We start from the raw sequence: 57,671 nt of genomic DNA on the forward strand, positions 1-57,671 counted from the left end.
GTCTTCAAACGAAAAACACCTCCATTGAATTTGCATACTTAGTATGCGAATTCAGGAGGTGTTTTTTTCATGTACCACTATTCGGGTTCACTTCAGGTCTTTCATCAGCTAATATTAAGCTTTTTGAACATTAGTAGCTTGTGGGCCACGTTGTCCTTGTTCTACTCCAAACGTTACACGTTGTCCTTCGTCTAAAGATTTGAAACCGTCGATTTGGATAGCTGAGAAATGTACGAATACGTCTTCTCCACCTTCACGCTCGATGAATCCAAAACCTTTGTCTGCATTAAACCATTTTACTTTACCTTGTTCCATAATTGTTGCCTCCTAGTATGGATACCCACACATATGTTACTACCCTTGCCCAAATACCTTAGACGAAAAACAAAATTTATTCTTAATCTCAAATCGAACAAAAATAGGTCTTTCTTAAATTAACATACTTTCTAAAAAACAGCAAATTTCAAAAATAATTCCTTATTGTAATTAGCTACTAATAGTGATTACTGGAGAAAAAGTCACTATGATAGTCATCACAGCAAGAAGTTGCCAAAGGATCTCGACAATATCATTGGTTTGATTCTTTTCAGACATTCAACAACTGATAAAATTAGCTATTTTCGAGTTAAATTTTACTTCTGATAACGATAATTATGTAAATAAGCTGTCCATATGGGCAGCTTATTTTATTTTTCCACATAGCGTAGGTTATTTTGCAAAATGCTGGTGGTATCCCTATACAGTTACTCATAATTTTTGTACTGTGTAACTCAAAAGAGAAAGTTAAATGAAATCAATGGTACCAAGAGATTTCACGATAGGGTCAGTTACACACAATATAAGATATGGGTAAGTCAATTATTTGTATGTTAAGATTATGCTATAAAAAAAGAAAGTAGTGATTGTGATGAGTGAAAGATGTCCGGTTTGTCAAAACTCTATTGTGGAACAACAATTAGTGGGAGTGGGAGGAGGACGTGTAGAGCAATATAAATGTGAGAATTGTGGTACATTTTCCATGGCTGAAGAAGCGAGATTTGAATTAAATGTAGAGCAGAAGAGAAAACTTTCTGCAATTTTAAGAAAGAGAACCATTAGAGGGATGGGGAAAATAATGATTTTTCTTAATCGACCAGATAAAAATCTTTCAGAATTTCCGTATCCTATTTATCTTTTAGAGGATCTATTAAGTGAATATCCAGATAGTGCTTCTGATAGGTTGGATGAGTCATTAATAAACTTAGCTAAATTGTCCAAATTTCCAGGTGACCCAGTATATATTCGTGAATCAGATAAATCTATATTTTTTGTACAGAGTATTCACTTGTTGGAAATGAAATATATAGCGAACCAACTATTTCAGGACGAACTGATTGAGATATCTAAGCTATCGGCAGCAGATTTCCCTGCACATATTACAGTTACAGCGAAAGGGTGGAATCGCATTGCAGAATTAGAAAAAGGAAGAGAAGCGGATACTAAGCAGGTTTTTGTCGCGATGTCGTTTAGTCCAAAAATGGATAGTCCATATAAGAATGCAATCACAAAAGCTATAAAAGAGGCAGGATACCAGCCTATCAGAATTGATGAAGCGGAACATAATAATGATATAACTGATGAAATAATAGTCAAAATAAGACAAAGTAAATTTGTAATTGCAGATTTTACCGGACACAGAGGTGGAGTTTATTTCGAAGCTGGTTATGCGGTGGGACTAGGTAAGACTGTTATATGGACATGTAAAGATGACGATTTTAAAGATATTAATTTTGATACTAGACAATTTAGTCATATTAAGTGGTCAACAGAAAACGAATTATACCAAAAATTATTAAACAGAATTAAAGCAACAATTAATTAAAAACATGGCAGAGTCGTGACCGCTTTTTGGCAGTAAATGTGCCGGTTGTTTTGGAGTTAACGTGATATATTTGTATTGTGAGAAGTGGCGGAAAACACAACTCACAAAGATTCCTTTATATTTTGTCTAAACGATCTATAATGATGGCAGATAAAATCCGAAACCAGCAGATGGTAGTGATTGAATGATACCGTTATTAAGGAGAGCTTTTGCTCTTCTTTCAGTTACTTAATAGTGTTGTATGTGCAGGTTAATGTAACGACATTAGGTAGCTGAAAGAAGATTAAAACTTCATTTACCGTAATTGAAGTGTAAATAAATAATTGATCTTAAAGCATCCATTCGGGTGCTTTTTATTATTTATATGGGAGGCGAAAAGAGATGCTATTTTTCAAAAGAAAGAAAAAGAAGAAGGCAGTTACTCAAAGTAATGTAAAAAGAAATAATGAAAGTACAAATAATGATTTGTTAATCCACACGACAACATCAAGTGTAGTAAATTCTAGTTCAGATTATGGTGACTATGATAATAGTCATTCATCTTCATCGTATCATTCAGGAAGTTCATTTGATAGTTCGTCAAGTTGTAATTAATTAAGTAGCTGAATAGCTGATTTTTTTTATAAAAGTATTTCTGATATTGTATATTCCTTTATAGTAATATCGTATTAAAAAAAGGATGTATGAATTTTGGGGATATACTTAATTGGTTTAGGGATTGTTGTTATTTGTTTGACCTTGATTTATGAAATAAGGGAAGTAGAAGGTGGGAGTTTGAAAGAAAAGGTTGGCTTAGCTTTAGAACATCTTGTCGATTTTATTTCTTTAGATTTTAATGTTCCGCAACTTTTCATATTGTTAGGGTTAGGCTGTATCGTATTTGGTATTGTTATTATGTAGAAAAAAGTGAGTGGAGAGCATCTAATTAGGATGCTTTTTTATTTTGGAGGAGGATGAATGATGGATCTAACTAAATTAACCAAACAAGAACAAGCGATTGTAATTGGTACATTAATTCCATTCCTTGGACAAGACCTTGTAAACGAACGTATCGATAAACAGAAGTTAGAAAGTGCAATCCCAGTCTTTAATGCAATGGAAGACAACACAACGCCAAAGCAAAGAAGAGAAGCAATGATTAGTTTGCTAGATAAAACAATTGATGAATTCCTGAAGAGGAAGGAGTGAGGAGAATTGGACAGTGTTTTAAACAGTAAGATTGCTGTGCTTGGTCTTATACCTATTGATAAGAAAGCATACATCAAATACCTTAAGCCACATGAGAAAGCGTACAAGAAGGCTGGGATTGATGTTAATCGATTCAAGTATTACAAACTGTATGGCGAGAACCACATGCTTTATTCTGTAGAATATCTGGAACAAACATCAATAAAAGATTTATTGGGAAGAGATAAAGGTAATCAAGAACGTTGGGTAAAGGACGATGAATGAATACAAAACAAAACAACAGAAGCGTAAGTTCTACGACAGTGGTGAGTGGAAGAGTATACGCGAACAAGTAAAGAAGCGAGACAACAACGAGTGCCAGGAATGTAAACGTAATGGTCGAGTACAAACAGACACGAACGAATACAGCGAGAGTGCGAAGCGTAAGAAGATACAGTTAGTTGTCCATCATATAAAAGAACTGGAACATCATCCAGCACTTGCATTAGAAATAGATAACCTTGAAACAATCTGTGTGGATTGCCACAATAAAGAACACGGTAGAACATTCAAAAAGAAAATCAACAAATGGGAAAACGATGAAAAGTGGTAAAAACGATTCAGAAACAGTACCCCCCCTTAAAAAAATTCATCAAAAAATGCTCTAAGGGGCACCGGAGGAGGGGGTTAACTGTCAGGTTTTTTTTGAATTACGCACGTAAGGGGGGGTGGGTAGATGGTTGTTAGTATTGAAAGGTTAAAGGAACAGCTTATGAATAATATTGATACGACAGATTTGGTTGAAGTTGAAAAGGTAGAACGCTATATTGATCTAGTTAAAGCATTTCGAAAAATTAATAAAACGATAACTAAAGAAGGTGAATCTGTAACAATTAAAAATGGAACTCAAGTTTTCGTTAAGGCCCACCCTCTTATAAGTGAGAGGAATAAAATTAACAGTTCTTTAATTGCATTAGGGAGAGATATAAAGTTTGTTGTTAAGAATACTATCCCTAATACAGGTTATAACAAAAGTGATCTTACATGATTAAGCAAAAGTATGTGGAAGAATATATTGAACTTTATCGAAGTGGGAAAGTAAAGTTCAATAAAGAAAGAGAACTGTTAATTGAATATCTAGAAAAACATGTTTTAAACAGAGACGATTTGTATTTTGATGATGAAATGATTGAGGATTGTATCAACTTCGGTGAGAAGTGGTATTTTCCGTTGCAGCCATTTCAAAAATTCTTAATAGCATTCGTCTTTTTATTTTATAAGAAAAATGGGCGTGTATTTTATCGTAAATTCCTATGGATGTTAGGACGTGGCGGCGGTAAAAACGGTCTGATTTCTGTTATTATTCACTTTTTAATTAGTGAATTACATGGCATTCCAGAGTATAACATTTCAGTTGTAGCGAATAGTGAAGAACAAGCAAAAACAAGCCCTGAAGAAGTTCATAAATGTGTGAAGAAGAATGAGGTCTTGAAAAGAGCCTTTAAAACAACGTTAACTCAAACAGTTTCAAAGGCTACTGAAAGTGTACTGAAGTTTAGAACTTCAAATGGAGATACAAAAGATGGTTTGCGTGATGGTGCGGTTGTATTTGATGAAATACATCAATACGAAAGCAATAAAGATGTCCGTGTTCATATCAGTGGTTTAGGGAAAAAGAAAAACCCACGTGAATTTTACATTGGTACAGATGGATATGTTCGTGACGGTTTCTTAGATAAGCAAAAAGAAAAGGCAATGAAGGTATTAAACGGCGAAGCACGTCCGAATGCTGTCTTTCCTTTTATTTGTAAATTGAATGACGAAACTGAAGTAGATGATCTTGATAGTTGGGAGCTTGCGAATCCCATGTTATCTAAGCCTTTAAGTGAGTATGCTGAAGGGTTACTTGAAACAATTAAGGAAGAGTATGAAGATTTAGAAGACGATCCTAGTAATAGAGAAGAGTTCATGACAAAGCGTATGAACTTACCTGTTACTAATTTAGAACGCTCTGTTGCAAAATGGTCAGAAATTCTTGCTACAGATCGACCGTTTCCAAATTTACATGGCCAAGAATGTATTGGATCGTTAGACTTTGCAAGCATTCGAGATTTCGCGGCATGTGGTCTTTTATTTAGACAAACTGGAGAGTATATTTTTAAAACTCATTCCTTTGTACGAAAAGAATTTGTTGATATCTATTATGGATATTCAAAAAAAGCAGGCGAGTTCAAAAAACAGAAGTTTGCGCCAATAAAAGAGTGGGAAGAACAAGGTTTATTAACTGTTGTGGACGAGCCAACTATCAATCCTCAACACATTGTTGATTGGTTTGTAAAAATGCGGGAACAATATGGCATTAAGAAAATTATAGCTGATAATTTCCGAATGGAAGCGATAAGACCTTTATTAGTAGCTGAAGGGTTTGAAATAGAAGTTATAAGAAACCCTAAGGCAATTCATAGTTTATTAGCGCCACGGGTTGAAATGGCATTTGCAAATGAGCAGATTGTTTTCGGTGATAATCCTCTTATGCGTTGGTATACACAGAATGTATTGGTTGTGATCAAGGCGGACGGAAACAAAATATATGAAAAGAAAGAACCGGTGCGAAGAAAAACTGACGGATTCCAAAGTTTTGTTCACGCTCTTTATCGAGCAGATGAAATACAAGAAGCAGCAGATTTCATATTAAGTAATATTAAATTCTAATAAAGGGGGTGGTAAACATTGGATGGTTAGGTTCAGTATTCAAAAGAAATAAAGAGCTAGAATTTATGGTCGATCTGGATTTGATTGCTGATACGGCAAACAGGGTTCATATGAAACGATTAGCAATCGATACATGCATATCTTTTCTAGGAAGAACGATTAGTCAATCTGAATTCAGAGTAAGAAACGGTAAAGCATTTGAGAAGAATGAGCTATATTATCGATTAAACGTTAGACCGAACAAAAACATGACGGCCAGTACTTTCTGGGAAAGATTTATTCGTAAACTTATTTATGATAATGAATGCTTAGTCATACAAGCGGATGATGGGGATTTACTTATTGCTGATGGGTTTCAACATAATGAGTATGCCGTGTTAGAAGATACTTTTACCAATGTAACGGTAAAGGATTATACGTTTAAGAGAAGCTTTAAGCAAAGCGAAGTTATTCATTTGAAATATCGAAATGATAAATTATCACCGCTTATTGATGGTCTATTTGCAGATTACGGGGACTTATTCGGTAGGCTGTTAAACTCTCAAAAACGTAAAAATCAAGTTCGCGGAACTGTTGATATGGATATGATCGGTGCTAAAACAGAAGAACAGATAGCCAAGTTACAAGAATTTATTGACAACATGTATAAAGCAATTGGTACGAAAGATATCGCTATTGTTCCACAACAAAAGGGTATTAATTATAACGAAATATATAATGGTGTTGCGAATGGCCCAAGTGTGGAAGAAATCAATAAAGTAACAAATGGTTTTTTAAATCAAGTAGCAATGGCCATTGGTATTCCGACAACTTTATTATATGGAGAAATGGCTGATGTAGAGAAGCAAACGAAAAATTATATGCTTTTCACAGTAAGGCCATTATTAAAAAAGCTATCTGATGAAGCGAATGTTAAATTCTTTGAAATGAATGAATATCTTTCAGGACAAAAGATTATAGTGAAGGCTGTTTCTTATCAGAGTATATTTGACCTTGCAACAAGTATTGATAAGCTTATTTCTTCAAGTGCATTTACAGGAAATGAGATTCGTTCAGAAGTAGATTATGAAGATTCTGATGATCCAAACTTAAATATCCATCATATTACGAAGAACTATAAGAAATTAAATGAATCTGAAGGAGGTGAGAAATGATGGAACATTTGAACATGAATAAGCTTTTAAATTTAAAACGAGATATTCGCTTTGAAGCTAAAGGTGAGAATGAGTATAAATTAACTGTATATGGGTCAATCGGTGGATGGTTTAGTGAAAATAATGATGAAGCTGTAAGAAGAAAAATTCAAGATGTTAAAGCAGAAAAAATTCACGTTCATATTAATTCGGGTGGAGGTTCCGCATTTGATGGTGTAGCAATTTGTAATCAGTTAAAGCAGCATAATGCAGAAATTATAGTTCATATTGATGGTTGGGCAGCTAGTGCCGCATCAGTAATTGCAATGGCAGGAGACAGAATTATTATGCCTAGTAATACTATGATGATGATTCACCAAGCAAGTACCTTTGAATATGGAAATGCAGATCTTTTTGAAAAAACAGCACGAGATTTACGAAAGATTGATTCAGCTTTAGCAGGATCTTATAAGAAACGTTTTGTTGGAACAGATGAAGAATTAAAACAACTTTTAAAAGACGAAACTTGGCTAACAGCAGAGGAAGCAGTAGCTCTTGGTTTAGCTGATGAAATTGCTGATGAAATTGAAATTGATGATACACAAGAAGATGAAGAAGTGGAAGTTGTAGAAAATTTTAAAGAAGATTTAGTAGCTAAATACACGAAACAACCAAATAATCAAAATCCAAAAGAGCCTATTCAAAAGCCTGTTAATACAAAACAGAATTTGAGTACGCTCTTTTTAAATTTAGGAGGAAAATAAAATATGGTTATTAAGTTTAATAATTTCGAAGAGAAAAAACTAGCTTTTGCAAAAGCGACACAGGAAGGAACTCCAGAAGAACAAACAGCAGCATTAAATTCTATGATTGGAGCACTTGCTACAGATGTACGAGCAGATATTTTAAATCAAGTGAATGAATCAATGGTAGACCGTTCTATTATGCAATCTCGCGGTGCTAATGTACTAACAAGTGAAGAAATGAAGTTCTTTAATGCCGTTGTTGAAGATGGTGGTTTTAAATCTACTGAAACTTTACCTAAAACAACACAAGAGAGAATTTTTGATGATTTAGTTCAAGGTCATCCGTTGCTAGAGCATATCGGTTTAGAGAATTTAGGAGCCGTGACAGAATTTATTTATGGAGATCCAGAGGGTGCAGCTGTATGGGGACCTTTATTTGGTGATATTAAAGGGCAATTAAATGCCACATTCCGAAAAGAATCTATTACTCAACTGAAATTAACGGCATTTATTCCATTAGCGAATGATATGTTGAAGCTTGGTCCAGTATGGGTGGAACGATATGTTCGTACTATGATTACAGAAGCGATGTCAGTAGGTTTAGAACGTGGTTTTGTAGTAGGGACAGGTAAAGAAGAACCTATTGGCTTATTAAAGGATCCTAGCGGAAGTGTAGTGAATGGAGTATATCCAGATAAAAAACCAGCAGGAACTTTAACGTTTGAACCTGGTCGTAAAACAATTAATGAATTAAAAGGCGTGGTTAAATTATTGGCTAAAAAATTAAATCCTGATGGTAAAACAGATGCAGATAGACCTAAAAATATTGCTGGGAAAGTAGTTATGGTAACAAACCCATTCGATACTTTTGACATTCAAGCAAATGCTACAATTCAAAATGCGGCAGGTGTATATGTAACGAGCTTACCTTTTAATCCAATCCCAACAGAATCTGTATTTGTACCTCAAGGACAAGTGGTGTTCTTTGTTAAAGGGGAGTACATTGCAGCGATGGGTGGAACAGAGCCAATCAAGAAGTATGAAGAAACATTAGCTTTAGAAGATGCAACACTTTATATCGCCAAACAACATGCTACAGGTAAACCAAAGGATAAATACACTTCACAAGTTTATACATTGAAACTTGGAGAAGTAACGCCACCGACACAAGGATGATGTGAATGGATACAGTAATTTCGGATGCAACAATACAGGAGTTTAAAGAGAGGATGCACTTAGGTGATGAGGAAGATGATAACCTAAAACGCATTCTTTCTACGTCTAACAAGGCATTACTTAGGGTTTGTGGGAATTATGATTTAAATAAAGACGAGGAGTTCAAAGAATTAGTCTTTGAACGCTCTCGTTATGTTTATAACGATGCATTAGAGTATTTTGACAAGAATTTTTTAAGTCAGATTAATAGTTTGGGCATCGATAAAGCATTAGAAGAAATTAAATTGGACGGTGATTAATATGCGTCCTTTTCAGTACAAGAAACCACTGAATACAGGTGATTGTAGAAATCGAATTATTATTGAGCAACCTGAAGTAATAAAAGATGATTTGAATCAAGAAGTTGAAACAGGTAATTGGCAAGAAGTAAAAAAAGCGTGGGCAATGATAAAAACGGTAAAAGGTTCGGAGTACATTGAAGCTTCGGCTTCACAGTCTACACGAATTTATCGGTTTGTAATTCCTTATACAACAGGTATTACAGAATTAATGCGAATTAATATGAAAGGTCGTATCTTTGATATCATCGAGCCACCAATGAATGATGATGAAATGTATCAAACATTGACCATTATCGCAAAGGAGCATACTTAATATGAATGATTTTGCGAGCGAGATTGCTAGGGAATTACAAAGATATGCAAATGTTGTGGAAGAAGAATTAATGGTAGCTCAAGAGGAAGTAGCTGATGTTGTTGTCGATAAATTAAAGCAAAGTAGCCTTAAAAAAACAGGTGGTTATCGTAAAGGGTGGCGCAAGAAGAAAGATGGCAAATCTATTGTCGTCCACAATTCAAAAGGGCAATTAACACATCTTTTAGAAAACGGACATGCCAAAGTTGGTGGTGGTCGAGTTCCAGCAAGAGTGCATATTCGTCCAGTTGAAGAGTATGTAATTAATGAATTACCAAGACGGATTGAAAGGGCGCTTGAATAATGACATTAGGTGAATTAACAAAAATCCTTGAAGCTACAGGTTATCCTGTGGCTTATTCGCAGTTCACAGCAACGCCAGGTAATCCAGTGCCCAAACCACCATATCTTTGTTTTCTTGTGGATGGATCAGCAAATTTAATGGCAGATAACAAGGTCTATCACAAGATAAACGATTTAAATATTGAGCTTTACACAACTAGAAAGGATTTAGTTGCAGAAGCCAAACTTGAAAAAGTCCTAGACGATCATGAAATACCTTATGATTCGCCATTCGAAGGGATTATTGAAACAGAAAAAATATATCAAAAATTTTATGAAACGAGGTTGATATAAATGAACAAAGTTACTTTTGGTTTAAAAAATGTTCATTATGCATTATTAGATATAACAAATGGTGCGGTTAAATTTGGAGTTCCGATTCCAATGCCAGGCGGCGTTGAATTAACGACCGAGCCTAAAGGTGAATTAACGGAGTTTTATGCGGACGACATGGTTTACTACTCTTCCGATAATAACCAAGGTTACGACGGTACATTAGTGATCGCTAATATCCCAGAACAGTTTGCAATTGATGCATTAGGAGAACAGTTAGATGAAACTGATGGAGTATTAAATGAGGTAGCGAATGCAAAAAGAAAACAGTTTGCATTGTTATTTGAATTTGATGGGGATGAAAAAGCTGTTCGACATGTAATGTACAATTGCACAGCAAGTCGTCCTACAGTTGCATCTAAAACAAAAACATCATCAGCAGAGCCAAATACAAATGAATTAAAGTTTGTTTCTAGTCCGATTCATATTAAGGGGAAACCATTAGTTAAAACCAAAACAGCTTCTAAAACAACAGCAGCTATTTATGATGGTTGGTACACAGCGGTATATACAAAAAAATAATAGTGTAAGGGGAAAACTTAGATGGAAAAGACAATTACAATAGATGGTAAACAAGTCAGATTAAAAGCTACAGCAGCAACAGTTAAACGATATAAAGCACAATTCAGACGTAATTTATTTGCAGATTTGATGGGGTTAGGAGCAATTAACGCTTTAACTTCACCAGATGGGTCAGAACAATCTATTGATGTATCTAATTTAGATTTAAGTAACATAGATTTCGAGCTTATTTATGACTTAACTTGGTTATACGCTAAAACGGCTGATCCAAGTATTTCTGATCCTATGACGTGGTTGGATGGATTTGAAGAATTCCCTATTGAAGAAATTATGCCGGAAATTATGGAATTAGTTCAAGTCACTATGGGAGCAAAAAAAAAATAAAGAAAAATAATGGAGAGCAAGGGACATTCAGTGATGAAGAATTAACCACTGATTTGTTCCTTGCTCTTTGTTATGAAGCGAAATTAACGAGTTGGGATTTAGAAGATATGACTATTGGTGATTGTTTTGATTATATTGCTGAATTCACTGAAATGAAGAACCCAGATAAAGAAAAAATTCGTAAAGCGAATCAAAGTGATATGGACAGTTTCTAAGAAAGGGGTGAGAAAATGGCAGGAAGAATTAAAGGGATTACGATTGAAATTGGTGGAGAAACTACTGGTCTTCAAAATGCTTTAAAAGATGTTAATAAACATAGTAACGATTTAGCTAAAGAGCTTAAAGATGTAGAACGCCTATTAAAATTCAATCCGGGTAATGTGGAAGCCTTAGCACAAAAACAACAGTTACTTACACAACAGATTGAAAATACAACACAAAAGCTAGATAAATTAAAGGCAGCGGAACAACAAGTTCAAGCTCAATTTCAAAACGGTAAAATTTCTGAAGAACAATATCGTGCGTTCAGGCGTGAGATTGAATTTACAGAAGGGTCTCTTAATGGTCTGAAAAATAAGCTTGGAAACATGAAAGCCGAGCAGGAAAGTGTAGCTAGTTCCACAAGACAATTAGAAACGTTATTCAGAGCTACAGGGAAAAGCGTTGATGATTTTGCAGGAGCCTTAGGAAATCGTCTTGTGAATGCAATTAGAAACGGAACGGCTACAAGTAAGCAGTTAGAGCAAGCAATTGGAATTATCGGAAAAGAAGCATTAGGCGCAGGGACAGATATTGATAAATTACAACGCGCGCTAAGATCTGTGGATGCAGGTAATTCGATACGACAGGTACAAAATGAATTAAGGGATTTACAACAAGAAGCTGGGAGAACAGAAAAAAAGTTTGAAGGCTTAAAAATAGGATTAGAAAATGTTATTGGCGGATTGGCAGCAGGTGGCGGAATTGCAACGGCTGTTGAAAAAGCAATGGATATGTCAAAGTTGAAAACTAAAATCGATATATCTTTTGATGTCCCTGAATCCTCAAAAAAATCAGTAGAAGAAGCAATAAGAGGCGTAACCGCTTATGGAGTGGATGCTGAAGAATCACTTGCAGGTGTACGCAGGCAATGGGCTTTAAATAAAGATATCAGTGATGAAGCGAATGCATCTATCGTTAAAGGAGCAGCAACAATTGCGCAATCCTATGAAGGAATAGATTTTACTGAATTAATTCAAGAAACATACGAAATAGGAAATGAATTAGGTATATCTCAAGAGAGTGCTCTTGGTATGGCTGATTCTTTATTAAAAATGGGATTTCCGCCAGAACAGCTAGACATCATTGCTGAATATGGTGGTCAGTTAACTCGCGCTGGTTTTAAGGCTGAAGAAGTACAAGCTATTATGGAAGCTGGCGTCGAAACTGGTAGTTGGAATATTGATAATTTATTAGATGGATTGAAAGAAGGGCGCATTCAATTAGCTGAGTTTGCTCAAGGGGCAGATAAAGCTTTAAAAGAGGCGCTTGATGGTTCAGGTATTGCAACTGAACAAATCGAGAAATGGGGGCAAGCTGTCGCTAAGGGCGGAAGTGACGGTTCGAAAGCTATGGTGGAAGTAGCTAAAGCGATAGAAGGAATAGAAGATCCAGTTAAGAGAAATGAAGTTGGAGTGAAAGTGTTCGCAACGATGTTCGAAGATCAAGGACAAAATATAACGAATACTTTAATAGGCGCTTCCGAAAAAACAGTAGACTTTCAAAAGAATTTCGAAAAATTAACGGATTCTACGAAGAAATTAGATGCGAACCCAGCAGTTAAATTTCAAAAAGCAATGCAAGATTTACAAGTTGCACTTAAACCAGTTCTTAGTGTTATAGCTGACGTTGTTGCCAAAATAGCTGATTGGATTTCTAATAATCCTAAATTAGCCGCTACATTGGCAGCTATCGCAGTTGCTATTGGTGTAATTGCAGGAGCATTTATGGCTTTAGCGCCGATAGTTGTCGTCATATCGAGTATAGGGGCTGCAATGATGGGATGGGTAGCATTAATAGCTATTGTAGTAGCTGCGGTTGTTGCTTTAGGTATTACTATATATCAAAATTTTGATTCTATAAAACAATGGACGATAGACGCCTTTAATTCTATAGGTGAATATTTATCGAACTTGTGGAGTGGAATAGTTGAAACATCATCCGCTTGGCTATCTTCTCTTGTAGAATCAGTGTCTAGTTGGTGGTCCTCTTTAGTAGAATCAACGACAACATGGTTATCATCAATGGTCGAAACGGCATCAACTTATTGGTCCTCTTTAGTAGAGACGGCATCTTCATGGCTATCTTCTTTAGTGGATACAGCAACCGGATGGTGGTCTTCACTTGTCGAATCAGCATCGACTTGGTTATCTTCGCTTGTTGAAACAGCATCTAGCTGTTGGGCATCTCTAGTAGAAACGGCGACAAGTTGGTTATCATCTTTAGTTGAAACTGTATCAAGTTGGTTCTCTTCAATGGTCGAAACAGCATCTCAATTCTTTATGCAATTGTTCCAAAAATGGCAAGAAATTTGGACTTCTATACTTACATTTTTAGATCCAATTATTTCGTTAATTTCAACGGTACTTCAAGCTGGGTGGTTATTAATACAAGCGGGAGCGCAAATTGCCTGGGTCGCAATATGTCAATATATTGTTCAGCCGATTCAAGAAGCTTATGATTGGGTAAGTAAACAGATTGGCGAATTGGTGTCATGGCTTGGCACACAATGGGAAATAGCAAAGGCTGCTGCACAAATTGGATGGGGTTTATTGAAACAATATATTATTCAACCTGTTCAAGATACGTGGAATTTAGTCAAAGAAAAATTTGGTGATTTGGTTAACTGGTTAAGCCAACAATGGGAAATTGCGAAGTTAGCAGCACAAATTGGTTGGTCTTTGTTCAAGCAATATATTATTCAGCCAGTCCAGGAAACTTGGACCTTGGTGAAGCAAAAATTTAGTGATTTAATTTCTTGGCTTGGTACGCAGTGGGAATTAGCGAAATCTTATACACTTTCAGCCTGGAATTTGGTAAAACAGTATGTAATCCAACCAGTTCAAGAATTGTGGAATGCAACGAAACAAAAGCTTTCAGATTTAGCTAACTGGATATTAGGAAATTGGGAATCTATAAAATCTTATACACTCGCAGCTTGGAATTTAGTGAAGCAATACGTAATTAATCCGGTCACTGAAACGTATAATCAAGCCAAACAAAAATTCACTGATTTATATAATTCAGCGCGCGAGAAGTTTGATTCCGTGAAGAATGCCGCACAAGAAAAATTTGAAGCGGCAAAAAGATTTATTATGGATCCAATAAGAGATGCAGTTGATGGGGTAAAGGGGTTCATTGATAAAATCAAAGGATTCTTTGATAATTTGAAGTTGAAAATTCCTAAACCTGAAATGCCTAAAATGCCGCACTTTAGTTTAGAAACTAGTACAAAAAATGTACTGGGTAAAGACGTTACTTATCCATCAGGAATTAATATTGATTGGCGCGCTAAAGGAGGTATTTTCACTAAACCAACTATATTTGGTATGAATGGTGGAAACTTGCAAGGTGCCGGTGAAGCTGGGGATGAAGCGGTTTTACCTTTAAACAAAAAGACACTTGGAGCTATTGGTGCTGGAATCGTAGCAGCGATGCCGCAAGAACAATCCTTTGGTATTCCTGGAAATGTAACTCAGTTAATGGGCGATATGAGCCGTATGATGGCCAGCTCTATGAGCCAGTTATCAGGATTAAAGTCCGTCATGAGTGGTGTGTATGGAAGTATGTCGAATAGCAGACAAGCTATGACAAATAGCGTATCAAATCAAGTGATAAATTATTCGTCTGGATCATCTGGTGGTGGAGCCATTCCAATGCTTGGTGGTGATTTAGTTGTTGAAGTTCCTGTTGTTTTAGAGGGACGAGATGTGGCACGTGGTACGTATCGATATACAAAAGAATATCAAGATCGAGAAGAGCAAAGAAACTCAGCCTTTTAGGTTTGGGTTTCTCTTATTTTATAAAGAAATGAGGTGGGAAAATGAGTTCTTTTACATTTAATAACGAACGGAAAAAATACATCCAAATAGAAAAAGGATGGAGCCCACCAACATGGGCACCTCTAAAACGTAATTTCTTAAAAACACCTGGATATCCAGGTGCAAGATTATTAGGAATGGAAACAGATCCTCGTCCACTTCCTGTCCCTGTGGGAATTATCGTTCCAGATGGAACGGATTTAGAAACGTTAAAAGAAGAAATAGCAGCTTGGTTAATTACAGAAGAAGCGGTTGAGCTAGTTTTTGATGCAACTCCTGAAAGAACATATTTGGCTGTGATTGATGAAGATTTTAATCCTGATGATTTCGTTACGTTAGGTAAAGGTACTTTAAAGTTTACTTGTCCAATGCCTTATAAATTAGGACCTACTCAAATAGTAGATTTTCAAACAGGTGCACGCGGGTTGATGGCAAATGTTCAAAACAAAGGAACTGTTCATTCTAATCCTATTATTGAGATTGACATTACGAAACCAAACACTTTTTTAGATGTATGGTTTGGTGGGATATCTTTAAATGATCGAGATTATTTTCGTATCGGAATGCCACTAAAAACTGTGGAAAAGCCTGTAGAAAGGAATCAACGAATATTATGGGATGAAATGGCTACCACTGTAGGGTGGAGTAAAGTCAGTGCAATGGAAGATGGTGAGCCAGTCGGTGAAATGAAATCAGATAAATATCAATTTTATTGTTCTGATTTCGGTACTGGAACAGGTAAAGGATGGCATGGTGCAGCTGTTAAAAAGAGTATACCTGGTGGTCCAGTACAAGATTTTATTATGCAAGCCTACGTTACTTGTAAGAGTAAGAAAATCAATGAAATGGGACGAGTTGAGATAGCAATACTCGATGAAAATAGTAAGGTACTTTCAAAAATTGCTATGAATGATCTCTATTGGCAAGCTGAACAAAATTTTGGAACGATGGTTATCGGATACGATAACAAACCAGGGAAAACAGGACTGATTTATGAGAGCGGTGATTATCCAAATACATGGAATCAATATTTTGGTCGATTGTGGATAGCTAGAATTGGGAATGTATGGGAAGCCTATATTTCAAAATTTATTCCTGGGACAGGAAAAGATGATTCAGAACGTTTTGCACGGTGGACAGATGAAAATAACTATCACATGGAAAAAGCAGCACAAATCCAGATTAGTATTATGCAATGGCAAGATGTACCGCCAGTAGAAGCGATGTCCGTTAGTGATTTAAAGTTTTGGAAAGTGAATTTAAATACAAAAAACACACCGCCTTATATAGTAGATGTCGGCGATAAAGTTGTGATTGATACAGAAAATAGTCATGTAACGATTGAAGGGAAGGATGCGATTAATATTAAAGACATTTTCAGTAATTTCCCTGTCATTAATAAAGGTACTAATATACTAGAAATCATGCCTTCTGATATCGGAACAGCCAGGGTTAAATATAGGGAGCGATTTAGATGAGAACACCAAGTGGAGTCTTGCATATTATTGATTTTAAGACTAGTCAAATCGTTTCGGCTATACAACCAAAAGATTATTGGGATGATAAACGTCATTGGAAAATCAAGAATAATATCGATACTTTAGAGTTTAAAGTATTTGATAACACGAAACATGCAGCAACACTTATGCAACAAAACTTAGTATTAAAAGAAGTAAGGGATGGGCGTATCGTTCCATATGTAATTACTGAAATTGAAAAGAATTCTGATGATAGATCAGTAACCGCTTATGCATCAGGAGAATGGATTCAACTTGCTAAAGCGGGAATTATCCCTCCACAAAAACTAGAAGGTAAGACAGTAATTGAAATGGTGGATATCGCTCTTGCGGGTACAAAGTGGAAAAAAGGAGATTTGGAATACGCTAGTTTCCATTCTATGACAATTGATGAATTTATTGATCCACTGTCTTTTCTTAAAAAAGTAGCTTCATTATTTGAATTAGAAATTCAATATCGTGCTGAAGTTGTAGGTTCTCAAGTTGTTGGGCGTTATGTAGATATGGTGAAGAAGCGTGGTCGAGAAACAGGAAAAGAAGTAACGCTTGGTAAAGATTTGATGGGGATTAAGCGCATTGAGAACTCTAAAAACATTTGTACAGCCTTACTGGGTTTCGTGAAAAAAGAAGGCGGAGAGTTTGTTACTATTACTGAAATAAATAATGGTCTTCCTTATCTTGTGGACAGCGATGCATTCCAAAGATGGAATGAAAAAGGTAAACATAAATTTGGCTTTTATACTCCAGAAACAGAAGAAGACATAACGCCAAAACGGTTAATGACTCTTATGAAAACAGAGTTAGCAAAACGTATAAATACATCTTATACGTATGATGTTCAAGCACAAAGTATAGGGCGAGTATTCGGATTAGCTCATGAGTTAATCAATGAGGGAGATTCAATTCGAATTAAGGATACAGGTTTTACACCAAAATTGTATTTAGAAGCGAGAACAATTGCTGGTGATGAATCATATAAAAATCCATTGCAAGATAAATATGTATTTGGTGATTATCGCGAAATTGTTGACCCAAATGAGGAATTAAGAAAGATTTATAACCGTATCCTTAGTTCATTAGGTAATAAGCAAGAAATGATAGATCAGCTAGATGAATTAGTAAAAAAAGCTAATGAAACCGCTGGTAATGCACAAAAAGAATCAGAAGCAGCCAAAACACTTGCTGAAAAGGTTCAAGAGAATCTTAAAAATAATACCGTTGAAATTATAGAAGCTAAGAATCCGCCGACAACAGGATTAAAGCCCTATAAAACACTTTGGCGTGATATTAGCAATGGAAAGCCTGGTATTTTAAAAATATGGACAGGTACAGCTTGGGAATCGGTTGTACCAGACGTTGAATCAGTAAAAAAAGAAACACTTGAGCAGGTTAATAAAGATATTGAGTCCACAAAAACAGAGTTGAATAAAAAAGTTCAAGAAGCACAAAATCAAGCCACAGGACAAGTCAATGAAGTGAAGGAAAGCTTACAAGGCGTCAGTCGTACGATTTCAGATGTACAAAATAAACAAGGTGAAATTGATAAGAAGGTAACTAAGTTTGAACAGGATTCTAACGGATTTAAACAATCCATTGAATCGTTAACTAAAAAAGATAGTGAAATCAGTAATAAATTAAATACAGTTGAGTCAACTGTGGAAGGCACAAAAAAAACAATCTCTGAAGTGCAACAAGCAACTAATACTTTAAAGCAAACCACTACTGAGATTAAAGAACAAGTTGGTAAAATTACTGAAAAATTAGAGAGTGTAGATAAAAAGACAGATACTTTAAATGAAACTTTCACTCGAAAAACGACCGATATTGAAAAGAGCGTAGAAGGTGTTAAATCTACTGTATCAACTGTCCAAAACAATCAAACTGGGTTCAATCAGCGTATTACTACTGTGGAACAAACAGCAAGCGGATTATCTTCCACAGTGAGCGGTTTAAACAATGTAGTTTCAGATCAAGGTAAGAAACTTACTGAAGCAAACACAAAACTTGAACAACAAGCAACGGCAATTGGAGCAAAAGTTGAACTTAAGCAAGTAGAGGATTATGTTGCTGGCTTTAAAATTCCTGATTTGAAGAATGTGGTTAATCAAAATAAAGAAGATTTATTATCCGAATTAGCTAACAAGCTTGCAACTGAGCAATTTAATCAAGAGATGACTATGATCGATAACCGTTTTAGTGTTAATGAGAAAGGTATCGATTTAGCAGCAAAAAAGACAGAAGTATATACAAGAACGCAAGCAGATGGAGAATTTGCTAAAGATTCCTATGTAAGAGATATGGAATCACGCCTTGAGCTAACAGAAAAAGGCGTTAGTATATCGGTAAAAGAAAACGGTGTAATCGCAGCATTCAATATGAGTAAAGAGAATATTACATTGAATGCGAACAAGATTAACTTAGTAGGTTTTATTACAGCAAATCATATTAAAGGACAAGTTTTAGAAGGAGTGACTTTAAAGACTACAGGAGATTCCGAACAAAGATTTATTCAGATTAATAAACAAAACATACGTCTATATGATAAAAATGAAATACGTGGATTTTTAGGGTTTTATGATAGATCAACAGACGGAGGACTCCAACCAACTTTTATTTTAGGGCGAGACAGTGCGCAGGGGTCAATGAACGGTTCATTTGCACTTACACAAGTAACTCCAAGGGTAAATGGAGTAGATGATTTTGACACATCATATGCAACTCTAGGTATGGTTGCATACTATAACCCTACTACAAATGAATTTTCTAGAAGTTCACAAATTACATTCTATCGTGATGGCGGGCATATGAATATAAGTGCTGATGGAAGGCTTACTTTACAGTCTAAAAATGATGTTTATATAGGAACAGAAGGTATTGCTGGAACTTATGGCGGTCGTGTGTATGTAAATGCGGCTAGTTATGCATGGATAAAGGCTAGCAAAGAAGTATATATCGAATCTGGTAATGGTAACTGGACTTTTTCAAAAACCAACAAACCAAGTGAGCAAAATGCACCTGGTATAAAAGACGATGATATGAATGCTGATTTTAGACTTGCTTATGTTCTAATGAGGTCTTCTCACGCCTCTGGTTATCAAGGTAGCCTTCAAATTAAAAGTGTTAATGGTAATGAATTTAGGGATTTAGAAGCTCGTTATATTAAGGCTGTATCCTTACAACAGACATCTACGAGAAAGATTAAAACAGCTATTAAGGATATTGAAATTAATTCACTTGATAAGTTTATGGGACTTAAAGTGCAACAGTATTACTTTAAGTCTGATATGGATAGATTGTATGAGATGAGGGAGAACAGAAAAGAAGGAGATCCATTACCTACTGTTAAAGATATCCCTCTACAATATGGGTTTATAGCAGAGGATTCTGATGATGTATTTACTACAGTAGAAAAGGAAGCTATTAATCTATATCCTGTAGTTTCTCTTGCAATCGATGCAACACAAAATATATATATTGAACTTAAAGAAGAGAATAAACAACTCAAACAGCGAGTAGCAACACTTGAAAATGATGTATCAGAAATGAAAGCATTACTTCAAAAATTAATTAGTTAAAACCAAGGGAGCAGCAAACGCTGGTCTTTTTTATTTTGCATAAAGGAGTGATTTTATGACATTCAAAACACGAGAACTTACTGTAGATTTAGTAGATGAGATATCCACAAAAGAAATACGTTTTTCACAAGGTGATAAAAATTCCGCTAAATTAGTATTAAATATAACAAATCAAGGAGAGGAATTAGATTTAAGCAAAGCAATAGCGGTTCGAATCACTTTTAGAAAGCCAGACGGTACAACGGTGTTTCAGGAAGATTTGCAACCGATTAATGCAATGAAAGGGAAATATCAAATTATCTTAAAAACACAAACTCTAGCAGCAGCAGGGAATGTGTATGGGCAAGTTCGAATTTTTGAAAAGGATCAGGAGTTAGATGCAGAACCGTTTGGATTTACTGTTAAACAATCATATTCAGGTAATGGTGCCGTTGAATCTACAAACGAATTTACAATTATCCAAAAAGCGATTGAAGCAGGGGAGAAACTTAAAGGAGTAGATATTGACGGTATTATTGCAGCTGGAGCTAAGGCAGATGCAGCAGTTAAAAAAGCCGGAGACCGAATGACTGGTGTATTAGAATTGGACAATGAACTTAGATTCAATTTACCGCTAAATACGCAACAGCTATTGTTTAAAGGAGACGGAACTGCAACTAAATCAGTGTGGCTCGCTAAATCTCAAGAAGGAATAGTTATCGTTGCAGAATTAACTCCGGGAGGTGGCACAAGAGACTGGGCTAACGCTGTATATGTTGGAGGAAGTCAAAACGGTGTTGTCAAAAAAACGGATATATTCAGCACCTACACTAGACCGGATGGACGGACAAATAACATCAACGATCAAGATTTAAATAACCTTATCGAAAGTGGTATATATTCCGGTCAAAGGTTAGCTAATAACCCTGAAGGAGCGGCGGCAACTTCTACATTCTATTACATTGAAGTTTCTCGTCATGCGTCCGTGGGGTTCGTGAAACAAGTAGCTACTACTTTAGCAACGGCGACTCCTAGGGTTTGGGTAAGAGTTATGAATAATACGTCATGGGGTCCTTGGATTCAACAAATTGACGATAGAGGCGGAACAGTTAACGGTGAGTTGACGATGGCCGTTGATAAAAATCTAAGTTTTAAAACGGGAGATTACGAGTTTAAACATAGAGCGCAATTAGGTAATAACAAACTAATTATGCAAAGTGTTCATCCTACTGAAGGGAATAAATTCGTATGGGAGTACCAAGGTGCTACTAATACGTTCACGATGAACGCAGATACAAATCTGTTAAAGAAAAATGGAGACACGATGACAGGTAGTCTTTACATGGATGCATCAACGTCTAATAGATCATATGGGTGGAGAAGAGCAGATGGAAAACTGCACTATATTTACGGCGGTGCTGATGCGGTAGCATTATTCTCTGAAGTAACCAATAAATCAGCGTGGCAATACACTCCCTCAACAGATACGTTCAATGTACATGCGGTAAACACCAACATTGTAACTAAAGCTAAAGACGGACTAGCTAATTTAACTCTGACAGCGGATGCTACAAACGCCAATGCTAGCTATATGCCAATAGCCGATAGAAGAGGTAATACCGTAACGGTTCGTATGGAAATAACTAGAAATGAAGGTTCTGCTAACTCATTGGTATGCACACTTCCAACGGACATGCGCCCAGTTAATACTTTAAGTTTTATGTGTTTTTCTAATGATGGTACACCTGTTTCTGTTAATGTATCGTGGAATGGAGAAATTAACGTATTTACAGCAGGAAAACGAATTAAGCTTGTAGCTACCTACGTAGCAAACTAAGGGAGGGCTTTAAGTGGCTAAATATTACGGTTATTGTTATGACAAAGATGGAAAGTTCACAAAAATGATTCCTTTGGAAGAGAAAGCGATTCTCGAGAAACAAACATTCTATCGAGAAGAAATAAAAGAGATTATCACAGAAGAGAAATTATGCTCATTACATCAATCAATTGTGGACGGTACTTATGTGCCTGATCAAGAGGATGCAGAAGAACCAATCAATAAATACGATTGTCCTGATTGCATAATGAGAAATGTAGATTATGAACCTATTAAAGTACCTTATCAAGAAGATGTTGTTATAGGTTATGAGCCTGACATTCCTGAGAATTGTACTTTAGAAGTTTGTCCTGACGGTATTTATTATCCTAAGTTTGTGGACGGTAAATGGGTTAAAACAGTTGAGCCAAAGCCTGAAGAACCGCAACCAGAGGAACCATCGGAGTTAGAAAAACTGAAAATCAAACAGGATTTAATGCAACAGGCTCTAGATGAATTATTACTCGGAGGGATGTAAGATGGCAAATTATTTAGCTCAAAGGGTTATTGATGAAGCATTTCCATACGATTATGTTATTTCAAAGCGTTCAGACTTACAAAGTGGTATTGACTTATATCTAATTAAAAACCAAAGAGAAGACTTAATTACAAGCGCGCAATAGTGGGCTTTTTATTTTGTATAAAATACGGCTTTTATAGATTAAGAGGGGCATATTATGTGCTTCTCTATTTATTTTGCATAAAGGAGTGAAAAGATGGCTGAACTAAAACATGATGATATGAAAGAACTACTTGTTGGACTGACGAGGGTAGAAACAAAACTCGACACTTTAGGAAATGTAAAAGAAGTAGCCATTGAAGCGCAACAATCAGCAAAAAGTGCTCATATGCGTGTAGATCGATTAGATAAGTTAGTGTTTTGGATTGGTACTACAGTAGTTGGAGCTATTATCACCGGTGGGATAATGGCTCTTTTTAAATTCGCAGGGAAGTGATCGTATATACGGTCACTTTTTTACTTGAAAGGAAGTGAGAATATGAAAAATTTAGATGCAGCTTCAATTAGTCGCTACGTTGTATTGGTAATTGCTGTGATTAATAGTGTCTTAAATCTTGTGGGATACCAAACGATTGATGACAAAATCACGAATGATTTAGTGGCTGTAATTACAGGCGCTTTCACTTTATATATGGCTTGGAAGAACAACTATTTGAGCAACAAAGGGTTACAACAAAAAGATGTATTAGAAAAAAATAACTTACACTAAGAGGAGATGTTTAGTAATGGAAATCAAAAAAATGTTAGTATCAGAAAGTCGTTATTCAGTATTATGTCCATATCCTATGACACCAACGGAAATTACCTTCCACAACACTTATAATGATGCTACAGCATTAAACGAACGTAACAACGTCGCTAATAATAGTACAGGTACTTCGTTCCATATCGTTGTAGACGATAAAGAAGCTATTCAATTAATTCTGTTTAATAGAAATGCTTGGCATGCAGGTGATGGGAATGGACCGGGTAATCGTAATAGTATTGGCATAGAGATTTGTTATTCTATGTCAGGTGGGGAAAGATACCGACAAGCTGAATTGAATGCAATTCAAGTAATCCGTCAGTTAATGGATATGTTTAATATTCCAATTTCTAAAGTTAAAACACACCAAGAGAGAAATGGAAAGTATTGCCCTCATAGAATGATTAATGAAGGGCGTGTGCAGTGGTTTAAACAACAATTAGTTTCTGGTGTAACAATTCAAATTCCAGAAACACCACAGATTCCACAACCATCAATTACAAGTGGGACAGGTGTTGTTTATATTACTGGTAAAAACGTGAACTTACGAAAAGGACCAGGTACTCAATATGATTCAATTAGAAAGCTAAATGCACCTGAAAACTATAAAGTATGGGGACGTTCTGGAGGATGGCTTAATTTAGGTGGCGATCAGTGGGTTTACGAAAACTCAGAGTGGTTACATTTCGAAGCGGATGGACAATCATCCACAACTTCGCAACCTTCAAATGATGGTGTAGGGGTAGTTACTATTACAGCAGATGTATTACGCGTTCGTACTGGACCAGGAACAAACTACGGTATTGTAAAAAACGTGTACCAAAGTGAAAGATATCAGTCTTGGGGATATAGAGATGGTTGGTATAATGTTGGTGGTGATCAATGGGTTTCAGATGAGTATGTAAAGTTTGAAAGGTAAAAAAATTATATGGATGTAAATGTGAAGTTCTTTTTTTACAAAAGAAAAGTTTTATGAACAAAAATTATTATCTGGTTCTATATGTAGATAATTATATATTGATTTTCATCTTTGCAGATGTTAGTGTAAAGGTACCGTTTCTTATTTATCTATGAACCAGTATCTGTAGAACGAATAGATTAATTTGAAAAAAATCCCCTTTTGCACCTATATGCAGAAGGGGATTTTTGTTTTTATGAGATTTAAAATTTACTTTTAGATAATGCCTTTAATATAGGATTTATAATTTTACTCAACAAACGAAATGCGTTAAATATTGAACGAACGACCTTCATAAAGTTAGAGTTCTTTTTCATTTGGTATGTACCGTCCTTTAAATCTGATTATAGATCAGATATTTTTCTAACTTCTTTTTCCTTCGCTTTAAATTCCTTTTTATATTGCTTGAAATCTTGTTTATCCACTTTGAATTTTTCGCCAGTAGCAACATTCTTCACTAAGTATGTTTTAGTTATTGAGAAATAATAAATTAAAAATAATATACAAGATATTGAAAAAGTGGGGATGCCTAAGATTAATACAATAATAAACAACGTTATATCTAATCCCGTAAACATGCGTTGCAAGACAATCCTCTTTCCAGCAACAGCTTCTGATTGCTGTAATTGTTGCATACGTTGTAAGGGTGCGACTGTATCATAACTCATGAAATAACCACCTTGTTATATCGTTAGCTTACTTGATTAATATTCTTTGTCCACTTTTCGTAACTCTGACTGTGTAAGTCCATATGTCTCTGTTGTACAACCTGCTAACAACATAACAGGTAATGCTAAAGCTAACATTTTACGTTTTATTGTCACATAACCCTTTGAATACTTAGTTTTGTGCGTCTTTTATTTCATTTAACGTTAAAGCCATTGTATCTAAATACTCCATCATAGCATCTAAGTTTGCTTGGGCTTTTTCAGTATCATTTTCATTAAAAGCGATAAACGCTTGGTCTACTACCTGTTTGATTATTTTTGCATCGTCTCTTAACTGCACTTTGAAGTAATCGTAATCCTTAGGAGGTTCTATACTTGCTAACCTATCCATTCTTCCGCTGACTACACTTAATTGTCCCTTTAACTCTGATTTATTTGTTTGCATCGTTTTGTCTTTTTCAAGTAGTGATTTACTAGATTTTACTGCTGTTACTAACTCCTTAGAAGTCTCCTCTACCTCTTCTTGATACTGTTCCAAAGGTGAATAGTGTCTAGACTCGTTATTTAACTTCTTATCTATATACGCTAGTTCTTCAGCTAGTGTTCTACCTCCTCCAATTACAGCTTCTTTTACTACTTTATCGTTTGAGACTTCATTTTTATCTGTATCTTCTTTCTTTTCCGTTACCTCTTTTTCTTCCTTAGCTTTCTTTTCAGCAAGTAATTTTTCCTTTTCAGCAAGCAATTCTTCCTTTTCAGCAAGCAATTTTTCCTTTTCTTTGTATAGCTTATCTGCTTCTTTGTCTATTGACTCGTCTTTCTTCTTTCCCGACTCTGAAACCTTTAAGCTATCAGTCTTCTTCTCTTCTGTATTGTCCTTAGAACATCCTACCCATGCTACTAACATAAGTGGTAATGCTAAAAAACATATTAGTTTCTTTGCTTTCATTATGTATACTCCTTTTCAAAGTAATTGTAATTAATTAACATATTGTATCATAGCATAAATTATAAATACTAGATATATAAATTCCCTATCTTCACCGCGGAATTCATTTATTGTATTAATGAGGAATATAATATACATGCTTGGAAATGAAAATAAATTTACAGTCTGCGAAATGGACATATAATAGAAGAAAAAATACAATATACGATTCTCTGTCTTGGCAGAGTATGTAGATACAGGTGAGGAATTTACAATTGATGAGAAGGTAAATGTGGATGGTTCACTATGATTTAAGATACACAATAGCAAAAGGGTAACATATTATATAACGATAAATGAAACTTATGTATATGTATGGTAACTGTATATGTTACTACAATACAGTATACTCATAGGAGGTAGGTATGTGTTTGATAAAAATGAAATAAAAAAAACAAATGAGGTACTTCAAGCTAATGCATTAGATCCAAATATAATTGGCCCTACACTTCCCCCTATTCCACCATTTACTTTACCAACGGGTCCAACAGGTCCAACGGGTCCAACAGGTCCAACGGGTCCAACGGGTCCAACGGGTCCAACGGGTCCAACGGGTCCAACGGGTCCAACAGGTCCAACGGGTCCAACGGGTCCAACAGGTCCAACGGGTCCAACAGGTCCAACAGGTCCAACGGGTCCAACGGGTCTAACAGGTCCAACGGGTCTAACAGGTCAAACAGGTTCAACAGGCCCAACGGGAGCAACAGAAGGTTGTCTTTGTGATTGTTGTGTTTTCCCTATGCAGGAAGTTTTACGACAACTTGTCGGGCAGACTGTGATTCTTGCTACTATTGCAGACGCACCAAACGTAGCCCCTCGTTTCTTTTTATTCAATATTACTTCCGTGAATGATTTTTTAGTTACAGTTACAGATCCAGTTAGCAATACAACCTTCGTGGTCAATATTTCTGATGTAATAGGGGTAGGGTTTTCACTAACAGTACCACCTCTAACATTACTTCCACCTACCGATTTAGGGTGCGAATGTGATTGTCGTGAACGACCAATTAGAGAATTACTAGATACACTGATTGGTTCTACAGTGAATCTTTTAGTAAGTAATGGCTCTATCGCAACAGGTTTTAATGTGGAACAAACAGCTCTTGGTATAGTGATAGGTACTTTGCCAATACCTATAAATCCACCTCCACCTCCACCTACACTCTTTAGATTCGCTATTTCAACTTGTAAAATTACAGCTGTGGATATAACTCCTACGGGGACATAGTTCATTTTTTTCAAGAAGTCCCGTTGCAATTTTTCTAAACTTGAGGAAAAATATATAATAGAAGAAAAATGAAAAATTCATTAGCTTTGTCATCACCCTGTTGGCGTCAACCTAATGCGCCTAATGGCTACAAAAGACATCTACTTCGTACCATTCGGCCAAGATGCACCAGAGAAAAAACCGAACTCAATGGTAGCTCGTATGGAGTTACTTGAAGATACAGTATTAGAAGCGCTACAAGGAAAACAATTACAACCTGTTGTTGTAGAAAAATTCAGATATATGAATTAAAAAACGAAAAAAACGTACAATTTTTGTTGAAACCATCATTCTTACTGTAGAATATGATAAAATTAACGTTATTAAGATTAGAGGGGGCATTGTAAGCTCCTTCTAATTCTAAGTTATAGAAGGATTGGTATCTAGAAAGGGGCATAGTGATGGAAAAGCAAAAAACTTTTCATGTCGCTGTAGTTGGAGCAACCGGCGCAGTTGGTGAACAAATGTTAAATACTTTAGAGAAACGAGAATTTCCAATTGGGAAGTTAACGTTACTTTCATCTAAACGATCTGCAGGTAAGAAACTTGTATTTAAAGGCGAAGAATTTACAGTTCAAGAGGCAACTCCTGAAAGTTTTGAAGGAGTAGATATTGCACTATTTAGTGCAGGTGGATCTGTATCGAAACAATTAGCGCCAGAAGCAGCAAAGCGCGGTGCAATTGTTGTTGATAATACAAGTGCATTCCGTATGACAGAAAACGTGCCACTTGTTGTACCTGAAGTAAATGAAAATGATTTAAAAGAACATAATGGTATTATTGCAAATCCAAACTGTTCTACAATTCAAATGGTAGTAGCTCTTGAGCCAGTTCGCCAGCAATATGGTTTAAAACGAGTAATCGTTTCCACATATCAAGCTGTATCAGGTGCTGGTGCGGCAGCTATTGAAGAACTTCATGAACAATCACAAGCAATCTTAAATGGCGAAGAAGTAAAGGCGAATGTTTTACCTGTATCAGGTGACGAAAAGCATTTCCAAATCGCTTTTAATGCTATTCCACAGATTGATAAATTCCAAGATAATGGATTTACATTCGAAGAAATGAAAATGATTAATGAAACGAAAAAAATTATGCATATGCCTGAATTAGAAGTAGCTGCGACATGTGTACGTCTACCAGTTGTATCGGGTCATTCCGAGTCTGTGTACATTGAAGTAGATAAAGAAGGCGTAACAGTAGAAGAAATGAAAAACTTACTTGCAAATGCAGAAGGTATTGTACTGCAAGATAATCCAGCAGAGCAGTTATATCCAATGCCAGCTACTGCAGTAGGTAAAAATGAAGTATTCGTTGGAAGAATCCGTAAAGATTTAAATAATGATAAAGGATTCCACCTTTGGGTCGTATCTGATAACTTATTAAAAGGCGCTGCATGGAATTCTGTTCAAATTGCAGAGCGCTTAGTAAAATTACAATTAGTGTAAACGGCTAAGAGAAGGTGCAAAATATGAAAATTATTGTTCAAAAATTTGGTGGTACATCAGTACGTGATGACAATGGGCGCAAGCATGCGCTTCACCATATAAAAAAATCGTTAGCTGCTGGTTATAAAGTAGTTACTGTCGTATCAGCAATGGGCCGTAAAGGTGAACCGTATGCAACTGATACGTTATTAAGTCTTGTAAATCAAGAGGAATCTAATATTTCTAAACGTGAGCAAGATTTATTATTATCATGCGGAGAATTAATCTCAGCAATTGTTTTCTCTAACATGTTGAATGAGAATGGTATAAAAGCAGCAGCATTAAATGGTGCGCAAGCTGGTTTTGTAACGAATAATGACTTTACGAATGCTAAGATTATTGAAATGAATTGCGATCGTATACATGAAGAGTTACAAAATGTAGATGTTATCGTCGTGACGGGATTCCAAGGTCAAACGAAAAATGGAGATACGACAACACTTGGACGCGGAGGTAGTGATACCTCAGCTTCAGCATTAGGTGTTGCGCTTCATGCTGAATATATCGATATCTTCACAGATGTTGAAGGTGTTATGACTGCGGATCCTCGTATCGTAAAAGATGCACGTCATCTTCAAACTGTAACATATAACGAGATTTGTAACATGGCTTATCAGGGTGCGAAGGTTGTTCATCCGCGTGCGGTTGAAATTGCGATGCATGCAAAAGTACCACTTCGTGTACGTTCTACGTATTCGGATAGTGAAGGTACGCTTATTGCGGCATATGATGGTGCTACAAAAGGGCAGGATGTAGAAGAACGTCCTGTTACAGGGATTGCCCATGTGTCAAACGTAACGCAAATTAAGGTGCTTGCAAAAGAAACTGCATATGATTTACAACAACACGTGTTTAAAGAAATGGCTAATGAAGGGATTAGTGTGGACTTAATTAACATTTCTCCTACCGGTGTAGCTTACACAGTAAAGGATAGTGTATCAGCGCGTGCAGTTGAGGTTTTAAAGCAACTTGGATATGATCCAGTTGTGACAGAGCATTGTGCGAAGGTTTCTATCGTTGGTGCTGGAATGGCAGGTATTCCAGGGGTTACAGCGAAAATTGTCACAGCTTTAGCGGAAAAAGGTATTCAAATTCTGCAATCAGCAGATAGTCATACGACAATTTGGGTTCTTGTAAAAGAAGCCGATTTAGTGGAGGCTGTGAATGCATTACATAGTGCATTTGAGCTTTCAAAAGAAAAGCAACTGGAACAATAAGGAGTGAGATCATGATAGATTTTGGGACAATTGCAACCGCGATGGTAACACCGTTTGATAAAAATGGTAATATCGATTTTGCAAAGACAACGAAATTGGTAAATTATTTAATTGATAACGGTACAACAGCAATCGTGGTAGGAGGGACGACTGGAGAATCTCCTACATTAACATCAGAAGAAAAAGTAGCGTTATATCGCCATGTCGTATCTGTTGTCGATAAAAGGGTGCCCGTCATCGCTGGAACAGGTAGCAATAATACGCATGCTTCTGTTGATTTAACAAAAAAGGCAACTGAAGTTGGTGTTGATGCAGTTATGCTAGTGGCACCGTATTATAATAAACCGAGTCAAGAAGGGATGTACCAGCACTTTAAAACAATCGCTGAAAGCACTCCGCTTCCGGTAATGCTATATAATGTTCCAGGACGATCTATTGTACAAATCTCCGTTGATACAGTTGTTCGTTTATCAGAAATCGAAAACATTGTTGCGATTAAAGATGCAGGCGGCGATGTATTAACAATGACAGAAATCATTGAAAAAACAGCGGACGACTTTGCAGTATACAGCGGTGATGATGGTTTAACATTACCAGCTATGGCAATTGGAGCAAAAGGTATTGTTTCTGTAGCATCTCATGTTATCGGGAATGAAATGCAAGAAATGATTGCTGCATTCCAAGCTGGAGAGTTCAAAAAAGCGCAGAAATTACATCAATTACTAGTAAAAGTAACGGATGCACTATTTATGGCGCCGAGCCCAACACCAGTAAAAACAGCATTACAAATGGTGGGATTAGATGTAGGTTCTGTACGTTTGCCACTTCTTCCATTAACGGAAGAAGAAAGAATAACGTTACAATCCGTAATGCAATCTATTCCTCGTTAATAAAAATGACCTAGTGTGAAACTAGGTCATTTTTATTTTGACTAACTATATGTAAGTGATGAAAATTAGCTATAGTTAATAGGCTGTAATAAGAAGGGGATGGCAGGGGGGAGAATTAGTAAGAAACTGATTACAGAGATAAGATTTTTTTAGTGAATATCGTTTCATGTTTATGTAAAGAATTTACATGAATATTTTTCCATCAAACTCTTATTACGTAGGAAAAATAGTAAAACCGATATGAATTTTGCCCTCTTAAATTATAATCTCATTTTAGTGTCTTCTCTTGTCTTTCGCATAATTTAACTTGTGTTCTATTTCTTGTATCAGTTATAATATGGCTAAGTAGCTTAGTACGGGTATGCTTAGCAAAATTGGTAAAAATTACGATTTAATGAAATTTTCATATCATATCGAATAAGATATTTGATTTATATAATGAAAGAGAGGTGAAACCTGGTTTAAAAAATTAACAAGGACATGATATCGCATAACGGTAAGGACATTCGTCTTGGACGGTGAATATATGGTGGTTGTAGAGTTTCCCCTGGTGTCTCTGCAATTTTAGTGAAATCAGTGTTTGCAAGATTTTTAAACCAGGCAACAACATGAAGAGAAAAGAGAATGAGTCTGTTAAAGTATTTGCTCTTGGCGGAGTAGGTGAAATCGGTAAAAACATGTACTGTGTTGAAATTGATTCTGAAATCTTTATTGTAGATGCAGGATTGATGTTCCCGGGAGATGAAATGTTTGGGATTGATATTGTTATTCCTGACATTACATATTTAGTAGAAAATCAAGAGCGAGTAAAAGGACTATTTATTACCCATGGTCATGAAGATCATATTGGTGGAATTGTTTATGTGCTTCGTAAATTATCTATTCCAGTATATGCGACGAAATTAACGGTAGGACTTATACAAGAAAAGCTTGGCGAAGCAGGAATGTTAGGCCGTGTAGACTTAAAAACAATTGACTCGAATTCAACAGTAGAGTTTAATTCAACAACTGTGTCATTCTTTGGAACGACACATAGTATTCCGGATTCTGTGGGTGTTTGTTTCCATACATCAAAAGGTGCTGTAGTATATACAGGAGACTTTAAATTTGATCAAACTCCAATCGGAAATAGTGGAGCAGATCTTGGGAAAATGGCGCAAATTGGAAATGAAGGCGTACTTTGCTTGTTATCTGATAGTACAAACGCTGAACGTCCTGGTTATACAGGTTCGGAAAAAGAAGTTGGTATAGAGATTTCTAAAGTATTCTATAGTTCAGAAGGGCGTATTATTGTTGCTTCATTTGCCTCCAATGTACATCGTATTCAACAAGTGTTTGATGCAGCTGCTGAAACTGGAAGGAAAGTAGCGGTAGTAGGACGTAGCATGGTGAAAGTGGTAGATATTGCAAGACGTCTTGGTTATTTAGATGTTCCAGAAGGTATGGTTATTTCATTACAAGAAATAGACAATTTCCCGGAAAAAAAGGTAGCTATCTTAACGACTGGTAGTCAAGGGGAACCGATGGCAGCCCTTTCTAGAATGGCGAAGCAAGCTCATAAACAAATTTCAATTCGTAAAGGTGATACTGTTATTATTGCAGCTTCTCCAATTCCAGGGAATGAAATATCTGTATCAAAAATTATTGACTTGTTATTTAGATCTGGTGCTGAGGTTATTTATTACGGTGAAAGAAAAGTTCACGTTTCAGGTCATGGTAGCCAAGAAGAATTAAAGCTGATGATAAATTTAATGAAGCCGAAGTATTTTGTACCCGTACATGGTGAGTTCCGTATGCAAAAAGCACATGCGTATTTAGCGGAAGATGTAGGTATTAAGAGAGAAAATATCTTTATCGTAGAAAAAGGCGATGTAATTGCTTTTGGTGACGATGAAGCAAAATTAGCTGGTAAAGTGCAAGCTGGTAATGTTTTAATTGATGGATTAGGTGTAGGTGACGTCGGTAACATCGTTCTTCGAGATAGAAAGATGTTATCTCAAGATGGAATTTTAGTTGTTGTTGTAACACTAGGTAAGGATGAAAAGAAAATAATCTCTGGTCCAGAAATTATTTCACGCGGCTTTGTATATGTTCGTGAATCAGAAGCATTAATCGAACGATCCACAGATATTGTACGTATGATTGTTGAACAATCAATTAAAGAATATACAATTGAATGGTCTATGTTGAAACAAAATATTCGTGAATTATTAGGGCAGTTCTTGTACGAAGAAACGAAGAGAAAGCCAATGATTTTACCGATTATTATGGAAGTATAAAGAAGGTCACCTTTACAGGTGATCTTTTTCTTTTTTAAAACCCTATCGAATGAAATTCATAACTTAAGAAATAATAGTTATATACGAGTGAAAGGGGATGCGATATGACAGAACGTGATCGTTATACAAATGAAGAAAAAGAAGCTGAGCCGAAAGAAGTTCCAAAAGAAGTTCCAAAAGAGGCTTCTATAGTGGAGAAAATTCAGCAACTTGGACAGACAAATGTACCACAAATGAATGAATCGCGTATTCATTGCTTAACAATTGTTGGGCAGGTGGAAGGTCATATTCAGTTGCCACCACAAAATAAAACAACAAAATATGAACACATCATTCCGCAAATTGTCGCGATTGAACAAAATCCAAAAATTGAAGGCTTACTGTTAATATTAAATACAGTTGGGGGTGACGTTGAAGCTGGATTAGCGATTTCTGAAATGGTGGCTTCGCTTTCAAAGCCAACTGTATCTCTTGTTTTAGGAGGAGGGCATTCAATCGGTGTACCGATTGCGGTCTCAACTGATTATTCATTTATTGCCGAAACAGCGACGATGACAATTCATCCGATTCGTTTAACAGGTCTTGTTATAGGTGTGCCACAAACATTTGAGTATTTGGATAAAATGCAAGAAAGAGTCATTCGATTTGTGACAAAGCATTCGAAAGTAACGGAAGATCGTTTTAAAGAGCTTATGTTTGCAAAAGGGAATTTGACGCGAGATATTGGGACGAATGTAATAGGTGGAGATGCAGTGAAGTATGGTCTTATAGATGGTGTCGGTGGTATTGGTAGCGCACTTCGAAAATTAAACGAATTAATTGATGAACACAAGGATAATAGTACAGAAGGGACAATGCTACAATGATTTTATATACAATTATGCCAGAGCAACTTGTGTATCCGGCCGAGTATTCACAATGCGAAAGCCAAAAAGTTGTGAATATAAATGGCGTGGAATTAGTGGTTTCTGAGGAGGATAATCAATGTTACTCTATTGTACGTGTATTAAGTACGAATCCGTCTCACTACCTAGAGTTTGAGCCTGGACAGAAAATTACCTTTTAGCAAAAAGAAGGATTTTGTTTAGGAGCTATGGTATAATATAAAAAACAAGACGGTTGAGCAGCCATGAGTAGGCTGCTTTCTTCTGTTTATTTAACATTTTACAAGAAGTGTAAAAATAGAAGATATAAAGACCTGAAAAATAGAGAGAAAGACATGTAAGTAGAGCTTTTTTATAAGAAAGTTGTATTTAATTTTTAGAACACGAGGTGAAGAAATGGCAAAACAAAAGCAAAGAGGGACGAAGGCTAAGGCAAGACGTACGATAAAGCCAACTTTGTATTATGAAATCGTCGGGTTGACTCTTTTTGCACTTTCGATTATTACGATTTTACAGCTAGGTGTTGTAGGGAAATCGTTTGTGTTATTTTTTCGCTTCTTCTTTGGTGAGTGGTACATAATTGGTGTATTAGGTGTAATAGCTTTATCTGTTGCGTTTGTAATAAAGCGGGGATGGCCCAACCTTTTAAATAAACGGCTAATAGGTGTTTATTTAATTGTACTAGCAATATTAATGTTTAGTCATATTACATTATTTAACCTGCTTACGAAAGATGGAGCTGTGCAAAATACTTCTGTAATTGTTAGTACAAAAGATTACTTCTTCCTTGAAATGAAAAAGGGCCCGGATAGTGTTCATTTAGGTGGTGGTATGTTCGGTGCACTGATGTTCGCAACGTGCTACTTCTTATTTGACGAAGTAGGGGCATATATCATTGGAATTATTTTAGTTATTCTTGGAATACTTTGTATAACAAATAAACATATTGGAGAAGTACTTGCTCCGGTAGGGAGAATTCTTAGAAGTCAGTTTCAAGTCATGCAAGGGGATTATAAAGATTGGAAATCTCAAAGGGTCGCCGAGCAAACTGAAAAGAAAAAAACAACAAGAAGCAAGAGGCGTGAACGTGTTGCTGAACAAGAAGAAGCTATTGAGCCAGTAGAAGAAATAGAAATTGGTCCACCAATTATTTCGAATTTTACTGAGAATTATCCAGTACGTGAAGAGACGGAAAAGCAGATAGAAGAAAATGATTTAATCACTCCTCCGTTTATTGAAGAGGCAGTTCCGCCTGCGCCAGAAGAACAACCTCACAAGAAACGAGGAGAAAAAATCGTTGAATCGCTAGAAGGTGAAACGAAAGCACCTCCTATGCAATTTTCTAATGTGGAAAATAAAGATTATAAGCTTCCTTCGCTTGATATATTAAAGTTTCCCCAAAATAAGCAAGTTACAAATGAAAATGCGGAAATTTATGAAAATGCTCGTAAATTGGAACGTACATTCCAAAGTTTTGGTGTGAAAGCGAAAGTAACAAAAGTACATAGAGGTCCTGCAGTTACGAAATATGAAGTGTATCCTGATATGGGAGTAAAGGTAAGTAAAATTGTTAGTTTAAGTGATGATTTAGCGCTTGCTTTAGCAGCGAAAGACATTCGTATTGAAGCACCTATTCCCGGGAAATCAGCTGTAGGGATTGAGGTTCCGAATTCAGAAGTTTCTATGGTAACGCTGAGAGAAGTTCTTGATTCAAAGGCGAATAACCACCCAGAAGAGAAGTTATTAATCGGTCTTGGACGTGATGTTACAGGAGAGGCTGTATTGGCACGTTTAAATAAAATGCCCCATTTATTAGTAGCTGGTGCGACTGGTAGTGGAAAGAGTGTATGTATTAATGGAATTATTGTAAGTATTTTAATGCGTGCAAAACCGCATGAAGTAAAATTAATGATGATTGATCCGAAAATGGTAGAGTTAAATGTATATAACGGTGTTCCGCACTTATTAACACCAGTCGTAACTGATCCGAAAAAAGCATCACAGGCTTTGAAGAAAGTTGTGAGTGAAATGGAGCGTCGTTATGAATTATTCGCGCATAGCGGTACGCGTAACATTGAAGGATATAATGATTATATTAAAGAACATAATAGCCAATCGGAAGCGAAACAACCTGAATTACCATATATTGTAGTAATTGTGGACGAGTTAGCTGATTTAATGATGGTTGCTTCTTCGGATGTAGAAGATGCGATTATGCGTTTAGCACAAATGGCACGTGCTGCTGGTATTCATTTAATTATTGCGACTCAGCGCCCGTCAGTTGATGTTATCACAGGTGTTATTAAAGCGAATATTCCATCGCGTATTGCATTTGCTGTATCTTCCCAAATAGATTCTCGAACGATTCTTGACGGTGGTGGTGCAGAAAAGTTGCTAGGTCGTGGAGATATGTTATTCATACCAATTGGTGCATCGAAACCTGTTCGTGTACAAGGGGCGTTTTTATCAGATGATGAAGTTGAGAGAGTCGTAGAATCTGTTATTGCGCAGCAAAAAGCGCAATATCAAGAGGATATGATTCCACAAGATGTTCCTGAAACAAAGCAGGAAGTAGAAGATGAATTATATGATGAAGCGGTTCAGCTTGTAGTAGAAATGCAAACAGCATCTGTTTCTATGTTACAACGTAGATTTAGAGTAGGATATACGCGAGCAGCTCGTTTAATTGATGCCATGGAAATGAATGGTGTAGTAGGTCCTTATGAAGGTAGTAAACCAAGGGGAGTACTCATTAAAGATGTACAAGAAAAAAGTTCTTAAAAAAAGCCTAATTGTTTTACAATTAGGCTTTTTTATATGCTGTTTTTGTTATATACTATATTCAACAGGAAAGAAAGTGCTTACATAACAGGGAGCTCTTTAGAATACGAATGCTTATCGTTTTGGTTTTCAAAACGTTCGATATTTAATGTAGAAAAATGTTGAATTCTGTTGACACATATGGGAGCAAGTGGTAAGATTACTTCGAAAAGAATCACTGCCTCATATAATCTTGGAGATAAGGTCCATAAGTTTCTACCTGGCAACCATGAATTGCTAGACTATGAGGGGAAAAGTGTGTAACAAAGGATGTAAGGAATCTTTGTGCCGAACTTTTTCTCTATATGAGAAATGTTTATGGTACAAAGTTTTTTTTATGGGATAAAGTGTGAAAATTTCATCTTGAAAAATTATTAATATTTATTCGATAATTACGCTTATTTTTAGTATTTAGTAATTTATACTATGTTGTAAGTTGAAAAAAGAGAAAAGAAGTCTTACATCAGAGGTCGAATAATTGAAATGCGGGGGAGTCTTATGTCAGTAAAATCCGATAGTCGTCACCTATATTTGCGGGTGATTGATCACATCAAAGGAAAAATTAAAGATGGGGCTTATAAAGAAAAACAAAAGTTACCTTCAGAGTTTGATCTAGCGAAAGAACTTGGTGTAAGTAGGGCAACTTTAAGGGAAGCACTACGTATTTTAGAAGAAGAAAATGTTGTTATTCGTAGACATGGTGTAGGGACATTTGTAAATGCGAAGCCGTTATTTTCTTCTGGAATAGAGCAACTTTCTAGTATTACAGATATGATTTCTAGTGTGGGGAAAACACCAGGAACAATCTTTTTATCATCATCTACAACAACTTTAACAGAAGAAGAAAAAGAGAAATTTAATTGTGAAGATGCTTTTAGCGCAGTAATGATTGAACGTGTTCGTACAGCGGATGGGGAACCAGTTGTATATTGCATTGATAAACTGGCAAAAGAGATATTACCAGATTTATCGGGATACAATGAGGAATCGCTGCTTACAGTAATACATAATAATACGCACAAGCGTATCACATACGCAGTTGCTCACATTGAACCGATTGGTTATCACCCGAAAATTTCACCGATTTTAGAATGTGAACCTGAAACGGCACTGCTAGTTTTAAAACAAATGCACTATGATCAAAATGATGAGCCAATCTTATATTCTATTAATTACTTTAGAGCTGATAAGTTTAGCTTCCACGTATTAAGAAAACGTATGTAGGGAAGTTCCTTTTTAGGGAGGTGACAGCAAGAAGTAAGGGACAGCAGCGTATGAATCATTAGACAAAACATTTCAGGAGGGGTTTCTAGTATGAAGAAAAAAACAGGTCTTTTATTATCGTTAACGTTAGCAGCAAGTACAGTGTTAGGTGCATGTGGTAACTCGGATAAAGCGGATAGTGACAAAAAAGGGGATAAAGAGTTTAAGGTTGGTATGGTTACAGATGTTGGGGGCGTTGATGACAAATCATTTAACCAATCAGCTTGGGAAGGTTTAACGAAATTTGGTAAAGACAACGATTTAAAGAAAAATGAAGGATATCGTTACCTTCAATCAAGTAAAGATGCTGATTACATTCCAAATTTAACGAAATTTGCGAAAGATAATTATAACACAACATTTGGTATTGGATACTTAATGGAGAAATCAATTGAAAAGGTGGCTGAACAGTATCCAAAAGAGCAATTTGCGATTGTAGATACTGTTGTAAAGAAGCCGAACGTAACAAGTATTACATTTAAAGACCATGAAGGTTCATTCCTAGTTGGAGCTGTAGCAGCGATGACAACAAAATCAAATAAAGTTGGTTTTGTTGGTGGTGTGAAGAGCCCGTTAATTACAAAATTCGAATCAGGTTTTAAAGCTGGTGCAAAAGCAGTAAATCCAAATATCGAAATTGTATCACAATATGCTGATGCATTTGATAAGCCAGAAAAAGGATCTGTATTAGCTTCAGCAATGTACGGTCAAGGCGTTGACGTAATTTACCATGCTTCAGGTGCAACTGGTAACGGTGTATTCACAGAAGCGAAAAACCGTAAGAAAAAAGGTGAAAATGTTTGGGTAATCGGTGTTGACCGTGACCAAAATCAAGAAGGCATGCCTGAAAACGTAACTTTAACTTCAATGGTAAAACGTGTTGATGTTGCAGTAGCAAAAGTAGCGCAAGAAGCGAAAGATGGTAAGTTAAAAGGCGGTAAAGTAGAAGAGTTCGGCTTAAAAGATGATGGCGTTGGTATTGCGAAAACAACTGATAATGTGAAAAAAGTAAACCCAGAAATTTTAACAAAAATAGAAGAGTTTGAGAAGAAAATCACTGCTGGTGAAATTAAAGTACCTGCGACTGATGATGAATATAAAGCATACGAAGCTGCTCTAAAGAAATAATGATAGAGCAATAGCAAAGGTTAGTTCTTAGAACTAACCTTTGCATATATAAAAATACTTTTAATAGAGTGTAATTAGGGAGTGTTCCCTGCTAGAAGGAGGAACAAAATGGAATACGTAATTGAGATGAACAATATTACAAAAGTATTCCCAGGCATTGTAGCGAATGATGATATTACGCTGCAAGTAAAACAGGGAGAGATACACGCTTTACTTGGAGAAAATGGTGCAGGGAAATCAACGTTGATGAATGTACTGTTCGGTTTGTATCAACCAGAACAGGGCGAAATTAAAATTAAAGGAAACCCTGTAAAAATTACAAATCCGAATATTGCAAATGACCTTGGAATTGGGATGGTCCATCAGCACTTTATGCTTGTTCATAATTTTACAGTTACAGAGAATATCATTCTTGGAAATGAGCCGAAGAGAAAAGGGAAAATAGCTGTTGAAGAGGCTGCAAAAGAAATTAAACAATTATCTGAACAGTACGGTTTAGCTGTTGATCCAAATGCAAAGATTGAAGATATTTCGGTTGGGATGCAGCAAAGGGTTGAAATATTAAAGACGCTTTATCGTGGTGCGGAGATTTTAATATTCGATGAACCGACTGCAGTGTTAACTCCTCAAGAAATTCATGAGTTGATTCAAATTATGAAAAAGCTTGTGCAAGAAGGGAAATCTATCATTCTTATTACACATAAATTAAAAGAAATTATGGAAGTTTGCGATCGTTGCACAATTATTCGTAAAGGTAAAGGAATTGGTACAGTTGACGTTGCGGAAATGGATGAACATAAACTTGCAGAATTAATGGTCGGACGTCAAGTGAATTTTAAAACAGAAAAAATAGGGGCCAAACCGAAAGAGGAGGTTCTGTCTGTTGCGAATCTTGTCGTTCATGATGCACGCCAATTACCTGCTGTAAAAGGCCTTGACTTAACTGTTCGTGCAGGAGAAATCGTTGGTATTGCAGGGATTGATGGAAATGGTCAAAGTGAATTAATAGAGGCGATTACTGGTTTACGAAAAGTTGAGTCAGGTTCTATTGCAATTAAAGGAAAAGGAATAACGAATTGGCCTGTTCGAAGAATTACAGAGGAAGGAATAGGTCATATTCCAGAAGACCGTCATAAACACGGGCTAGTTCTTGATTTTTCTGTTAAAGACAATATAGTTTTGCAAACATACTATAAAAATCCATTTTCAAAGAAGGGGATTTTAAACTTTAGCAAAATCACAGAGAAAGCAAAGGCGCTTATTGAACAGTTTGATGTACGTACACCTAGTGAACAAACATTAGCGCGTGCTCTATCAGGTGGAAATCAGCAGAAAGCTATCATTGCACGTGAAGTAGATCGTAATCCAGATTTATTAATTGCAGCACAACCAACACGTGGTTTAGATGTAGGTGCAATTGAATTTATTCATAAAAAATTAATCGAGCAGAGAGATAACGGGAAAGCGGTATTACTTCTATCGTTAGAACTGGATGAAATTTTAAATGTAAGTGATCGAGTTGCTGTTATATATGAAGGGAAAATTGTAGCAATTGTCGATGCGAAAGAAACAAATGAACAACAGCTTGGTTTGTTGATGGCTGGCGGAACGGAGAAAGAGAAGGTGAATACAAATGGCTAAAAAATTTTTAACGGAGCGAACAATTAACATTTTAGTTCCTGTATTATCCGTTATTTTTGGTTTACTTGTTGGTGCCATTGTAATGTTAGTTAGTGGATATGATCCAATTGTTGGGTATGCAGCGCTTTGGGAAGGAATGGTTGGAAATCCGCAGGCTATCGGTGAGACGCTACGTACGATGATTCCACTCGTGTTAGCTGGTCTGTCTGTTGCATTTGCGTTTCGTACAGGTCTCTTTAACATTGGGGTAGAAGGACAATTATTAGTTGGATGGCTTGCCGCTGTCTGGTTTGGATATGCAGTATCGTTACCAGTATTTTTGCATATTCCGTTATCTATTTTAGTAGCCGCGATTGCCGGTGGTTTATGGGGATTTATACCTGGATATTTAAAAGGAAAGCTTAAAGTAAATGAAGTAATTGTCACAATTATGATGAACTACATTGCACTTTATGTTACGTATGATCTTATTAAACGTTTTATACATGAAGGTAATGAGAAATCTTATGATGTACAAGCGAGTGCTTCATTAGCTTCTGATTGGCTATCTTCATTGACAGATGGATCTCGTTTGCACTGGGGAATTGTTGTAGCTATTTTAATTGCTATTGTAATGTGGTTCGTATTAGATAGAACTACGTTAGGATATGAGTTAAAATCGGTTGGTTTTAACCAAAATGCATCGCAATATGCAGGGATGAAAGTCTCTCGTAATGTTGTATTATCAATGACAATTGCTGGCGCTTTTGCTGGAATTGGTGGGGCAATGGAAGGTCTAGGAACATTCCAAAGTATGACGGCAATGACATCGTTTACTGGTATTGGATTCGATGGGATTGCGGTAGCTCTTCTTGGAGGAAATAATCCGTTTGGTATATTATTATCGGCTTTACTGTTCGGTGGTTTGAAAAGTGCAGCCCCGCAAATGAATTTTGAAGCAGATGTACCTTCTGAGTTAATTAATGTTATTATCGCATGTATTATTTTCTTTGTTGCTTGCAGTTATGTTTTACGCTGGGCACTTACACGCATGAGCAAGGAGGGGAAATAAATGAGCTTTATAGATATTTTAGCCATTCTTGTGACTGGTACGTTATATACGGCAGCGCCACTTATTTTTACGGCGTTAGGTGGAGTGTTCAGTGAACGTTCTGGGGTTGTAAATATAGCCTTAGAAGGTTTAATGTTATTTGGTGCATTTACTGGTATCGTTACAACGTTATTAATGGGTGATACGTGGGGAGCAATGACTCCTTGGATTGCACTATTATTTGCAGCTATTGGTAGTGGATTATTTGCACTTCTTCACGCAGTAGCGTCCATTACATTCCGCGCGGATCAAGTAGTAAGCGGGGTAGCGATTAACTTTTTGGCGCTCGGTTTAACAGTATTTGCGATTAAGAAAATCTTTGGTAAAGGACAGACTGATTTTATTCAATACCGAATTGAAAAAATCGATGTTCCAGGACTTTCGGATATTCCGGTAATCGGGAAAATCTTTTTCTCAAATGTACCGTTAACATCGTATATTGCCATTATTTTAGCATTTGTTGTTTGGTACATTATTTATAAAACACCGTTCGGTCTTCGTCTTCGTGCTGTTGGTGAACATCCAATGGCAGCAGATACGATGGGAATTAATGTATATATAATGCGTTATATTGCAGTTTGTATATCTGGAATGTTTGCAGGAGTGGGTGGTGCGGTCTTCGCAATGTCGATTTCTGGTAACTTCTCAGGTGCTACAATTACTGGACAAGGTTTCTTGGCACTAGCAGCTATGATCTTTGGTAAATGGAATCCACTTGGTGCTCTTGGAGCAGCGCTGTTCTTCGGATTTGCTCAATCACTTGGGATAACAGGTGGTACAATTCCTATATTAAAAGAAATTCCAAGTGTATTCTTAACGATATTACCGTATGTATTTACAATATTAGCACTCGTTGGTTTTGTAGGCCGATCTGAAGCTCCGAAAGCATTAGGAACGCCTTATGAAAAAGGAAAACGATGAGTATTTAGAAAGTATAAAAAAAGCTCGCACATTAGTGCGGGCTTTTTTACATAGAATATATTTAATACGGAATTTTACTATGTTCCTTACATATTAAAGTTTTTAGAAAGACTCAAATGTAAGCATAATAAGGAAGAAAAGTTGATTTTTTATTTCTAAAAACTGTATATTGAAGAGGAATATTCCTACATACGTAAAGGAGGGCTATTAATGAAACTAATGGAACAGCAACTGCATGAATTAGGTGGCTTGCGAGTACATATTATTCCGACTGATAAATTTAAAACAAATACCTTTGTATTTCGTTTTAAAGCACCTTTAAATGAGGAGACGGTGACAGAGCGTGCCCTATTGCCGTACGTATTGCAAAGTGCGACAGAAAAACTGCCTTCTGTAATTCGTCTTCGTCAATATTTAGAAGAATTATATGGATCTTCTTTAGCGGTAGATGTAAGTAAAAAAGGGGAAGACCATATCATCTCTATTTATGTAGACATTGCAAATGAAACATATTTACGCGATGCACCACCGTTATTTGAAAAAGCACTTTCTATGTTATCTGATATTGTTTTACATCCAGCAACTGAAGGGGACGGTTTTCTATCTTCTATTGTAGAAAGTGAGAAACGAGCACTCTTGCAACGAATTGAAGCTACTTATGATGATAAAATGCGTTATGCAAACGAGCGTTTAATTGCAGAAATGTGCAAAGTAGAACCATATCGCTTAAGTGCAAATGGAAAAAAAGAAAGTGTTGCTTCTATTACAAATGAAAGTTTGTATCAATATTATCAAAAAGTGTTAGCTGAAGATGAAATGGATTTATATATCATTGGTGACATTTCAGAAGATGCTGTGGAGCTTGTAAATAAGTATTTTTCGATTTCACCTCGCGCTATGAAAGAGAGAAATGTACTTCTTCATAAACGAAATAATGAAGAAAAAGAAATTGTTGAAAAACAAGAACTAAAGCAAAGTAAATTAAATATCGGCTATCGCACATTCATTACGTATAAAGATGAAGATTATTTTGCATTACAATTGTTTAACGGATTATTTGGAGGGTTTTCTCATTCGAAGTTATTCGTAAATGTCCGTGAAAAAAATAGTTTAGCGTACTATGCAGCATCGAGATTTGAAAGTCATAAAGGTTTGCTCTTCGTTATGTCTGGAATTGAAGCGAAGAACTTTGAAAAAGCTGTTGAAATTATTAAAGAACAAATGAAAGCAATGCAAAACGGTGATTTTTCAGAGGAAGAGATTAAGCAAACGAAAAGTGTAATTCAAAATCAAATCTTAGAGGCAATTGATACACCACGTGGTTTTGTTGAAATGCTTTATCACGGGGTGATTTCAGAGCGTACGCGTCCAGTTGAAGAATGGCTAACGGGCATAGAAAGCGTGACGAAAGAAGAGATTGTGAAAGTTGCTAATAATATTGAACTAGATACAATTTACTTTTTACATGGAACGGAGGGAGAATAAATGGAGAAAATTGTGTATGAGCAATTAAAAGAGACGCTATATTATGAAAAACTTCCGAATGGATTAGACGTATATATCTTACCGAAACAAGGCTTCAACAAAACATTTGCAACATTTACGACGAAGTACGGTTCTGTTGATAATACATTTGTACCGCTTGGAAAAGAAGACATGACTCGTGTACCAGATGGAATTGCTCATTTCCTTGAGCATAAATTGTTTGAAAAAGAGGACCATGACGCGTTTCAATTGTTTAGTAAACAAGGTGCTTCAGCGAACGCTTTTACATCTTTTACAAGAACCGCTTATCTCTTTTCCTGTACATCAAATGTAGAGAGAAATTTAAATACGTTGTTAGACTTTGTACAAGAACCGTATTTCTCTGAAAAAACGGTTGAAAAAGAAAAAGGTATTATCGGTCAAGAAATTCAAATGTACCAAGATAACCCAGACTGGCGTTTATACTTTGGGTTAATCGATAGTTTGTTTGTGAAACATCCAATTAAAATTGATATTGCAGGGACGATTGAGTCTATTAGTAAAATTACAAAAGACCTACTGTATGAATGTTATGAGACTTTTTACCATCCGAGCAACATGTTATTATTTGTTGTGGGAGCGATTGATCCTGAAAAAACAATGGATTTAGTTCGTGAAAATCAAGCGAAAAAAGATTACGAAAATCAACCAGAAATCGTTCGCTCTTTTGAAGAGGAACCAGAAGAAGTAAATGAAAAGAAAAAGATTATTTCAATGCCTGTTCAAACTCCAAAATGTTTAGTTGGTATTAAGGCAACGAATTTAAAAGAAAAAGGGCAAGCTCTGTTAAAACAAGAAATTGCACTTACATTACTTTTAGATTATTTATTTGGAAAAGGGTCAGTTCATTACGAATCTTTATATAATGAAGGTCTTATTGATGATTCGTTCTCGTATGACTATACAGAAGAAAATAACTTCGGTTTTGCAATGGTTGGTGGAGATACGAAGCACCCTGATGAATTGGCAGAGCGATTAAAAGGTATTTTACTACAAACGAATTATGATCAGTTAGATGAGACTGCGCTGGAACGGGTGAAGAAAAAGAAAATTGGTGGATTTTTACGATCGTTGAATTCACCTGAATATATTGCAAATCAGTTTACACGATATGCGTTTAATGAATCTAGTTTATTTGATGCTCTTACAGTGTTAGAAGGATTAACTGTTCAAGACTTACAACAAGCAGCAAAAACATTATTAATTGAAGAGAAAATGAGTGTCTGCCAAGTGTTACCAAAAAAATGAAGTAATATGTGAATAAAAAACGCAGTATCTATATCCCTCATCTAACGTTTGGTTATTGCCAAATGGTAAGATGAGGGTATTATTTATTTATACATAAAAAGATAAGAGAGGGAATTTATGAAAAAGTATGCATTAGTAACTGGAGGAAGCGGAGGGATTGGCTCTGCTATTTCGAAGCAGTTAATCGAGGATGGTTATACAGTCTATATTCATTACAATAAAAGCGAAGAGAAGATAAGGGGGTTACAAAAGGAGTTTGATGCAGTGATTCCTGTGCAAGCAAATTTAGCTTCTATCGATGGAGCAGAGAAATTGTGGGGACAAATCGAACATCCTATTGATGTTATTGTATACGCAGCTGGAAAGAGTATATTTGGATTAGTAACAGATGTTACTAATGAAGAATTAGATTATATGGTGGAGCTTCAAGTGAAGAGTGTATATAGACTTTTATCGATGGCGCTTCCACCGATGATCGGGCGGAGAAGGGGTAATGTTGTTGTTATTTCATCCATTTGGGGGCAAATAGGAGCGTCTTGTGAGGTGCTGTACTCAATGGTGAAAGGTGCACAAAATTCATATGTGAAGGCTTTAGCGAAAGAAGTTTCTCTAAGTGGATTGCGCGTTAATGCGGTAGCGCCAGGTGCAATCGAAACAGAAATGTTAAATGTATTTTCAGAAGATGATAAAAATGAAATTGCTGAAGATATTCCATTAGGTAGAATAGGACTACCCGAAGAGGTAGCAAAAACAGTCTCCTTCCTCGTTTCGCCAGGAGCTTCTTATATTACGGGGCAAATTATCGGAGTGAATGGCGGTTGGCATTGCTAAAAAATTCTTACATAAAAAACAAGAAATTGTACAAATTAAGCATGATTCTATTACTAAAATAGTGAGGTGCTTAAACATGTCAGTGTTAGATAATTTTGATCAGTGGAAGAGCTTTTTAGGAGAACGTTTAGAACAAGCGGGGGGAAAAGGGCTTGATGGTGGTGCCGTATCAGATATGGCATTTCGTGTTGGTGATTATTTAGCAAATGAAGTAGAAGCGCGCAACGATCAAGAAAAATTATTGTCTGAGCTTTGGAAAGTTGCTGATGAACAAGAGCAACATACAATTGCAAATTTAATGGTGAAGTTTGTACAACATAAGTAAAAGTAGAGAGGAGAAGCTCCTCTCTACTTTTTTTGTATAGTAATTAGGAGGAATAGATTATACATTTAGCTTCCCTATTAAGATGAAATCATATAATATAGTACGTAGGTGTAAAGTAAGCGTAGGGGAGTGATCTTGGATGATTGAATGGTATTTTGAATATGAAATACATAAAAACCGACCTGGCTTACTTGGTGACGTTTCTTCGTTAATCGGTATGCTTGGCATCAATATTGTCACAATTAATGGTGTAGATAATGCACGACGTGGACTTTTGCTTATGTGTGATAATCAAGAACAAATCTCTAGACTTGAATCAATTTTAAATACGATGGATAATATAACGGTAACGAAATATCGTCCGCCAAAGCTTAGAGATAAGCTAGCAGTTAGACATGGTAGGTACATACAACGAGATGCAGATGATAAGAAAACATTTCGATTTGTGCGTGATGAATTAGGATTGCTTGTAGACTTTATGGCGGAGATAATGAAAAAAGAAGGTCATAAATTAATTGGGATACGAGGAATGCCTCGTGTCGGAAAAACAGAATCTATTGTTGCCGCAAGTGTTTGTGCAAATAAGAGATGGTTATTCGTATCATCTACTCTCATTAAGCAAACTGTTCGTAGCCAATTGATTGAAGATGAGTATAGCGACGATAATATTTTCATACTAGATGGAATTGTGTCGACAAAACGTGCAAATGAAAGACACTGGCAGCTCGTTCGTGAAATCATGAGATTGCCTGCAACGAAAGTTGTGGAACATCCGGATGTGTTTGTGAGTCAGTCAGAATACACATTGGATGATTTTGATTATATTATCGAATTGCGTAACGATTATGATGAAGAAATTCAATATAATTTAGTAGATGAAATTGAGCAAGGTACGCAAAACAATTTCTCTATGTTCGACTTTTAAAGAAATATTGAGGTGTTAGTAGTGACGGAATTAGGACAAAAGCTGACAGAAGCAAGAGAAGCGAAAGGCTTATCTATTGATCAGCTGCATGAGATTACAAAAATTCAAAAACGCCATTTAGTAGCGATTGAAGAAGGCAATTATGATGTGTTGCCAGGAGCTTTTTATGCGCGTGCATTCATTAAACAATATGCAGATGCTGTTGGATTAAATGGAGAGGAACTGCTTGTAGAATATCAGAGTACGATACCACAGTCTGAAAAACGTGAAGTTCCACAAGTATCAACTGGACAAAAAACACAAGAAACAATGCAAAAATCTTCATCATGGCCAATTGCGGATCATATGCCCAAAATTTTGATTGCATTGTTAGTAATCGCATTTGGAGTGGTAGTCTGGTTTGTTATTCAAGCGTTAACTGGAAAAGATGATAGGCAAGTTCCAAATGCTCAAAGTGAGAAAATTGAGGTTCAAAAAGCAAAAAATTCTCCGCTAGATACAAAGAAAGATGAAGCGAAAGCGGAAGAACCAAAGAAAGAAGAACCAAAAAAAGAAGAGCCAAAGAAAGAGGAACAACCAGCACAACCAACTGGACAGCAAGAGATAAAAGTAGTTGGAACAACTGGTAAGGTATCTACTTTGGAAATTCATAATAATAAAACATTAGAACTGGAAATATCGGGTAAAGGTGCGAGTTATGTAGATGTTAAAGATGATGCTGGGAACGAAATTCTAAACACTACAGTACAAGGTGGCCAAATAGAAAAACGTGATTTATCAACAGTAAAAGAAGTGCGACTTAATATTGGAAATGCAACGAATGTTGAAGTTAAACTGAATGGTCAAGTGGTTGCTTTCCCATTGGATCCAGCAAAAGAACTTCACCAAAGATTGGTGATAAAAAACCAAGGGATAGGGCAAGCTGCGCAATAACAGTCATCGCTTCGATGACTTTTTTCAATGAACAAATGTTTTTGACATGATGGAGGAATAGCTGTGAATTTACCAAATAAAATTACAATATCTAGAATCTTCTTAATTCCAATTTTTATGGTAATTATGTTAGCGCCCTTTGAGTGGGGCTCATTTATAATTGGTGATGTAGAGTTACCAATTCAACATTTAGTAGGGGCACTTATCTTTATTATTGCTTCGGCTACAGATTGGATTGATGGACATTATGCAAGAAAGTATAATCTTGTAACGAATTTAGGGAAATTCCTTGACCCGTTAGCAGATAAATTACTTGTTTCGGCAGCACTTATCACATTGGTAGAAATGCAATATGTACCTGCTTGGATCGTTATTGTAATTATAAGCCGTGAGTTTGCAGTAACAGGTTTACGCCTTGTACTTGCTGGGACAGGGGAAGTAGTTGCAGCAAATCAGCTAGGGAAAATTAAGACATGGACACAAATTATTGCGATTGCAGCATACTTATTACATGATGTACCGTTAAATTTACTTCATATTCCAGTTGCAGATATTTTCATATGGATTGCATTATTCTTTACCGTTATTTCAGGATGGGATTATTTCTGGAAAAATAAAGATGCTTTTGTAAACTCAAAATAGAAGTTTATGGGGGAATTGGGATGAATGCTGAAATTATTGCGGTTGGAACGGAATTATTACTTGGACAAATTGCAAATACAAATGCCCAGTTTTTATCTGAAAAGTTAGCTTCAATCGGAATTAACGTGTACTACCATACTGTTGTTGGGGATAATAACAAGCGATTACAGAATGCAATTGAATTGGCTGAAGAACGAGCTGATATGCTCATTTTCACAGGTGGATTAGGACCGACAAAAGATGATTTAACGAAAGAGACAATAGCGTCTAGTTTAGATGAAGAGCTTGTGTATGATGAAAAGGCATTAACATCGATAAGCGATTATTTTAAGCGTACAGGCCGTGAATTTACGGAGAATAATAAAAAGCAGGCACTCGTTTTAAATGGATCGACTGTATTTGCAAATGATCACGGTATGGCGCCTGGTATGGGGTTAAATAAGAACGGAAAAGTTTATATTTTATTACCAGGACCACCAAAAGAAATGAAGCCGATGTATATAAGTTACGTAGAGCCTTTTTTATGTAAGTTTACAACGGGGGAAAATATTTATTCTCGTGTTCTTCGTTTTTTTGGTATTGGTGAATCTCAATTAGAGGTGAAAGTTCAAGATTTAATTGATGGTCAAACGAACCCAACCATTGCACCACTCGCAAATGATGGAGAAGTGACATTACGTTTAACTGCCAAACATCAAAATGCTGATGAGGCGGAGAAACTGATTCAGCATGTGGAAGATTTGATTTTAGAAAGAGTAGGAGAGTTTTTCTACGGATATGACCAAGATTTCCTTCATTACAAGGCAATAAGGCTATTGAAGGAAAAAGGGTTAACTTTAGCGTGTGCAGAAAGTTTAACAGGTGGTCTTTTTGGAAATCAAGTAACAGAAAATGCTGGTGTTTCGTCTGTATTTAAAGGCGGTGTCATTTGTTATCAAAATGATGTGAAGCAACATGTTTTACATGTGCCTGAAGAAGTGTTGCGTACTGATGGTGCAGTTAGTAAAGAAAGTGCTCGTTATCTTGCTGAAAATGTTAAGGGATTATTAAAAGCAGATATCGGAATTAGTTTCACTGGGGTAGCAGGACCGGATGCTTCAGAGCATAAAGAACCAGGAACAGTATTTATTGGATTGGTGATTAAAGATGAACCAGCTGTAGTCTTCTCACTTAATTTAAGTGGAAGTCGTCAACAAATTAGAGAACGCTCTACAAAATATGGATTTTATCATTTATTTAAAAAGCTAGAAGAGATATAAATTTCTTCTAGTTTTTTTTGTTGGAAAACCTAGTTTTATTCGATAAAAAATAAAAAAACGAATAAATGTTCGATTTTTGTTGGCAAATTGAATTGAAAATAGGTATAATAAGATTAGCAATTTAGTTAAGGAGGAATTTTGAATGAGCGATCGTCAAGCGGCATTAGATATGGCGTTAAAACAAATAGAGAAGCAATTCGGTAAAGGTTCAATTATGAAATTAGGAGAACAAGCGGAGCGTAGAATTTCTACAATTTCAAGTGGTTCTTTAGCACTTGATGTGGCACTAGGGGTAGGCGGATACCCACGTGGCCGTGTTATTGAAATTTATGGACCTGAAAGTTCAGGTAAAACAACAGTTTCATTACACGCAATCGCGGAAGTACAGCGTCAAGGTGGACAAGCAGCGTTCATTGATGCGGAGCATGCAATGGATCCTGTATATGCACAAAAATTAGGTGTTAACATAGATGAATTACTATTATCACAGCCTGATACAGGAGAGCAAGGACTAGAAATCGCAGAAGCACTTGTACGAAGTGGAGCGGTTGATATTATCGTAATTGACTCTGTGGCAGCTCTTGTACCGAAAGCTGAGATCGAAGGGGACATGGGTGACTCTCACGTTGGTTTACAAGCACGTTTAATGTCACAAGCACTTCGTAAACTTTCAGGTGCAATCAACAAATCAAAAACAATCGCAATCTTTATCAACCAAATTCGTGAAAAAGTTGGGGTTATGTTCGGGAACCCAGAAACAACTCCAGGTGGTCGTGCGTTGAAATTCTATTCAACTGTCCGTCTTGAAGTACGTCGTGCTGAGCAGTTAAAGCAAGGTAACGATATTGTTGGTAATAAAACGAAAGTAAAAGTAGTTAAAAATAAAGTAGCACCGCCATTCCGTGTTGCTGAAGTTGATATTATGTACGGAGAAGGTATTTCAAGAGAAGGTGAAATCTTAGATATGGCTTCTGAACTTGATATCGTTCAAAAGAGCGGTGCTTGGTACTCTTATAATGAAGAACGCTTAGGACAAGGTCGTGAAAATTCGAAGCAATTCTTAAAAGAGAATACGGATTTAAGAGAGGAAATTGCCTTCTTTGTTCGTGAACATCACGGAATTGGTGAAAACTCTGGTGTTGAAGACACGGAAGATTCAACTCGTCAAGATTAAAAAATAAAAGACACGGGACCGTGTCTTTTATTTTTTAATCCACTATGAAAGCGTTATATATAGCTGGAGATAAAATATTTATTCTATCCAAAAGGCTATGTGTAAAGGGGAATATTCATATATTTTAAGTGAATGAATTGGGATTTTCTAAGGTTTTCCAGGATAATATGCTGTCTGTTTTTTTAATCCATATAAGATTCAGGGCTGAAGGTAAAGAAAGTAAAAGTAGACAACGCTTGACAATGAAAATTGCGATAGATACAATGAGAATGTATATTTTTTCTTGTATACGATATACTCTTCTCAAGAAGAGAAGTAATATTCGGAGTAAGACTTAAATCTTGCCGAAATAATAATATGACATTTTAATTGTGAAATGAAGAAAGTCCCTTAAAAAAGCGGGACGACGGTCTTTGCTGTACGTTGTAATTCAATGTACATGCCGACAGTCTTTTTTCATTCATAGCAAGGGGAGGTGAAATCATGAGTAGTACAGTTTGGATACTCATCTCCATTTTGCTTGCAACAGTCGGTGCAGTTGTTGGCTTTTTTGTTCGAAAGTCTATTGCTGAAGCGAAGATTAATGGTGCAGCTAATGAAGCAAAACGTATTCTAGACGAAGCGAATCGTGATGCTGAAGCACTTAAGAAAGAAGCGCTTTTAGAAGCAAAGGATGAAATTCATACACTTCGTACAGAAGCTGAATTAGAAATTCGTGACCGTAGAAGCGAATTACAAAAACAAGAAAATCGTTTAATGCAAAAAGAAGAGAACCTTGATCGTAAAGACGAAACGCTCGATAAGCGCGAGCAACAGTTAGAAAAGAAAGAGGAATCTCTTGTAGCGAAACAACAACAGATTGAAGAGTTGGAAAGCAAAGTGGGAGAGTTAGTTCAAAAGCAACAAACAGAATTAGAGCGCATTTCCAATCTGACCCGCGAACAAGCGAAAGCAATTATTCTTGGTAAAGTGGAAAGTGAAGTTTCTCATGAAATTGCCGTTATGGTAAAAGAAAGTGAAGTTCGCGCGAAAGAAGAAGCGGATAAGAAGGCAAAAGAGATTTTATCTCTTGCAATGCAAAGATGTGCAGCTGATCATGTTGCTGAAACAACCGTTTCGGTTGTAAATCTTCCAAATGACGAAATGAAGGGACGTATTATCGGACGTGAAGGTCGTAACATTCGTACGTTAGAAACGTTAACAGGTATTGACCTTATTATCGATGATACACCAGAAGCGGTAATTCTATCTGGATTTGACCCGATTCGTCGTGAAACAGCTCGTATCGCTCTTGATAAACTAGTACAGGACGGACGTATTCACCCAGCGCGTATTGAAGAGATGGTCGAAAAATCAAGACGTGAAGTGGACGAGTATATTCGTGAAGTCGGAGAGCAAACAACGTTTGAAGTGGGTGTTCATGGCTTACATCCAGATTTAATTAAAATTTTAGGTCGTTTAAAATACCGTACAAGTTACGGGCAAAACGTCTTAAAACACTCTATGGAAGTTGCATACTTAACTGGACTTATGGCAGCGGAGCTTGGTGAGGATGAAAAACTAGCAAGACGTGCTGGTCTATTACATGATATCGGAAAAGCAATCGATCATGAAGTAGAAGGTAGCCACGTTGAAATTGGTGTTGAACTCGCAACGAAATATAAAGAGCATCCTGTTGTAATAAACAGTATCGCATCTCACCATGGTGACACAGAACCAACTTCTATCATTGCAGTTCTAGTTGCTGCAGCAGATGCATTATCAGCTGCAAGACCGGGAGCTCGTAGTGAAACGCTTGAGAATTACATTCGTCGTCTTGAAAAGTTAGAAGAAATTTCAGAGTCTTATGAAGGCGTAGAAAAATCTTTCGCAATTCAAGCAGGACGTGAAGTTCGTATTCTGGTAAAACCAGATACAATTGATGATTTAGAAGCTCATCGTTTAGCTCGTGATATTCGAAAACGTATTGAAAATGAACTGGATTATCCAGGACATATTAAAGTAACTGTTATTCGTGAAACACGTGCAGTGGAATACGCAAAATAAAGTGGTGAAACACCACTTTATTTTTTTGTGTTGGAATTGGGTAAAATAAAGAAAATTATTTATCCCGCGTTAACGGGCAGTAAAACTCCCACCTCAAAATTCGGCTTGAGCAAAGAAATTAGGTGGGGGATAAACTGCCCGTAAACGCCCGATTGGTGAAGGCTAATAATCAGTGGGGGATGAACAAAACCCCCACTGATTATAGTTTCACTTTATGAGCAGTATGCAAGTGAAAGAAACTTATAATAGATAAATTGTAACTGTTGTAAGGAAATAGCTTTAAGTTATAGTATGGTAATAAAAAATGTAGTACATAGAAAGGGTAAGACATATGAGAATATTATTTGTTGGGGATGTAGTAGGATCTCCTGGTAGAGACATGATTCAACAGTACGTACCGGCATTAAAGAAGAAATATACACCGACAGTAACAATTATTAATGGAGAAAATGCTGCGGGTGGACGTGGAATTACGGAAAAAATATATCGAAACTTTTTAGAGTGCGGGGCACAAGCGGTTACGCTTGGAAACCACGCTTGGGATAACCGTGAAGTATTTGAATTTATCGATGATGCAAAATATCTTGCAAGACCAGCTAACTTCCCAGAAGGAACGCCGGGTAAAGGGCTTATCTTTGTAAATTGTAATGGAACAGAAGTTGCAGTTATTAACTTACAAGGACGTACTTTCCTTCCTCCAATTGATTGTCCATTCCGTAAAGTGGATGAGTTAATCAGTATTGCAAAAAAACGTACAAACATTATCTTTGTTGATTTTCATGCTGAAACAACAAGTGAGAAGCAGGCGTTAGGTTGGTATGTAGACGGTCGTGCTACAGCGGTAGTAGGTACACATACACACGTTCCTACAGCTGATAATCGTATTTTACCAAGCGGAACAGCTTATATTACAGATGTTGGTATGACAGGCCCATATGATGGGATTTTAGGTATGGATCGCGAAGCGGTATTGAAGAAGTTTTTAACGAACTTACCAGTGCGTTTTGAAGTGACGAATGGTAGAACACAATTAAGTGCAGTGTTAATTGATGTGGATCCTAATACAGGGAAAGCGAAGAAAATTGAGCGCATTTTAATTAATGATGACCAGCCATTTTTTGACTGATTTTTAACGAAAAGTTAGAGGATTCGTTATATTTTAATTTTTTAGAAAAATTACAGAAATTTAGCAGGAATACGTGCCATTCCTCGTGAATATAAGTTAAAGTGAAATAATTGCTATTACTTTTTATAGAAACGAGGAGGAAACGCGGAATGGAAATATTAAAAGTTAAAGCAACGTCGGTCCCTAATTCTGTAGCTGGTGCACTTGCAGGTGTTATTCGCGAACGCGGAACAGCAGAAATTCAAGCTATTGGTGCAGGTGCATTGAACCAAGCGGTAAAGGCAGTAGCAATTGCAAGAGGATTTGTAGCGCCTAGCGGTTTGGACTTGATTTGTATCCCAGCGTTTACAGATATTATGATTGATGGTGAAGAGCGTACAGCGATAAAATTAATTGTAGAACCTCGTTAAGTTGAAACAACCTGTTTGCATGTATGCAAACAGGTTGTTTTTGTAATGGAGGAATGAAAATGAAAATTTTTGATGCGCATTGCGATGTACTCTTTCAGTTATGGAGTGCAAAGGGAAAAAAAGACTTTCAAAACGATTCACAATTACATATTACATTTGAACAATTAATGAAAAGAAAAGGAAGTATACAATGCTTTGCTATATATATACCAGAAACAGTAGCGTATGAAAAGCGTTTTGAAGTTGCGCTGCAAATGATAGATATTTTTCATAATGAAATTCTATCGCTACCAGGAATGAAGTTTATTCAGACAAAAAACGATATTAACATGCTAAAACAAGACGAGATTGGAGCATTATTAACATTAGAAGGATGCGAAGCAATTGGAAAAGAAGCGATGAAATTACGTTTGTTTTATCGCTTAGGTGTACGTTCCTTTGGATTGACATGGAACTATGCCAATCTGTTAGCTGATGGAGCGCTAGAGACACGTGGAGCAGGTTTAACTACATTTGGTAGACAAGTTGTACAAGAACTTAATACGTTACATTTATGGACCGATGTGTCTCACTTAAATGAAAGAAGCTTTTGGGATGTTATTGAAATTGCTAAAAACCCAATTGCATCTCATTCAAACTGTTATCAACTTTGTGGGCATCCACGCAATTTAACCGATGAACAAATAAGAGCCCTTATAAAGAAAAATAGCATTATTGGTATTACTTTCGTACCGCAGTTTTTAACGAATGAAAGACAAGCGAATATAGCAGATATATTAAGGCATGTGGAATATATTTGTTCATTAGGTGGAGAAAAAAATATAGGATTCGGTTCTGATTTTGATGGGATTTTAGAAACTGTTGTAGGTGTAGAAGTATATAGGGATTATGAAAATATAATGAATCAACTGTGTAAAAAGTATAATGAATCAACTGTAGAGCGATTTTTATATAAAAATTTTGTTGACTGTATAACGTTCTAAAGAATGCGTTTTAAAAATTCGGAAAAATTAAAATAAATTCACTTGAATTTATTGATTTTTTTAAGACCTAATACTAGAATGGTAAACGAAATAGCATTATACTAAAGATTCAGGGAAAACAGAAGAGGCATAATTTGCGTCCATTGTAGTTTATTTGCATAAAAAATGCTAAACTAATACTGTAAAAAAATACACTACAATGAATGCAGCCAAAAGGGGTGTAGGAGATGATTAGTCAACTTTCATGGAAAGTTGGAGGCCAACAAGGTGAAGGAATTGAAAGTACAGGGGAAATCTTCTGTATTGCATTAAACCGATTAGGGTATTACCTATACGGTTACCGCCACTTCTCATCACGTATTAAAGGCGGCCATACAAATAATAAAATTCGTGTAAGTACAACAGAAGTACGCGCGATCTCAGATGATTTAGATATTTTAATTGCTTTTGATCAAGAAACAATTGATTTTAACTTCCACGAACTACGTCCGGGCGGAATTGTAGTTGCGGATGCGAAATTTAATCCGACAATACCTGATAATACAGATGTAAATCTATATGTGATACCGTTTACAGATATCGCTTCAGAATTAGGCACATCTTTAATGAAAAATATGGTTGCTGTTGGGGCATCTAGTGCGGTATTAGGATTAGACGAAACAGCTTATTTAGAGGTTGTTGAAGAAATCTTTGGTCGTAAAGGAGAGCAAGTCGTTCAAAAGAATATGGAAGCAATTAAACGCGGCTCTCAATACATGAAAGAATTGCTTGGTGAGAAAGTAAACATGATGCAGCTTGAAAAAGCTGATGGTCAGAAACGCATGTTTATGATTGGAAACGACGCAATCGCATTTGGTGCGGTAGCTGGTGGTGCTCGCTTTATGTCTGCATATCCAATCACACCTGCATCTGAAATTATGGAATATTTAATTAAAAAGTTACCAAAAGTCGGCGGAACAGTAATCCAAACTGAGGATGAAATCGCAGCTTGTACAATGGCGATCGGTGCAAACTACGCTGGTGTTCGTACATTAACAGCATCTGCTGGTCCTGGTCTTTCTTTAATGATGGAAGCAATTGGTTTAGCAGGTATTACTGAAACACCGCTAGTTATCATTGATACACAACGCGGTGGCCCAAGTACGGGCTTACCAACAAAACAAGAGCAGTCTGACTTAATGGCTATGATTTACGGAACGCATGGTGAAATTCCAAAAATCGTAATGGCGCCAAGTACAGTTGAAGAAGCTTTCTATGATATTGTAGAAGCGTTTAACTTAGCAGAAGAATATCAAGTGCCTGTTATTTTCTTAACAGATTTACAGCTTTCTTTAGGAAAGCAAACAGTAGAACCACTTAAGTTAGATAAAGTGGAAATTCGTCG

The 57,671-nt window shown here is 36.3% G+C and carries 56 protein-coding genes, 3 pseudogenes and 1 riboswitch (1 of these 60 running past the window's edge); of the genes and pseudogenes, 56 read left to right on the plus strand and 3 right to left on the minus strand.

Translation table 11 applies throughout. The annotated features are described in order from the left end of the window. Positions 1-114 precede the first annotated feature (114 nt). Positions 115-315, minus strand: coding sequence for a cold-shock protein (locus ABH957_RS23090; protein ID WP_404512279.1), 201 nt, complete (start codon positions 313-315; stop codon positions 115-117). Between the two features lie 592 nt (positions 316-907). On the opposite strand from ABH957_RS23090, the gene ABH957_RS23095 reads away from it, so the two are divergent. From ABH957_RS23095 to ABH957_RS23225, 27 genes and pseudogenes are all read left to right on the plus strand, one after another. Then, positions 908-1,861, plus strand: a complete 954-nt coding sequence (locus ABH957_RS23095) for a nucleoside 2-deoxyribosyltransferase (RefSeq protein WP_404448105.1) — start codon at positions 908-910, stop codon at positions 1,859-1,861. 381 nt (positions 1,862-2,242) lie between these two features. Beyond that, complete coding sequence (locus ABH957_RS23100) at positions 2,243-2,455, plus strand: hypothetical protein (protein ID WP_404457449.1); 213 nt, start codon at positions 2,243-2,245, stop codon at positions 2,453-2,455. A gap of 96 nt (positions 2,456-2,551) precedes the next feature. Further along, a complete protein-coding gene (locus ABH957_RS23105; RefSeq protein WP_404512281.1) occupies positions 2,552-2,761 on the plus strand; it encodes a hypothetical protein in 210 nt (69 codons plus the stop codon). 57 nt (positions 2,762-2,818) lie between these two features. Beyond that, complete coding sequence (locus ABH957_RS23110) at positions 2,819-3,049, plus strand: hypothetical protein (RefSeq protein WP_404457446.1); 231 nt, start codon at positions 2,819-2,821, stop codon at positions 3,047-3,049. A 6-nt stretch (positions 3,050-3,055) separates the two neighbouring features. After that, entirely contained in the window at positions 3,056-3,313 is a 258-nt protein-coding gene (locus tag ABH957_RS23115) for a hydrolase (RefSeq protein ID WP_404457444.1), read from the plus strand. Continuing rightward, positions 3,306-3,641, plus strand: coding sequence for an HNH endonuclease (locus tag ABH957_RS23120; RefSeq protein WP_404457442.1), 336 nt, complete (start codon positions 3,306-3,308; stop codon positions 3,639-3,641). Before ABH957_RS23115 ends, ABH957_RS23120 begins: the two co-directional genes overlap by 8 nt. A gap of 123 nt (positions 3,642-3,764) precedes the next feature. After that, entirely contained in the window at positions 3,765-4,076 is a 312-nt protein-coding gene (locus ABH957_RS23125) for a P27 family phage terminase small subunit (RefSeq protein ID WP_404512283.1), read from the plus strand. Further along, a complete protein-coding gene (locus tag ABH957_RS23130) occupies positions 4,073-5,740 on the plus strand; it encodes a terminase TerL endonuclease subunit (protein WP_404512285.1) in 1,668 nt (555 codons plus the stop codon). The genes ABH957_RS23125 and ABH957_RS23130 overlap by 4 nt, the downstream gene beginning before the upstream one ends. An 8-nt stretch (positions 5,741-5,748) precedes the next feature. Next, positions 5,749-6,894, plus strand: coding sequence for a phage portal protein (locus tag ABH957_RS23135; RefSeq protein ID WP_404512286.1), 1,146 nt, complete (start codon positions 5,749-5,751; stop codon positions 6,892-6,894). Continuing rightward, the gene (locus tag ABH957_RS23140; protein WP_404491794.1) at positions 6,894-7,637 is read left to right on the plus strand and encodes a head maturation protease, ClpP-related; all 744 of its coding nucleotides are present in this window, start codon (positions 6,894-6,896) and stop codon (positions 7,635-7,637) included. Before ABH957_RS23135 ends, ABH957_RS23140 begins: the two co-directional genes overlap by 1 nt. 3 nt (positions 7,638-7,640) lie before the next feature. Further along, positions 7,641-8,795, plus strand: a complete 1,155-nt coding sequence (locus tag ABH957_RS23145; RefSeq protein WP_404491793.1) for a phage major capsid protein — start codon at positions 7,641-7,643, stop codon at positions 8,793-8,795. 5 nt (positions 8,796-8,800) lie between these two features. Beyond that, positions 8,801-9,094: a hypothetical protein gene (locus ABH957_RS23150; protein WP_404491792.1), complete on the plus strand. Its 294-nt coding sequence runs from the start codon at positions 8,801-8,803 to the stop codon at positions 9,092-9,094. A 1-nt stretch (position 9,095) separates the two neighbouring features. Beyond that, the gene (locus ABH957_RS23155) at positions 9,096-9,449 is read left to right on the plus strand and encodes a phage head closure protein (RefSeq protein WP_404491791.1); all 354 of its coding nucleotides are present in this window, start codon (positions 9,096-9,098) and stop codon (positions 9,447-9,449) included. A 1-nt stretch (position 9,450) separates the two neighbouring features. Next, entirely contained in the window at positions 9,451-9,792 is a 342-nt protein-coding gene (locus tag ABH957_RS23160) for an HK97 gp10 family phage protein (RefSeq protein WP_404512288.1), read from the plus strand. After that, positions 9,792-10,124 carry a hypothetical protein gene (locus ABH957_RS23165; RefSeq protein WP_404512290.1) on the plus strand — a complete coding sequence of 111 codons (333 nt, stop codon included), beginning with the start codon at positions 9,792-9,794 and terminating at the stop codon, positions 10,122-10,124. Before ABH957_RS23160 ends, ABH957_RS23165 begins: the two co-directional genes overlap by 1 nt. Next, the gene (locus tag ABH957_RS23170) at positions 10,125-10,685 is read left to right on the plus strand and encodes a major tail protein (protein ID WP_404457423.1); all 561 of its coding nucleotides are present in this window, start codon (positions 10,125-10,127) and stop codon (positions 10,683-10,685) included. A gap of 21 nt (positions 10,686-10,706) precedes the next feature. Beyond that, positions 10,707-11,069: a hypothetical protein gene (locus tag ABH957_RS23175; RefSeq protein ID WP_404457421.1), complete on the plus strand. Its 363-nt coding sequence runs from the start codon at positions 10,707-10,709 to the stop codon at positions 11,067-11,069. Between the two features lie 53 nt (positions 11,070-11,122). Beyond that, positions 11,123-11,284, plus strand: a complete 162-nt coding sequence (locus tag ABH957_RS23180; RefSeq protein WP_404512292.1) for a hypothetical protein — start codon at positions 11,123-11,125, stop codon at positions 11,282-11,284. Between the two features lie 15 nt (positions 11,285-11,299). Further along, positions 11,300-15,109: a phage tail tape measure protein gene (locus ABH957_RS23185; RefSeq protein ID WP_404512294.1), complete on the plus strand. Its 3,810-nt coding sequence runs from the start codon at positions 11,300-11,302 to the stop codon at positions 15,107-15,109. A 41-nt stretch (positions 15,110-15,150) separates the two neighbouring features. Next, positions 15,151-16,626 carry a distal tail protein Dit gene (locus ABH957_RS23190; RefSeq protein ID WP_404457417.1) on the plus strand — a complete coding sequence of 492 codons (1,476 nt, stop codon included), beginning with the start codon at positions 15,151-15,153 and terminating at the stop codon, positions 16,624-16,626. Next, a complete protein-coding gene (locus ABH957_RS23195; RefSeq protein WP_404512296.1) occupies positions 16,623-20,240 on the plus strand; it encodes a phage tail spike protein in 3,618 nt (1,205 codons plus the stop codon). Before ABH957_RS23190 ends, ABH957_RS23195 begins: the two co-directional genes overlap by 4 nt. A 55-nt stretch (positions 20,241-20,295) precedes the next feature. Further along, positions 20,296-22,056: a BppU family phage baseplate upper protein gene (locus ABH957_RS23200; protein ID WP_404512298.1), complete on the plus strand. Its 1,761-nt coding sequence runs from the start codon at positions 20,296-20,298 to the stop codon at positions 22,054-22,056. Between the two features lie 13 nt (positions 22,057-22,069). After that, positions 22,070-22,555 (plus strand): annotated as a pseudogene (locus ABH957_RS23205) (hypothetical protein); the annotation flags it as partial. 19 nt (positions 22,556-22,574) lie between these two features. Further along, on the plus strand, positions 22,575-22,718 hold the full coding sequence (locus tag ABH957_RS23210; RefSeq protein WP_404512302.1) for a hypothetical protein: 144 nt from the start codon (positions 22,575-22,577) through the stop codon (positions 22,716-22,718). Positions 22,719-22,811: 93 nt separating this feature from the next. Next, positions 22,812-23,051 (plus strand): hemolysin XhlA family protein, encoded by a 240-nt coding sequence (locus tag ABH957_RS23215; RefSeq protein WP_064056995.1) that lies wholly within the window; start codon positions 22,812-22,814, stop codon positions 23,049-23,051. A gap of 42 nt (positions 23,052-23,093) precedes the next feature. After that, positions 23,094-23,324 (plus strand): phage holin, encoded by a 231-nt coding sequence (locus ABH957_RS23220; protein WP_098356600.1) that lies wholly within the window; start codon positions 23,094-23,096, stop codon positions 23,322-23,324. Positions 23,325-23,340: 16 nt separating this feature from the next. Further along, the gene (locus ABH957_RS23225; protein WP_404512304.1) at positions 23,341-24,279 is read left to right on the plus strand and encodes an N-acetylmuramoyl-L-alanine amidase; all 939 of its coding nucleotides are present in this window, start codon (positions 23,341-23,343) and stop codon (positions 24,277-24,279) included. A gap of 383 nt (positions 24,280-24,662) precedes the next feature. Here the strand turns inward: ABH957_RS23225 and ABH957_RS23230 are convergent, their stop codons facing one another. Further along, the gene (locus ABH957_RS23230) at positions 24,663-24,986 is read right to left on the minus strand and encodes a hypothetical protein (RefSeq protein WP_404512306.1); all 324 of its coding nucleotides are present in this window, start codon (positions 24,984-24,986) and stop codon (positions 24,663-24,665) included. Positions 24,987-25,158: 172 nt separating this feature from the next. Next, entirely contained in the window at positions 25,159-25,935 is a 777-nt protein-coding gene (locus ABH957_RS23235; protein ID WP_404512308.1) for a hypothetical protein, read from the minus strand. A 217-nt stretch (positions 25,936-26,152) separates the two neighbouring features. On the opposite strand from ABH957_RS23235, the pseudogene ABH957_RS23240 reads away from it, so the two are divergent. From ABH957_RS23240 to ABH957_RS23380, 29 genes and pseudogenes are all read left to right on the plus strand, one after another. After that, positions 26,153-26,296 (plus strand): annotated as a pseudogene (locus tag ABH957_RS23240) (N-acetylmuramoyl-L-alanine amidase); the annotation flags it as partial. 45 nt (positions 26,297-26,341) lie between these two features. Beyond that, a complete protein-coding gene (locus tag ABH957_RS23245; protein ID WP_404512310.1) occupies positions 26,342-27,202 on the plus strand; it encodes an exosporium leader peptide-containing protein in 861 nt (286 codons plus the stop codon). Between the two features lie 102 nt (positions 27,203-27,304). Continuing rightward, positions 27,305-27,493, plus strand: a pseudogene (gene spoVFB, locus ABH957_RS23250) (dipicolinate synthase subunit B); the annotation flags it as partial. A 149-nt stretch (positions 27,494-27,642) separates the two neighbouring features. After that, complete coding sequence (gene asd, locus ABH957_RS23255; RefSeq protein WP_002014577.1) at positions 27,643-28,689, plus strand: aspartate-semialdehyde dehydrogenase; 1,047 nt, start codon at positions 27,643-27,645, stop codon at positions 28,687-28,689. A 23-nt stretch (positions 28,690-28,712) separates the two neighbouring features. After that, the gene (gene dapG, locus ABH957_RS23260; protein WP_002137918.1) at positions 28,713-29,945 is read left to right on the plus strand and encodes an aspartate kinase; all 1,233 of its coding nucleotides are present in this window, start codon (positions 28,713-28,715) and stop codon (positions 29,943-29,945) included. Positions 29,946-29,956: 11 nt separating this feature from the next. After that, positions 29,957-30,835, plus strand: coding sequence for a 4-hydroxy-tetrahydrodipicolinate synthase (gene dapA / locus ABH957_RS23265; RefSeq protein ID WP_002014579.1), 879 nt, complete (start codon positions 29,957-29,959; stop codon positions 30,833-30,835). Positions 30,836-31,443: 608 nt separating this feature from the next. Further along, positions 31,444-33,114, plus strand: coding sequence for a ribonuclease J (locus ABH957_RS23270; protein WP_404447954.1), 1,671 nt, complete (start codon positions 31,444-31,446; stop codon positions 33,112-33,114). Positions 33,115-33,218: 104 nt separating this feature from the next. Continuing rightward, complete coding sequence (locus ABH957_RS23275; protein ID WP_404512312.1) at positions 33,219-33,980, plus strand: ClpP family protease; 762 nt, start codon at positions 33,219-33,221, stop codon at positions 33,978-33,980. Beyond that, complete coding sequence (locus ABH957_RS23280) at positions 33,977-34,180, plus strand: YlzJ-like family protein (RefSeq protein WP_404512314.1); 204 nt, start codon at positions 33,977-33,979, stop codon at positions 34,178-34,180. The genes ABH957_RS23275 and ABH957_RS23280 overlap by 4 nt, the downstream gene beginning before the upstream one ends. A gap of 214 nt (positions 34,181-34,394) precedes the next feature. After that, entirely contained in the window at positions 34,395-36,779 is a 2,385-nt protein-coding gene (locus tag ABH957_RS23285; RefSeq protein ID WP_002014584.1) for a DNA translocase FtsK, read from the plus strand. 202 nt (positions 36,780-36,981) lie between these two features. After that, a riboswitch (purine riboswitch) is annotated at positions 36,982-37,083 on the plus strand. A gap of 233 nt (positions 37,084-37,316) precedes the next feature. Then, positions 37,317-38,042 (plus strand): GntR family transcriptional regulator, encoded by a 726-nt coding sequence (locus ABH957_RS23290; RefSeq protein ID WP_002088063.1) that lies wholly within the window; start codon positions 37,317-37,319, stop codon positions 38,040-38,042. Positions 38,043-38,132: 90 nt separating this feature from the next. Then, positions 38,133-39,209: a BMP family lipoprotein gene (locus ABH957_RS23295; RefSeq protein ID WP_002066754.1), complete on the plus strand. Its 1,077-nt coding sequence runs from the start codon at positions 38,133-38,135 to the stop codon at positions 39,207-39,209. 108 nt (positions 39,210-39,317) lie between these two features. Then, a complete protein-coding gene (locus ABH957_RS23300; RefSeq protein ID WP_404491783.1) occupies positions 39,318-40,850 on the plus strand; it encodes an ABC transporter ATP-binding protein in 1,533 nt (510 codons plus the stop codon). Continuing rightward, positions 40,843-41,901 (plus strand): ABC transporter permease, encoded by a 1,059-nt coding sequence (locus ABH957_RS23305; protein WP_078421714.1) that lies wholly within the window; start codon positions 40,843-40,845, stop codon positions 41,899-41,901. Before ABH957_RS23300 ends, ABH957_RS23305 begins: the two co-directional genes overlap by 8 nt. After that, positions 41,902-42,861, plus strand: coding sequence for an ABC transporter permease (locus tag ABH957_RS23310; RefSeq protein WP_404512316.1), 960 nt, complete (start codon positions 41,902-41,904; stop codon positions 42,859-42,861). It begins immediately after the preceding gene. Positions 42,862-43,071: 210 nt separating this feature from the next. Then, entirely contained in the window at positions 43,072-44,346 is a 1,275-nt protein-coding gene (yfmF, locus tag ABH957_RS23315; RefSeq protein ID WP_002066759.1) for an EF-P 5-aminopentanol modification-associated protein YfmF, read from the plus strand. Then, positions 44,347-45,633, plus strand: coding sequence for an EF-P 5-aminopentanol modification-associated protein YfmH (gene yfmH, locus ABH957_RS23320; protein WP_002014592.1), 1,287 nt, complete (start codon positions 44,347-44,349; stop codon positions 45,631-45,633). 117 nt (positions 45,634-45,750) lie between these two features. Beyond that, a complete protein-coding gene (gene ymfI, locus ABH957_RS23325) occupies positions 45,751-46,464 on the plus strand; it encodes an elongation factor P 5-aminopentanone reductase (RefSeq protein ID WP_113936842.1) in 714 nt (237 codons plus the stop codon). 76 nt (positions 46,465-46,540) lie between these two features. Continuing rightward, positions 46,541-46,789, plus strand: a complete 249-nt coding sequence (locus ABH957_RS23330) for a DUF3243 domain-containing protein (RefSeq protein WP_000114449.1) — start codon at positions 46,541-46,543, stop codon at positions 46,787-46,789. Positions 46,790-46,928: 139 nt separating this feature from the next. Next, positions 46,929-47,714 (plus strand): DUF3388 domain-containing protein, encoded by a 786-nt coding sequence (locus ABH957_RS23335; protein ID WP_000574107.1) that lies wholly within the window; start codon positions 46,929-46,931, stop codon positions 47,712-47,714. A gap of 21 nt (positions 47,715-47,735) precedes the next feature. After that, positions 47,736-48,647, plus strand: a complete 912-nt coding sequence (locus ABH957_RS23340) for a helix-turn-helix domain-containing protein (protein ID WP_002088056.1) — start codon at positions 47,736-47,738, stop codon at positions 48,645-48,647. 63 nt (positions 48,648-48,710) lie between these two features. Then, positions 48,711-49,289 (plus strand): CDP-diacylglycerol--glycerol-3-phosphate 3-phosphatidyltransferase, encoded by a 579-nt coding sequence (gene pgsA, locus ABH957_RS23345; protein ID WP_002014596.1) that lies wholly within the window; start codon positions 48,711-48,713, stop codon positions 49,287-49,289. A 20-nt stretch (positions 49,290-49,309) separates the two neighbouring features. Continuing rightward, the gene (locus tag ABH957_RS23350; RefSeq protein ID WP_404512318.1) at positions 49,310-50,548 is read left to right on the plus strand and encodes a competence/damage-inducible protein A; all 1,239 of its coding nucleotides are present in this window, start codon (positions 49,310-49,312) and stop codon (positions 50,546-50,548) included. 142 nt (positions 50,549-50,690) lie between these two features. Continuing rightward, the gene (gene recA / locus ABH957_RS23355) at positions 50,691-51,722 is read left to right on the plus strand and encodes a recombinase RecA (RefSeq protein WP_002014599.1); all 1,032 of its coding nucleotides are present in this window, start codon (positions 50,691-50,693) and stop codon (positions 51,720-51,722) included. Between the two features lie 483 nt (positions 51,723-52,205). Continuing rightward, positions 52,206-53,768: a ribonuclease Y gene (gene rny, locus ABH957_RS23360; protein WP_002111330.1), complete on the plus strand. Its 1,563-nt coding sequence runs from the start codon at positions 52,206-52,208 to the stop codon at positions 53,766-53,768. 331 nt (positions 53,769-54,099) lie between these two features. Beyond that, positions 54,100-54,894, plus strand: coding sequence for a TIGR00282 family metallophosphoesterase (locus tag ABH957_RS23365; RefSeq protein ID WP_002014601.1), 795 nt, complete (start codon positions 54,100-54,102; stop codon positions 54,892-54,894). Between the two features lie 149 nt (positions 54,895-55,043). Beyond that, on the plus strand, positions 55,044-55,304 hold the full coding sequence (gene spoVS / locus ABH957_RS23370) for a stage V sporulation protein SpoVS (RefSeq protein WP_000404341.1): 261 nt from the start codon (positions 55,044-55,046) through the stop codon (positions 55,302-55,304). Positions 55,305-55,363: 59 nt separating this feature from the next. Further along, positions 55,364-56,287, plus strand: coding sequence for a dipeptidase (locus ABH957_RS23375; protein ID WP_404512320.1), 924 nt, complete (start codon positions 55,364-55,366; stop codon positions 56,285-56,287). A gap of 227 nt (positions 56,288-56,514) precedes the next feature. Further along, positions 56,515-57,671, plus strand: the 5' portion of a protein-coding gene (locus ABH957_RS23380; protein WP_404512322.1) for a 2-oxoacid:acceptor oxidoreductase subunit alpha. The gene runs 601 nt beyond the window's last position; only the first 1,157 of its 1,758 coding nucleotides appear in the window; it begins with the start codon at positions 56,515-56,517; its stop codon lies beyond the right edge, outside the window.

It is taken from the genome of Bacillus sp. RC242 (genome assembly GCF_044908245.1).
In the GTDB taxonomy this organism is placed as follows: Bacteria; Bacillota; Bacilli; order Bacillales; family Bacillaceae_G; genus Bacillus_A; species Bacillus_A mycoides.

Bases quoted from the DNA above. Each gene is read 5' to 3' on its own strand.
- ABH957_RS23090 (WP_404512279.1), bottom strand. From the start codon at position 315: ATGGAACAAGGTAAAGTAAAATGGTTTAATGCAGACAAAGGTTTTGGA.
- ABH957_RS23095 (WP_404448105.1), top strand. From the start codon at position 908: ATGAGTGAAAGATGTCCGGTTTGTCAAAACTCTATTGTGGAACAACAA.
- ABH957_RS23100 (WP_404457449.1), top strand. From the start codon at position 2,243: ATGCTATTTTTCAAAAGAAAGAAAAAGAAGAAGGCAGTTACTCAAAGT.
- ABH957_RS23110 (WP_404457446.1), top strand. From the start codon at position 2,819: ATGATGGATCTAACTAAATTAACCAAACAAGAACAAGCGATTGTAATT.
- ABH957_RS23120 (WP_404457442.1), top strand. From the start codon at position 3,306: ATGAATGAATACAAAACAAAACAACAGAAGCGTAAGTTCTACGACAGT.
- ABH957_RS23125 (WP_404512283.1), top strand. From the start codon at position 3,765: ATGGTTGTTAGTATTGAAAGGTTAAAGGAACAGCTTATGAATAATATT.
- ABH957_RS23130 (WP_404512285.1), top strand. From the start codon at position 4,073: ATGATTAAGCAAAAGTATGTGGAAGAATATATTGAACTTTATCGAAGT.
- ABH957_RS23140 (WP_404491794.1), top strand. From the start codon at position 6,894: ATGGAACATTTGAACATGAATAAGCTTTTAAATTTAAAACGAGATATT.
- ABH957_RS23145 (WP_404491793.1), top strand. From the start codon at position 7,641: ATGGTTATTAAGTTTAATAATTTCGAAGAGAAAAAACTAGCTTTTGCA.
- ABH957_RS23150 (WP_404491792.1), top strand. From the start codon at position 8,801: ATGGATACAGTAATTTCGGATGCAACAATACAGGAGTTTAAAGAGAGG.
- ABH957_RS23155 (WP_404491791.1), top strand. From the start codon at position 9,096: ATGCGTCCTTTTCAGTACAAGAAACCACTGAATACAGGTGATTGTAGA.
- ABH957_RS23160 (WP_404512288.1), top strand. From the start codon at position 9,451: ATGAATGATTTTGCGAGCGAGATTGCTAGGGAATTACAAAGATATGCA.
- ABH957_RS23165 (WP_404512290.1), top strand. From the start codon at position 9,792: ATGACATTAGGTGAATTAACAAAAATCCTTGAAGCTACAGGTTATCCT.
- ABH957_RS23170 (WP_404457423.1), top strand. From the start codon at position 10,125: ATGAACAAAGTTACTTTTGGTTTAAAAAATGTTCATTATGCATTATTA.
- ABH957_RS23175 (WP_404457421.1), top strand. From the start codon at position 10,707: ATGGAAAAGACAATTACAATAGATGGTAAACAAGTCAGATTAAAAGCT.
- ABH957_RS23185 (WP_404512294.1), top strand. From the start codon at position 11,300: ATGGCAGGAAGAATTAAAGGGATTACGATTGAAATTGGTGGAGAAACT.
- ABH957_RS23190 (WP_404457417.1), top strand. From the start codon at position 15,151: ATGAGTTCTTTTACATTTAATAACGAACGGAAAAAATACATCCAAATA.
- ABH957_RS23195 (WP_404512296.1), top strand. From the start codon at position 16,623: ATGAGAACACCAAGTGGAGTCTTGCATATTATTGATTTTAAGACTAGT.
- ABH957_RS23200 (WP_404512298.1), top strand. From the start codon at position 20,296: ATGACATTCAAAACACGAGAACTTACTGTAGATTTAGTAGATGAGATA.
- ABH957_RS23210 (WP_404512302.1), top strand. From the start codon at position 22,575: ATGGCAAATTATTTAGCTCAAAGGGTTATTGATGAAGCATTTCCATAC.
- ABH957_RS23215 (WP_064056995.1), top strand. From the start codon at position 22,812: ATGGCTGAACTAAAACATGATGATATGAAAGAACTACTTGTTGGACTG.
- ABH957_RS23220 (WP_098356600.1), top strand. From the start codon at position 23,094: ATGAAAAATTTAGATGCAGCTTCAATTAGTCGCTACGTTGTATTGGTA.
- ABH957_RS23225 (WP_404512304.1), top strand. From the start codon at position 23,341: ATGGAAATCAAAAAAATGTTAGTATCAGAAAGTCGTTATTCAGTATTA.
- ABH957_RS23230 (WP_404512306.1), bottom strand. From the start codon at position 24,986: ATGAGTTATGATACAGTCGCACCCTTACAACGTATGCAACAATTACAG.
- ABH957_RS23235 (WP_404512308.1), bottom strand. From the start codon at position 25,935: ATGAAAGCAAAGAAACTAATATGTTTTTTAGCATTACCACTTATGTTA.
- asd (WP_002014577.1), top strand. From the start codon at position 27,643: ATGGAAAAGCAAAAAACTTTTCATGTCGCTGTAGTTGGAGCAACCGGC.
- dapG (WP_002137918.1), top strand. From the start codon at position 28,713: ATGAAAATTATTGTTCAAAAATTTGGTGGTACATCAGTACGTGATGAC.
- dapA (WP_002014579.1), top strand. From the start codon at position 29,957: ATGATAGATTTTGGGACAATTGCAACCGCGATGGTAACACCGTTTGAT.
- ABH957_RS23270 (WP_404447954.1), top strand. From the start codon at position 31,444: ATGAAGAGAAAAGAGAATGAGTCTGTTAAAGTATTTGCTCTTGGCGGA.
- ABH957_RS23275 (WP_404512312.1), top strand. From the start codon at position 33,219: ATGACAGAACGTGATCGTTATACAAATGAAGAAAAAGAAGCTGAGCCG.
- ABH957_RS23280 (WP_404512314.1), top strand. From the start codon at position 33,977: ATGATTTTATATACAATTATGCCAGAGCAACTTGTGTATCCGGCCGAG.
- ABH957_RS23285 (WP_002014584.1), top strand. From the start codon at position 34,395: ATGGCAAAACAAAAGCAAAGAGGGACGAAGGCTAAGGCAAGACGTACG.
- ABH957_RS23290 (WP_002088063.1), top strand. From the start codon at position 37,317: ATGTCAGTAAAATCCGATAGTCGTCACCTATATTTGCGGGTGATTGAT.
- ABH957_RS23295 (WP_002066754.1), top strand. From the start codon at position 38,133: ATGAAGAAAAAAACAGGTCTTTTATTATCGTTAACGTTAGCAGCAAGT.
- ABH957_RS23300 (WP_404491783.1), top strand. From the start codon at position 39,318: ATGGAATACGTAATTGAGATGAACAATATTACAAAAGTATTCCCAGGC.
- ABH957_RS23305 (WP_078421714.1), top strand. From the start codon at position 40,843: ATGGCTAAAAAATTTTTAACGGAGCGAACAATTAACATTTTAGTTCCT.
- ABH957_RS23310 (WP_404512316.1), top strand. From the start codon at position 41,902: ATGAGCTTTATAGATATTTTAGCCATTCTTGTGACTGGTACGTTATAT.
- yfmF (WP_002066759.1), top strand. From the start codon at position 43,072: ATGAAACTAATGGAACAGCAACTGCATGAATTAGGTGGCTTGCGAGTA.
- yfmH (WP_002014592.1), top strand. From the start codon at position 44,347: ATGGAGAAAATTGTGTATGAGCAATTAAAAGAGACGCTATATTATGAA.
- ymfI (WP_113936842.1), top strand. From the start codon at position 45,751: ATGAAAAAGTATGCATTAGTAACTGGAGGAAGCGGAGGGATTGGCTCT.
- ABH957_RS23330 (WP_000114449.1), top strand. From the start codon at position 46,541: ATGTCAGTGTTAGATAATTTTGATCAGTGGAAGAGCTTTTTAGGAGAA.
- ABH957_RS23335 (WP_000574107.1), top strand. From the start codon at position 46,929: ATGATTGAATGGTATTTTGAATATGAAATACATAAAAACCGACCTGGC.
- ABH957_RS23350 (WP_404512318.1), top strand. From the start codon at position 49,310: ATGAATGCTGAAATTATTGCGGTTGGAACGGAATTATTACTTGGACAA.
- recA (WP_002014599.1), top strand. From the start codon at position 50,691: ATGAGCGATCGTCAAGCGGCATTAGATATGGCGTTAAAACAAATAGAG.
- rny (WP_002111330.1), top strand. From the start codon at position 52,206: ATGAGTAGTACAGTTTGGATACTCATCTCCATTTTGCTTGCAACAGTC.
- ABH957_RS23365 (WP_002014601.1), top strand. From the start codon at position 54,100: ATGAGAATATTATTTGTTGGGGATGTAGTAGGATCTCCTGGTAGAGAC.
- spoVS (WP_000404341.1), top strand. From the start codon at position 55,044: ATGGAAATATTAAAAGTTAAAGCAACGTCGGTCCCTAATTCTGTAGCT.
- ABH957_RS23375 (WP_404512320.1), top strand. From the start codon at position 55,364: ATGAAAATTTTTGATGCGCATTGCGATGTACTCTTTCAGTTATGGAGT.